This window comes from Allobosea sp. (assembly GCF_051860145.1).
Lineage (GTDB): Bacteria > Pseudomonadota > Alphaproteobacteria > Rhizobiales > Beijerinckiaceae > Allobosea.
Genome location: NZ_JBHYEM010000009.1, coordinates 54,488 through 110,218, shown reverse-complemented (window position 1 = coordinate 110,218; position 55,731 = coordinate 54,488). Strand labels below are relative to the sequence as shown.

At 67.9% G+C, this 55,731-nt stretch carries 52 protein-coding genes and 2 pseudogenes (1 of these 54 running past the window's edge); 23 read left to right on the top strand and 31 right to left on the bottom strand.

The genetic code is table 11. The annotated features are described in order from the left end of the window. Positions 1-18 precede the first annotated feature (18 nt). Complete coding sequence (locus tag ACTIF2_RS16430; protein ID WP_439498165.1) at positions 19-1,284, bottom strand: Gfo/Idh/MocA family protein; 1,266 nt, start codon at positions 1,282-1,284, stop codon at positions 19-21. 202 nt (positions 1,285-1,486) lie between these two features. Here ACTIF2_RS16430 and ACTIF2_RS16425 point away from each other — a divergent pair, with 202 nt between their 5' ends. After that, entirely contained in the window at positions 1,487-2,161 is a 675-nt protein-coding gene (locus ACTIF2_RS16425; RefSeq protein WP_439498164.1) for a hypothetical protein, read from the top strand. A gap of 9 nt (positions 2,162-2,170) precedes the next feature. Here ACTIF2_RS16425 and ACTIF2_RS16420 read toward each other — a convergent pair whose 3' ends face one another. The 7 genes from ACTIF2_RS16420 to ACTIF2_RS16390 are packed head-to-tail and all read right to left on the bottom strand — an operon-like array spanning position 2,171 to position 8,321. Then, positions 2,171-2,548: a tautomerase family protein gene (locus ACTIF2_RS16420; RefSeq protein ID WP_439498163.1), complete on the bottom strand. Its 378-nt coding sequence runs from the start codon at positions 2,546-2,548 to the stop codon at positions 2,171-2,173. A 39-nt stretch (positions 2,549-2,587) separates the two neighbouring features. After that, positions 2,588-3,322: an SDR family NAD(P)-dependent oxidoreductase gene (locus tag ACTIF2_RS16415; protein ID WP_439498162.1), complete on the bottom strand. Its 735-nt coding sequence runs from the start codon at positions 3,320-3,322 to the stop codon at positions 2,588-2,590. Next, the gene (locus ACTIF2_RS16410; RefSeq protein WP_439498161.1) at positions 3,319-4,200 is read right to left on the bottom strand and encodes an IclR family transcriptional regulator; all 882 of its coding nucleotides are present in this window, start codon (positions 4,198-4,200) and stop codon (positions 3,319-3,321) included. Before ACTIF2_RS16410 ends, ACTIF2_RS16415 begins: the two co-directional genes overlap by 4 nt. A 6-nt stretch (positions 4,201-4,206) precedes the next feature. Next, entirely contained in the window at positions 4,207-5,916 is a 1,710-nt protein-coding gene (locus ACTIF2_RS16405) for an FAD-dependent oxidoreductase (protein WP_439498160.1), read from the bottom strand. Positions 5,917-5,962: 46 nt separating this feature from the next. Beyond that, positions 5,963-6,793 carry a sugar phosphate isomerase/epimerase family protein gene (locus ACTIF2_RS16400; RefSeq protein WP_439498159.1) on the bottom strand — a complete coding sequence of 277 codons (831 nt, stop codon included), beginning with the start codon at positions 6,791-6,793 and terminating at the stop codon, positions 5,963-5,965. Then, positions 6,790-7,695, bottom strand: coding sequence for an NAD-dependent epimerase/dehydratase family protein (locus ACTIF2_RS16395; RefSeq protein ID WP_439498158.1), 906 nt, complete (start codon positions 7,693-7,695; stop codon positions 6,790-6,792). Before ACTIF2_RS16395 ends, ACTIF2_RS16400 begins: the two co-directional genes overlap by 4 nt. Positions 7,696-7,706: 11 nt before the next feature. Then, positions 7,707-8,321 (bottom strand): NIPSNAP family protein, encoded by a 615-nt coding sequence (locus ACTIF2_RS16390; RefSeq protein ID WP_439498157.1) that lies wholly within the window; start codon positions 8,319-8,321, stop codon positions 7,707-7,709. A gap of 217 nt (positions 8,322-8,538) precedes the next feature. Here ACTIF2_RS16390 and ACTIF2_RS16385 point away from each other — a divergent pair, with 217 nt between their 5' ends. From ACTIF2_RS16385 to ACTIF2_RS16370, 4 genes are read left to right on the top strand one after another with little or no spacing between them, the layout of a single operon-like run. Continuing rightward, positions 8,539-10,254: an FAD-dependent oxidoreductase gene (locus ACTIF2_RS16385; RefSeq protein ID WP_439498156.1), complete on the top strand. Its 1,716-nt coding sequence runs from the start codon at positions 8,539-8,541 to the stop codon at positions 10,252-10,254. A 56-nt stretch (positions 10,255-10,310) separates the two neighbouring features. Beyond that, complete coding sequence (locus ACTIF2_RS16380; RefSeq protein ID WP_439498155.1) at positions 10,311-11,096, top strand: enoyl-CoA hydratase-related protein; 786 nt, start codon at positions 10,311-10,313, stop codon at positions 11,094-11,096. A 30-nt stretch (positions 11,097-11,126) separates the two neighbouring features. After that, positions 11,127-11,927 (top strand): shikimate dehydrogenase family protein, encoded by an 801-nt coding sequence (locus ACTIF2_RS16375; RefSeq protein ID WP_439498154.1) that lies wholly within the window; start codon positions 11,127-11,129, stop codon positions 11,925-11,927. 35 nt (positions 11,928-11,962) lie between these two features. Next, entirely contained in the window at positions 11,963-12,796 is an 834-nt protein-coding gene (locus ACTIF2_RS16370) for a shikimate dehydrogenase (protein WP_439498153.1), read from the top strand. A gap of 9 nt (positions 12,797-12,805) precedes the next feature. Here the strand turns inward: ACTIF2_RS16370 and ACTIF2_RS16365 are convergent, their stop codons facing one another. Further along, complete coding sequence (locus tag ACTIF2_RS16365; RefSeq protein ID WP_439498152.1) at positions 12,806-13,648, bottom strand: IclR family transcriptional regulator; 843 nt, start codon at positions 13,646-13,648, stop codon at positions 12,806-12,808. A gap of 255 nt (positions 13,649-13,903) precedes the next feature. Here ACTIF2_RS16365 and ACTIF2_RS16360 point away from each other — a divergent pair, with 255 nt between their 5' ends. The 10 genes from ACTIF2_RS16360 (at position 13,904) to ACTIF2_RS16315 (ending at position 25,422) form a co-directional block, all read left to right on the top strand. Then, complete coding sequence (locus tag ACTIF2_RS16360; protein ID WP_439498151.1) at positions 13,904-15,178, top strand: ABC transporter substrate-binding protein; 1,275 nt, start codon at positions 13,904-13,906, stop codon at positions 15,176-15,178. A 100-nt stretch (positions 15,179-15,278) separates the two neighbouring features. Then, positions 15,279-16,148, top strand: coding sequence for a branched-chain amino acid ABC transporter permease (locus ACTIF2_RS16355; protein WP_439498150.1), 870 nt, complete (start codon positions 15,279-15,281; stop codon positions 16,146-16,148). After that, on the top strand, positions 16,145-18,664 hold the full coding sequence (locus ACTIF2_RS16350; protein WP_439498149.1) for a branched-chain amino acid ABC transporter ATP-binding protein/permease: 2,520 nt from the start codon (positions 16,145-16,147) through the stop codon (positions 18,662-18,664). The genes ACTIF2_RS16355 and ACTIF2_RS16350 overlap by 4 nt, the downstream gene beginning before the upstream one ends. Positions 18,665-18,671: 7 nt before the next feature. Next, complete coding sequence (locus tag ACTIF2_RS16345) at positions 18,672-19,505, top strand: shikimate dehydrogenase family protein (protein ID WP_439498148.1); 834 nt, start codon at positions 18,672-18,674, stop codon at positions 19,503-19,505. A 36-nt stretch (positions 19,506-19,541) separates the two neighbouring features. Continuing rightward, the gene (locus ACTIF2_RS16340; protein WP_439498147.1) at positions 19,542-20,156 is read left to right on the top strand and encodes an EthD family reductase; all 615 of its coding nucleotides are present in this window, start codon (positions 19,542-19,544) and stop codon (positions 20,154-20,156) included. Between the two features lie 32 nt (positions 20,157-20,188). Further along, the gene (locus ACTIF2_RS16335; protein WP_439498146.1) at positions 20,189-20,977 is read left to right on the top strand and encodes an SDR family NAD(P)-dependent oxidoreductase; all 789 of its coding nucleotides are present in this window, start codon (positions 20,189-20,191) and stop codon (positions 20,975-20,977) included. 92 nt (positions 20,978-21,069) lie between these two features. Next, positions 21,070-22,137, top strand: a complete 1,068-nt coding sequence (locus ACTIF2_RS16330) for a Gfo/Idh/MocA family protein (protein WP_439498145.1) — start codon at positions 21,070-21,072, stop codon at positions 22,135-22,137. A 25-nt stretch (positions 22,138-22,162) separates the two neighbouring features. Further along, complete coding sequence (locus ACTIF2_RS16325) at positions 22,163-23,689, top strand: acyl CoA:acetate/3-ketoacid CoA transferase (RefSeq protein ID WP_439498144.1); 1,527 nt, start codon at positions 22,163-22,165, stop codon at positions 23,687-23,689. 54 nt (positions 23,690-23,743) lie between these two features. Continuing rightward, on the top strand, positions 23,744-24,964 hold the full coding sequence (locus ACTIF2_RS16320; protein WP_439498143.1) for a CaiB/BaiF CoA transferase family protein: 1,221 nt from the start codon (positions 23,744-23,746) through the stop codon (positions 24,962-24,964). A gap of 20 nt (positions 24,965-24,984) precedes the next feature. After that, entirely contained in the window at positions 24,985-25,422 is a 438-nt protein-coding gene (locus ACTIF2_RS16315; protein WP_439498142.1) for a MaoC family dehydratase, read from the top strand. 215 nt (positions 25,423-25,637) lie between these two features. On the opposite strand, the gene ACTIF2_RS16310 is transcribed toward ACTIF2_RS16315, so the two are convergent. The 8 genes and pseudogenes from ACTIF2_RS16310 to ACTIF2_RS16275 all read right to left on the bottom strand — a co-directional run bounded on the left by ACTIF2_RS16310 (position 25,638) and on the right by ACTIF2_RS16275 (position 32,354). Next, a complete protein-coding gene (locus ACTIF2_RS16310; RefSeq protein ID WP_439498141.1) occupies positions 25,638-26,609 on the bottom strand; it encodes an NAD-dependent epimerase/dehydratase family protein in 972 nt (323 codons plus the stop codon). 31 nt (positions 26,610-26,640) lie between these two features. After that, complete coding sequence (locus ACTIF2_RS16305; protein WP_439498140.1) at positions 26,641-27,564, bottom strand: DMT family transporter; 924 nt, start codon at positions 27,562-27,564, stop codon at positions 26,641-26,643. Next, positions 27,561-28,469 carry an NAD(P)-dependent oxidoreductase gene (locus ACTIF2_RS16300; protein ID WP_439498139.1) on the bottom strand — a complete coding sequence of 303 codons (909 nt, stop codon included), beginning with the start codon at positions 28,467-28,469 and terminating at the stop codon, positions 27,561-27,563. Before ACTIF2_RS16300 ends, ACTIF2_RS16305 begins: the two co-directional genes overlap by 4 nt. Before the next feature lie 12 nt (positions 28,470-28,481). Continuing rightward, positions 28,482-29,270: an SDR family oxidoreductase gene (locus ACTIF2_RS16295; protein WP_439498138.1), complete on the bottom strand. Its 789-nt coding sequence runs from the start codon at positions 29,268-29,270 to the stop codon at positions 28,482-28,484. A 10-nt stretch (positions 29,271-29,280) separates the two neighbouring features. Then, complete coding sequence (locus ACTIF2_RS16290; RefSeq protein ID WP_439498137.1) at positions 29,281-30,057, bottom strand: 2-keto-4-pentenoate hydratase; 777 nt, start codon at positions 30,055-30,057, stop codon at positions 29,281-29,283. A 164-nt stretch (positions 30,058-30,221) separates the two neighbouring features. Next, positions 30,222-31,055, bottom strand: coding sequence for a shikimate dehydrogenase family protein (locus ACTIF2_RS16285; RefSeq protein WP_439498136.1), 834 nt, complete (start codon positions 31,053-31,055; stop codon positions 30,222-30,224). A gap of 61 nt (positions 31,056-31,116) precedes the next feature. Then, a pseudogene (aroQ, locus tag ACTIF2_RS16280) lies at positions 31,117-31,567 on the bottom strand (type II 3-dehydroquinate dehydratase). Between the two features lie 79 nt (positions 31,568-31,646). After that, positions 31,647-32,354: a GntR family transcriptional regulator gene (locus tag ACTIF2_RS16275; RefSeq protein ID WP_439498135.1), complete on the bottom strand. Its 708-nt coding sequence runs from the start codon at positions 32,352-32,354 to the stop codon at positions 31,647-31,649. Positions 32,355-32,648: 294 nt separating this feature from the next. On the opposite strand from ACTIF2_RS16275, the pseudogene ACTIF2_RS16270 reads away from it, so the two are divergent. From ACTIF2_RS16270 to ACTIF2_RS16250, 5 genes and pseudogenes are all read left to right on the top strand, one after another. After that, positions 32,649-33,536: pseudogene (locus ACTIF2_RS16270) on the top strand (dioxygenase family protein); the annotation flags it as partial. 52 nt (positions 33,537-33,588) lie between these two features. Next, entirely contained in the window at positions 33,589-34,371 is a 783-nt protein-coding gene (gene hpaH, locus ACTIF2_RS16265) for a 2-oxo-hept-4-ene-1,7-dioate hydratase (protein WP_439498134.1), read from the top strand. Positions 34,372-34,629: 258 nt separating this feature from the next. Beyond that, positions 34,630-35,613, top strand: coding sequence for a Bug family tripartite tricarboxylate transporter substrate binding protein (locus ACTIF2_RS16260; RefSeq protein ID WP_439498133.1), 984 nt, complete (start codon positions 34,630-34,632; stop codon positions 35,611-35,613). Between the two features lie 10 nt (positions 35,614-35,623). Beyond that, positions 35,624-36,073: a tripartite tricarboxylate transporter TctB family protein gene (locus tag ACTIF2_RS16255; RefSeq protein ID WP_439498132.1), complete on the top strand. Its 450-nt coding sequence runs from the start codon at positions 35,624-35,626 to the stop codon at positions 36,071-36,073. Then, positions 36,070-37,578 (top strand): tripartite tricarboxylate transporter permease, encoded by a 1,509-nt coding sequence (locus tag ACTIF2_RS16250; RefSeq protein WP_439498250.1) that lies wholly within the window; start codon positions 36,070-36,072, stop codon positions 37,576-37,578. Before ACTIF2_RS16255 ends, ACTIF2_RS16250 begins: the two co-directional genes overlap by 4 nt. Before the next feature lie 309 nt (positions 37,579-37,887). Here ACTIF2_RS16250 and ACTIF2_RS16245 read toward each other — a convergent pair whose 3' ends face one another. The 5 genes from ACTIF2_RS16245 to ACTIF2_RS16225 all read right to left on the bottom strand — a co-directional run bounded on the left by ACTIF2_RS16245 (position 37,888) and on the right by ACTIF2_RS16225 (position 42,561). After that, positions 37,888-39,039: a helix-turn-helix transcriptional regulator gene (locus ACTIF2_RS16245; RefSeq protein WP_439498131.1), complete on the bottom strand. Its 1,152-nt coding sequence runs from the start codon at positions 39,037-39,039 to the stop codon at positions 37,888-37,890. Positions 39,040-40,171: 1,132 nt separating this feature from the next. After that, on the bottom strand, positions 40,172-40,732 hold the full coding sequence (locus ACTIF2_RS16240; RefSeq protein WP_439498130.1) for a hypothetical protein: 561 nt from the start codon (positions 40,730-40,732) through the stop codon (positions 40,172-40,174). A 124-nt stretch (positions 40,733-40,856) separates the two neighbouring features. Further along, positions 40,857-41,264 carry a hypothetical protein gene (locus tag ACTIF2_RS16235; RefSeq protein ID WP_439498129.1) on the bottom strand — a complete coding sequence of 136 codons (408 nt, stop codon included), beginning with the start codon at positions 41,262-41,264 and terminating at the stop codon, positions 40,857-40,859. An 800-nt stretch (positions 41,265-42,064) separates the two neighbouring features. Beyond that, positions 42,065-42,307, bottom strand: coding sequence for a DUF982 domain-containing protein (locus ACTIF2_RS16230; protein WP_439498128.1), 243 nt, complete (start codon positions 42,305-42,307; stop codon positions 42,065-42,067). 71 nt (positions 42,308-42,378) lie between these two features. After that, entirely contained in the window at positions 42,379-42,561 is a 183-nt protein-coding gene (locus tag ACTIF2_RS16225; protein WP_439498127.1) for a hypothetical protein, read from the bottom strand. 158 nt (positions 42,562-42,719) lie between these two features. Here ACTIF2_RS16225 and ACTIF2_RS16220 point away from each other — a divergent pair, with 158 nt between their 5' ends. Next, a complete protein-coding gene (locus ACTIF2_RS16220) occupies positions 42,720-42,920 on the top strand; it encodes a hypothetical protein (protein ID WP_439498126.1) in 201 nt (66 codons plus the stop codon). 99 nt (positions 42,921-43,019) lie between these two features. On the opposite strand, the gene ACTIF2_RS16215 is transcribed toward ACTIF2_RS16220, so the two are convergent. From ACTIF2_RS16215 to ACTIF2_RS16205, 3 genes are all read right to left on the bottom strand, one after another. Next, positions 43,020-43,439: a hypothetical protein gene (locus ACTIF2_RS16215; protein WP_439498125.1), complete on the bottom strand. Its 420-nt coding sequence runs from the start codon at positions 43,437-43,439 to the stop codon at positions 43,020-43,022. A 136-nt stretch (positions 43,440-43,575) separates the two neighbouring features. Further along, positions 43,576-43,977, bottom strand: a complete 402-nt coding sequence (locus tag ACTIF2_RS16210; protein ID WP_439498124.1) for a GFA family protein — start codon at positions 43,975-43,977, stop codon at positions 43,576-43,578. A gap of 287 nt (positions 43,978-44,264) precedes the next feature. After that, positions 44,265-45,050, bottom strand: a complete 786-nt coding sequence (locus tag ACTIF2_RS16205; protein ID WP_439498123.1) for an AraC family transcriptional regulator — start codon at positions 45,048-45,050, stop codon at positions 44,265-44,267. A gap of 215 nt (positions 45,051-45,265) precedes the next feature. Here ACTIF2_RS16205 and ACTIF2_RS16200 point away from each other — a divergent pair, with 215 nt between their 5' ends. After that, on the top strand, positions 45,266-47,506 hold the full coding sequence (locus ACTIF2_RS16200) for a TonB-dependent siderophore receptor (protein ID WP_439498122.1): 2,241 nt from the start codon (positions 45,266-45,268) through the stop codon (positions 47,504-47,506). Positions 47,507-47,511: 5 nt separating this feature from the next. Then, positions 47,512-48,708 (top strand): ABC transporter substrate-binding protein, encoded by a 1,197-nt coding sequence (locus ACTIF2_RS16195; RefSeq protein ID WP_439498249.1) that lies wholly within the window; start codon positions 47,512-47,514, stop codon positions 48,706-48,708. Positions 48,709-48,722: 14 nt separating this feature from the next. On the opposite strand, the gene ACTIF2_RS16190 is transcribed toward ACTIF2_RS16195, so the two are convergent. From ACTIF2_RS16190 to ACTIF2_RS16165, 6 genes are all read right to left on the bottom strand, one after another. Next, positions 48,723-49,517 (bottom strand): ABC transporter ATP-binding protein, encoded by a 795-nt coding sequence (locus ACTIF2_RS16190; protein ID WP_439498121.1) that lies wholly within the window; start codon positions 49,515-49,517, stop codon positions 48,723-48,725. Between the two features lie 8 nt (positions 49,518-49,525). Continuing rightward, positions 49,526-50,581, bottom strand: a complete 1,056-nt coding sequence (locus ACTIF2_RS16185) for a FecCD family ABC transporter permease (protein ID WP_439498120.1) — start codon at positions 50,579-50,581, stop codon at positions 49,526-49,528. A 146-nt stretch (positions 50,582-50,727) separates the two neighbouring features. Beyond that, positions 50,728-51,480, bottom strand: a complete 753-nt coding sequence (locus ACTIF2_RS16180) for a siderophore-interacting protein (RefSeq protein ID WP_439498119.1) — start codon at positions 51,478-51,480, stop codon at positions 50,728-50,730. Beyond that, positions 51,477-52,583, bottom strand: a complete 1,107-nt coding sequence (locus ACTIF2_RS16175) for an ABC transporter substrate-binding protein (RefSeq protein WP_439498118.1) — start codon at positions 52,581-52,583, stop codon at positions 51,477-51,479. The genes ACTIF2_RS16180 and ACTIF2_RS16175 overlap by 4 nt, the downstream gene beginning before the upstream one ends. Positions 52,584-52,597: 14 nt before the next feature. Further along, entirely contained in the window at positions 52,598-54,904 is a 2,307-nt protein-coding gene (locus ACTIF2_RS16170) for a TonB-dependent receptor (RefSeq protein WP_439498117.1), read from the bottom strand. A gap of 110 nt (positions 54,905-55,014) precedes the next feature. Beyond that, positions 55,015-55,731 carry the 3' portion of a FecR family protein gene (locus tag ACTIF2_RS16165; protein WP_439498116.1) on the bottom strand. It continues 237 nt past the right edge of the window, so 717 of the gene's 954 nt are visible here — the last part of the coding sequence; its start codon lies off the right edge, out of view — the gene reads right to left on this strand; it ends in the stop codon at positions 55,015-55,017.

The window sequence follows — 55,731 nt, the reverse complement described above, 5'->3', positions numbered from 1 at the left end:
TTCCGCCGCAAGGCCGGCTCAGGCCGAGCGCCGCAGTTCCGCGATCTCGTCCTGGTAGGGACAGGCGCCGCCGGCGATGATCTCTTCGAGCGTCACGGCCCGGCCGAGACGACCGGATTCGATCGGCGCATAGGCGAGCGCGACATCGGCCATCCCCTCCTCGCCGCTGACCTCAGGCGGGACGCCGCGCTGGATGCAGTCCGCCAGCTCGTGGAGCTGCAGCGCCAGCAGGCTCTGGTCGACCTCGTTGAAGGAGAGGCCATAGCGCCAGGGCCGTGCTTCCCCGAACAGCTCGGCAGCGACCGGGCTCAGCCGGTAGCTCGGCGCGAAATCGAGGATGCGTTCGTCGTCGATGCAGGTGCCGTCGTCGCAATGGAGCACGACCGGGCGGCCGTTGCGGTCCCCGGGGGCCTCGATCGAACCCTTCGAGCCGTAGATCAAGCGGCTGTCGCGGGCGAGGCCGTGGCCCGCCCGGTCGAGCACCCATTGGCAGACGGCGCCGGAGGCGAAATTGATCTGGGCGTAGACCGCATCCTCGCCGGTGGCTTGCGTCTGCGCGGGAAGCTGAGCGCGGGCACCCCACCAGGAGTCGCGCTGGGCGGCGGCGGCGTCGACTTGCGGCTGGGGGCGGCGAACCGGCTCGTGCAGGCGGCTCTCGCCCTGGATCGCTACCACCTCGCCCATGTAGTAGCGGATGATGTCGGCGTTGTGGACGCCGGAATCGAGCACCACCGTGCCGGTGTGCTTGAAATGGCGCCAGGGCGTGGTGACGATCAGGTCGGTGCCGCCGATCGAAGTCTCCAGCATGAGGCGCGGCTTGCCGATGGCGCCGTCGTCGATGAGCGCCTTGACCAGCCGGTTCATCGGATCGCGCCGGAAATTCTCCGCCACCGACAAGACGCGCCCGGCCTTGCGAGCCGCTGCGATGGCGGCACGACATTCGCCGACCGTCAGGCCGAGAGGTTTCTCGCAGAGAACGTGCAGGCCGGCGGCGAAGCATTGCAGGGAAACGGCCAGATGCGAACCGGCGTCGGTCGTGACGTTGGCGGCGACGATGCCCGGCTCCCGCCGGACCATCTCGGCGATGCTGGCGAAGACCTGGGGACGCGCCCCGGTCAGCGCCGCCGCCTCGTCGGCCATGGCATTGGCGAGGCCGGCATCGAGATCGCACACCGCCGCCAACTCGATATTCGCGTGGCTGCTGCTCAGCAGGCGGGCAAGCCCGTGCAGGTGACGGCGGCCCATGCCGCTGCAGCCTATCGCCGCATATCGCACGCGTTCCATCTCAGGCGCTTCCTCGCACGGCTCTTCGGCCGGAGTGCCGCTAGGCGGCATTTTCTGCTCGCACCGAAAGACCACATCCGCGAACTCATTTCAATATGAAAACTGGTATTGAATTCCAGTTTTGATGAGCTAGGGTCTGCAGGCCTCGCCGGCTGCTGCCAGGCGCGCCGTAAAAAACCGCCTGCGAGATGCCGGAGCCCCGATGCCCACCCGACCAACCACCGACGCGATGCTATGCATCTGGCACGATGTCGAAGCCAACCATGTCGAGGAGTATCTGCGCTGGCATAGCTTCGAGCATTTGCCGGAGCGCCTTGCCTTGCCGGGCTTCCGCTTCGCCCGGCGCTACGAGCTGGCGGAGGGGCCGGGCCAGCGCTTCTTCTGCGTCGTCGACGTGCGGGCGCTCGCCGATTTCGCATCGCCGGAATACCGCGCGCGGCTCGATGCGCCGACGGAATGGACGCGCCGGCTGATGCCGCGCTATGGCCGCGTCCATCGCAGCCTGTGCCGGACGCTCTGGACGCTGGGCAATGGGCTGACGGGGCTGACGTCCTGCGTGCGGATCGCGGGCGACGGCGACCCCGCCTTCACTGAGGCGCTGGCCTCGCTTTGCGCCCGCCAGCTCGCCTCGCACCATCTCGCCTCCGCCCAGCTCGGCGTCCTCGACGCGGCCGTCTCGGGCCAGGACAGCGAGGAGAAGCGGCTGCGCCGGAGCGAGGACAGCGGCGGCTACGACCTCGCCCTGCTGCTTGGCGGGATTTCGCGCGATGCCCTGCAGTCCGCGCTCGACGCTGTCGAGACGCTGCTCGAACGGCACCGGCTCCGGCACGAGACCTCGCTCTACGCCCTGTCCTGCGCGCTCGGTCGAAGCGACTGACACGGCCGATCAGCTTTCCGGCAGCGCCGTGTTGCGGCGGACGCTGACGAGCGGGTCGAGTTCGGTGATCTCGAGATGGATGCCGCTCGGGCCGCGGGCGAACAACGCCCCGGCCTGCGCCTCCGCGGCGGCGTGCAGGTCGCGCGCCAGCTTCTGCCTGATCTCGAGGCTGCGGCCCGGCGCGATGCGCGCGTTGATCTGGATGAAGCCGTTCTGCGGCGCGCCGTCGAAGATGCGCGAATAGGGGCTGATGCGGGCGAGCGTGCGCACGCCGCCAACCGGGAAGACGCCGCTCTGCAGGGCCGCGTCGTGCACCGCGTCGACCACCTTGGCGACGTCGACGACCTTGTCGGCGCCCTGGCTGAATTCGAGCGTGATATGGGGCATGGCTGTTCTCTCGATCTGCTGGGGAAAGCGCGAGGCGCGCTAATAGGTGGCGCGGCCGCCGGAGACGTCGAAGGTGAAGCCGGTGGTGAAGCTGCATTCGCGGCTGCAGGCGAAGGCGGCGGTGGCGGCGATCTCGTCGATGCGCAGGAAGCGGTTCATCGGGATCTTGGCGCGCGCCAAGGCGATATGCTCCGGCGTCTGCTGCTTGAGCAGATCGGTCTCGGTGATCACCGGCGCGATGCAATTGGCGAGCACGCCGCTCTCGACGAGCTCGCGCGCCAGCGTCTTGGTGAAGCCGATCACGCCGGCCTTGGCGGCGGAATAGGCCGATAGGCCCGCCCCGCCCTCCTTGCCGGCGATGGAGGCGACGTTGACGATGCGGCCATAGCCGCGCCCGCGCATATGCGGCACGGCGGTGCGGCAGCAATAGAAGACCGAGGTCAGGTCGACCGCCAGGACCTTGTGCCAGGCCTCGACCGGATAGTTCCAGCTCGTCTCGACCGGGCCGTTGATGCCGGCATTGTTGACGAGGATGTCGACCTGGCCGAGCGCCGCGAGCGAGGCGGCAAAGCCTTGCTCGACGGAAGCCAGATCGGAGACGTCGACCTCCTGCTTCAGCGCGGGCTCGAAGCCGGCGGCGTCGAAGGCCTTGAAGTCGAGATCCCAGAGCGCGACGCGAGCGCCCTCCTCCGCCAGCCGCCGGGCGATGCCGAGGCCGATGCCGCGGGCGGCTCCGGTGACGATCGCGCTCTGGCCTTCAAATCGTGCCGTCATGGGGCTGGTGCCTTCTGCTTTGCCAAGGAGAGCGCCTGTTCCTGCGCCTGAAGCGGGTTGTCGCCGTGCCGGCCGGCCGCGACGTCGACCAGCGACAGCTCCTCGGCCGCGGCGCGCAGCAACGGCAGGAAAGCGATCAGCCGCGCCTCCGGCAGGCGCACCGCCGGACCGGCGACGCTGACGATGCCGAGCATCTCGCCGCCATCCGGGCGCCGGACCGGCCAGGCGATCGAATGCATGCCAGGCGCGAAGGTCTGCAGGGTCAGGGCGTAGCCACGCTTGCGGACGAGGCGAATGTGCCTGAGCAGCTCCTCGGGCGTTCGCGGCGCGCGCGGGCCGACCTCGCCGTCATGGCCGAAGCCCTGCCGGCTCGCCAGCGCCGCCGCCCTCTCGTCGTCGAACTGCGCCAGCAGCAGCTGGCCATTGGAGGTGCAGGAGAGCCGCGGCTCGCGGCCCATATCGGGATCGTAGCGCAGGCCGAAAGCCGAGCCCTGCGCCTTGGCGACGAAGGTCAGCGTCTCGCCGTCGACCAGCGCCAGGCGCACCAGCTCCCCGGTCTCGCGCGCCAGCCGGTCGAGCACCGGCTGGGCGAGATCAGTGACGCCGATGTCGGACAGGAACGTCAAGGCGAGCGAGGCGATCTTCGCGGTCAGGCGATAATCGGCCTGCGCCTCCGGCTGGGCGACATAGCGGGCCGCGACCAGGCTGGTCAGCAGGCGATGCGCCGCGCTGCGCGGGATGCCGAGCTGATCCGCCACCGAGGACAGCGGCAGCCCGCGCGCATTGGCGGCGAGCAGCTCGAGGATCGCGAGCGTGCGCTCGAGCACCCCGCCGCTGGTGCCGTGCCTGCCGTGCCGCGTCACTCCGGACCGTGCCATCGCGCCTCACTCCGCCTTGCGCCGGCCCGCGGCGTCGCGGCCGACGAGATAGCCGAAGGTCATGGCCGGGCCGAGATTGATGCCGCCGGCCGGATAGGTGCCGCCCATGACGCTGGCCATGTCGGCGCCGACGGCGAAGAGCCCGGCGATCGGCCGCCCGGCCTCGCCCAGCACCCGGGCCTGCGCATCCGTCTTCAGCCCGGCGAAGGTGCCGAGGCTGCCCGGCACGATCCTGACCGCGTAGAACGGCCCCTGCTCGATCGGTGCGACCGAGGGGTTGGGCTTGACCTCGACGTCGCCGCCCATGCGGTTATAGGGCGTCTCGCCGCGGTGGAACTCGGGATCCCGGCCGTCGCAGGCATCGTCGTTATAGCCGGCCACCGTCTCGGCCAGGCCGACCGGGTCGATGCCGCAGGCGGCGGCCAGCTCCTCGATGGTGCGGCCGCGCTTGAGATAGCCGCTGGCGACGTAAGGGCCGACCGGCAGCGGCGCAGGCTTGGCGAAGCCGAGCCCGTAACGGCGCTGGAAGCGATGGTCGCAGATCAGCCAGGAGACCGGCTCGGCGCCGGGCGGCAGCGCCTTCAGCAGCGCATCGACATAGTCATAATAGCTGTCGGCCTCGTTGACGAAGCGCCGACCCCGGGCGGTGACGGCGATCAGGCCGGGCTTGGCCCGCTCGGCCAGATGCGGGAAATGGCCGAAGGAACCGTCCTTGCGCGGCACCAGCGAGACGGGCGACCAGGCGCAGGGCGCCGCGAGATTGCCGTCGACGGTCGCGCCGACGCCTTCGCCGAGGCGCAGGCCGTCGCCGGTATTGCTGCGCGGCGCGGCCGACCAGTGCGCGCGGCCCGTGGGATTGTTCGGCACCAGCTCGCGCAAGCGCTCGTAATCATGCGGGAAGCCTCCGCAGGCCAGCACGACGCCGGCACGGGCTCGTATCGCGACCTCGCCGGCGCCGCTGCCGACTATCGCGCCGATCACCGCGCCGCCCTCGGCGAGCAGTCGCCGTGCCGGCGAAGAGACGCGCAGATCGACCTTCAGGTCATCGGCGGATTTGAGCAGCCGGGCGGCCAACGCGTTGCCGTTGACCAGATGCATGCCGCGGCGATGGGCGACGAGGTCGACCAGATGCCGGCCGACCCGGCGGCCGACATGGAGGAAGGAGCGCCAGTCGCGCGTCGCCTTGAGGAAGTGACCGAAATCGGCACCCGAGGCGATGCCCATGCCGAGGAAGGAGATCTCGTCGAGCGGCGGGCGCAGCTTCTCGACCAGCGGGCCGAGCTCGCGCCCGTCGAACGGCGCGGCGCAGACCGAGCGCCCGCCGAGGCCGGCGCCCGGGCTGTTGCCGTGCATATCGGGAATGCGGTTGCCGTCGATGAAGCGGACCGCGGTCTTGTCGCGGAAGAAGGCGACCATCTCCGGCCCGGCGGCGAGGAAGGCCTCGACCCTGGCGTCGTCATAGCGGTTGCCGAGCTCGTGGCGCAGATAGGTGCGGATCGTCGCCGCGTCCTCGTCGATCCCGCCCTCGCGGGCCAGCGGATTGAGCGGCACCCACATCCAGCCGCCGGACCAGGCGGTTGTGCCGCCGAAGACCGGCTCCTTCTCGACGACGATCACCTTCAGCCCGTGCCAGGCGGCCGAGACCGCCGCCGACAGGCCGCCGGCCCCGGAGCCGATCACCAGCAGATCGCAGCTCTCCTGCGGTTGGACTCTCATCTCCATGACGTGTCAGCCGGCCCCGGCACCATCGCCGCCTCGCGCATCAAGCGGGCACTTGCGCCTCGAGCCCGGCCAGCATCGCCTCCGTCTTCCGCTTCAGCATGCGGGCGCGCTCGACCGCCGGCACCGTCTTCGCCAGCTCGGCCATCGGAATCTCGACGCTGATCGGGAGATCGGGCGGGATGGCGCGCAGCATGCCGGCCAGATCAAGCCCGCCCTCGCCCGGCGGCAGGCGCGCCTGCCTCGCCTGGTAGATCATCGTCGCAGTGTCGCTCGGGCGCTCGGCCGGCAGGTCGCAGATCTGGAAATAGCAGTGCAGGTGCTTCGGCATCGCTGCGACGTCGGCGGCCGTCTCGCCGGCGCGGTCGACATGGATGGCATCGATGATGATGCGGCCATTCGGGGGATTGGTCGCCTCGACAATGCGGCGGGCCGAAGCCAGCGTCCTGACGCCGGTCCAGGGCATGAATTCCAGCCCCATGCCGATGCCGAGCGGTGCGCCGAGCGCGCAGATTTCGGCGAAGCGGTCGATCATGAAGGGCTCGTCCTCGACATCGCCGGCGACCAGCACGAACTTGCCGCCGAGCTTGGCGCCGGTCTCGATCACCGGCAGGAAGTCGGCGATCACGGTGTCGCGGTTGATGCGCAGGATCTCGAAGTCGAACAGCTGAACCCCGGTATCGGCCATGCGCGCCAGCGTCTCGCGCAGCATCGGCGTGTCGCCGATCATCGGATGCTGGGCCTCGACGCCCGGCGATGAGGGGGCGAGGCGCAGGCTGGCATGGCTGTAACCCGCGCCGGCAGCGGCGGTGATCACCTCTGGCGGGGTGAGCTCGATGACGGTGAGATGGGCGAGCGAGATCAGACGGTTCATGCCCCGGCGTCCTGGCTGCGATAATAGGCGATGGTGGCGGCGAGACCCTCCGCCAGGCTGGTCTCGGGCAGGCCCGGCAGGACCGTGGCGATATCATCCGGCGCCAGCTCGGCGGCGATCGGCATCGGCGCGCCCTCCGAGGAAATCCGCGCGCCGGGAACCTGGCGGCCGATCTCGGCGATGATCTCGTCGATGGTCGCGACCTTGCCGGCGAGGGTGAAGGCATGGGCGCCGGCGGCATCGCTGAACAGCGCCGCCTCGAAGGCGGCGGCGACGTCGTCGACATAGATCATGCCGGCGCCGCCGACATAGTTGATGGTGTAGGGCAGCCCATGCGCCGCCGCCCGGCAGGCGAGCGTCGGGCCGGCGCTGGCGCCGCCCTCCCCGCGCCCCGGCCCATAGACGATGAAGGGCCTGAAACCGATGCTCGGCATGGCGTGGTCGGCCCAATAGGCCCGGGCGCTGCCTTCGCAGGCGAGCTTGAAGGCGCCGTAATGCGTGGTCGGGAACGGCAGGCTGCCGCTGTCGGGGCCGAAGACCCCGGCCGAGCTGGCATAGACGACGCGGGCCATGTGCTGGCGCAAAGCCGCCTCGAAGACGTTGAGCGTGCCGAGCAGGTTGATCTGCGCGCCCAGCACCGGATCGGCCCGGCAAGCCGGCGTCAGGATGCCGGCCATGGCGACGGCGCGGTCGCAGCCCTCGGCCGCTGCGTGGACCGCGGCGCCATCGCGGACATCGGCAAGCCGCCAGTCGACCTTCGCGGCGAGGTCGCCCAGGATGTTGCGCACGGCGGCGCTGTCGGGAGCGATATCGAGGACGCGGACGCCGACGCCACGCTTGAGCAGGCGGCGGATCAGCCAGGCGGCAATGAAGCCGGTCCCGCCGGTGATGAGGACGGTCATGGTCGCCCCCGTCAGGACAGCGGCGAGAACGCGGTCGGCAGGTAGATCGCCGAGCTCATGCTGGCGAGATGGGCCGGCCCGCCCTTGGGCGGCCAGACGCCGATCTCGACCGAGCGGGCGCGCTTGGCCATGCGGTCGTCGAGCGAGGCATAGGGCCAGATATGCAGGAAGCGCGGCAGGTCGCCATCGATGGCATACATGGCGCCAAGCAGCGGCGAGACCTTGGCCCGCTCCGGCACCGCCTGGCGCCAGAGATCGATGGTCGGCTTCACGCCGGTGGCCTTGAGGCCGTAGATTCGAATCTCGTAGACCGGGCCGTGCTTGCCGGGCTCGATCGGCGGCATGAAGTCGAAGGGGAGATAGGTCGAGCTCCTGATCTCCCGGTAGTGCTCGGCGGCGCCGAACGGGTTGCCGTCCAGCATCTGGCGGGCGCGATCCTGGGCCAAAGCGCGGTCGTCGTCATAGGCCTGCAGGACGAGAACCTGGTTGAGCCCGCCGATCTCGGCGGTGAAGCAACCCAGCAGGCGGCCGGCGAAACCGCCGCCGGTGACGGCGGCCTTGACCCCTTCCAGCACCTTCGCCAGGCCGCCGATCTCGGGCGTGATGGTGGTGACGGCGTAACGCATTGGCGGCTCCTCCGGGGTCAGGCCGACGGCGCATAGCGCCATCGCGTTTGAATTGAAAGTTCATTCTGGAATTCAGTTTCAGATTTGATTATAGGGCTGGAGAAGGCGTCAGGAAAGAGCCGCACGCCGGCGATCGCAAGATTTGTTCGGCGGGGCCCATCCGCCGCAGGTCCGTGCGACGCGCCGGCGCCGCGGCGACAGATGAGGAAACCGAGGCGTGGCCGCGACAGACAGCAAAGCCGCCGGAAAGGCTGGCGATACGAATTCCTACGACCTCGTGGTCATCGGCGCCGGCGGCGCCGGTCTGTCGGCCGCGCTCTTCGGCGCGATCTCGGGCGCCAAGGTCCTGGTGGTCGAGAGCACGGAATATGTCGGCGGCACGACGGCCTGGTCAGGCGGCACGGTCTGGGTGCCGAACACGCTGCATGCCGCCAAGGTCAACCAGAACGACAGCATCGAGAAGGCCGAGACCTATCTCAACGCCGCGCTCGGCAACTACGCCTCGCAGGAGCTGATCCGCACCTTCCTCGAAAACGGGCCGGACGCGATCGCCCTGCTCGACCGCGAATCGGAGGTGAGGCTCAGGCCCTACCCGCTGCACCCCGACTATATCTCCGACCTGCCGGGCTCGACCTTGAACGGGCGGGCGCTCGAGCCGGTCGCCTTCGACGGCCGGCTGCTCGGCGACAAGTTCGACCTGCTGCGCCCGCCGATCCCGGAATTCACCGTGCTGGGCGGGATGATGGTCGACCGCAACGACATCAACCAGCTGCTCAACCTGAAGAAGTCGTGGAAGTCCTTCAGGCACTCGCTCGGCCTGCTGGCGCGCCATGCCCGCGACCGGATCAGCCACAAGCGGGGCACGCGGCTCGTGATGGGCAACGCGCTGATCGCCCGGCTGCTTTATTCGCTGATCCAGCGCGGCGTGACCGTGTGGACGAGCGCTGCGGTGGATCGGCTCGACAACGAAGGCGGCAGGATCACCGGCGTCAGCCTGGTCAAGGACGGCAAGCGCCACGACATCACCGCCCGCCGCGGCGTCATCCTGGCCTCGGGCGGCTTCAATCGCCATCCGAAGCTGCGCAAGGAGCTGGTGCCCGACGTCGAGATCTACACGCCCGGCGCACCGGGCCATAAGGGCGCGGCGCTAGAGCTCGCGCTCGCCGCTGGCGCGCGGCTCGGCGAGCGCAACATGGAGAACGTCTTCTGGGCGCCGGTCTCGGTGCGCAAGCGGCCGGACGGGACGACCGCCGTCTTCCCGCACTTCATCTTCGACCGGGCCAAGCCCGGCACGCTGATCGTCAATGCCGGCGGCAAGCGCTTCCTCAACGAGAGCACCTCCTACCACCTGATCGGCAAGGCGATGGTCGAGGCCAACCGGATCGCGCCGAGCATTCCGGGCTACCTGATCGCCGACCATGCGGCGATCACCAGCTACGGGCTCGGCATGGTCCGGCCTGGCGGCAGCGGCATGGAGGCCTTGCTGAAGGACGGTTACCTGACCAAGGCCGAGACCATGGCGGAGCTGGCTGGCAAGCTCGGCATCGACCCGGTGCAGTTGCAGGCGACTGTCGCGCAGTTCAACGGCCATGCCGCCAGCGGCGCCGACCCGGATTTCGGCCGCGGCGTCACCGCCTATCAGCGCAATCTCGGCGACCCCAAGGTCGGCCCGAACCCGACCATGCGCGCGCTCAGCCAGGGGCCGTTCTACGCGGTGAAGCTCTATCCGGGCGATATCGGCGCCAGCGCCGGGCTCACCACCGACGTGCATGCAAGGGTGCTCGGCGAGAACGGGCCGATCGCCGGGCTCTACGCCGTCGGCAACGACCAGAACTCGGTGATGGCCGGCACCTATCCCGGCCCCGGCATCACGCTCGGCCCGGGCATCACCTTCGCCTATGTCGCGGTCAAGGACGCGCTCGCCGCCGCCTGAGGCCCACAATTCCAGCCGGCCGCAACGGCCGGACTTTGCATCGCAGCGGGGAAACGATGTCCGAACTCAAATACACCAAGGTCGCCGAAGACGACGGCGTGCTGACCGTGACCATCAACCGGCCCGAGGTGCTGAACGCGCTCAGCAACGAGGCGCATCACGAACTCGCCGGCATCTTCGACCGCTTCGCCGCCGATGCCTCCCTGCGCGTCGCGATCCTGACCTCGGCCGGCGAGCGCGCCTTCTGCGTCGGCAGCGACCTGAAGGCCAAGGCCGCGGCCGGAACCTCGGTCGAGGCCTCGCCCGCCACCGGCTTCGCCGGCTTATGCATGCGCTTCGACCTCAACAAGCCGGTGATCGCCGCGGTCAACGGCCATGCCTTCGGCGGCGGCGTCGAGATCGTGCTGGCCTGCGACCTCGCCATCGCCGCCGACCATGCGGTGTTCAGCCTGCCGGAGCCACTGGTCGGGCTCGCCGCGCTCGGCGGCGGCGGCCTGCAGCGGCTGGTGCGGCAGATTCCACTGAAGCAGGCGATGCGCCTGATCCTGACCGGAGAGCGCATCGATGCAAGGCGGGCCGTCGAGATCGGGCTGATCAACGAGGTCGTGCCGGCCTCCGAGCTGATGGCGAAGGCGCAAGAGCTGGCGCGGCAGATCGTGCGCTGCGCCCCGCTCGCCATCGAGGCGTCGAAGGCGGTGGCCCTGTCCAGCCTGTCCTCCTCGCTGGAGCGCAGCATCCTCGACCAGCATCCGACCGCGGTCAGGCTCTGGGCCAGCCAGGATGCGATCGAGGGGCCGAAGGCTTTTGCCGAGAAACGCCCGCCGGTCTGGCAGGGGCGCTGAGCGCGCCGACGACATCACACGGGGAGAGCCATGCTCGACGGCTTCAGCGGCGCGACGCGCGTCTACTTCATCATCGGCCACCCGATCGCGCAGGTGAAATCGCCCTATGGCATGACGCGGCTGCTGGAGGAAAACGGCAAGGACGCGATCATGGTGCCGATCGACATCCTGCCGGCGGACGTGCCGGGCTTCGTCGAGCTCGCCGGCCGGATGCCGAACTGCGACGGCATCTGCATCACGGTGCCACACAAATTCGCCGTCGTGCCGCATTGCAGGACGATGTCGAAGACCACCGAACTGCTCGGCTCGGCCAATGTCATGCGCCGCAATGCCGACGGCTCCTGGCATGGCGACATGTTCGACGGGCCCGGCCATGTCGGCGCCATGCTGAAGAACGGGGCGCAGCTCGAAGGCAAGCGCGCCTTGCTGATAGGCGCCGGCGGCGCCGGCAGCGCGATCGGCCTCGCCTTGCTCGACGCGGGCCTGCGCGAGCTGGCGATCCACGACGCCGATGCCAGCCGTCGCGACGCGCTGATCGGCAAGCTCGCCCAGGCCCATCCCGGCAAGGTCGCGATCGGCTCCCCCGATCCGAGCGGCTTCGACAGCGTGTCCAACGCCACCCCGGCGGGCATGAAGGAGGGAGACCCCCTGCCGATCGAGATCGGGAAGCTCGCGCCTTCGACCTTCGTCAGCGACGTGGTCACCAAGCCCGCTCTGCCGCCGCTGATCGAGGCCGCGCGCCGGCTCGGCTGCCCGAACTCGACCGGCATCGAGATGTTCGAGGCCGAGACCTCGCTCATGCTGAACTTCTGGCTCGAAACCGCGCGCTGAAGCCGGCGCCGCCACGGCAACAGGACTTGATCGAGATGACCACCCTGACGGGCAGGACCCGCCTCGCAGGCCTCCTCGGCTGGCCGGTGATGCATTCGCGCTCGCCGCTGATGCACGGCCATTTGCTGAAGCGCCACGGCATCGACGGCGCCTATGTGCCGCTCCCGGTGGAGCGCGACTTCGAGACGGCGGTGCGCGGGCTACGGGCTGCCGGCTTCCGCGGCGCCAACGTCACCAAGCCGCATAAGGAGGCCGCCTTCGCGATCTGCGACATCGTCGAGCCCTCGGCGTTGCGGGCGGGCGCCGTCAACACGCTGGTCTTCGACGAGCGCGGCATCACCGGTAGCAACACCGACGGCTTCGGCTTCATGGCCGGCCTCGCCGAGGCCGGGGTCGCGACCGGTGGCGCGCACGTGCTGGTGCTCGGCGCAGGCGGCGGAGCGCGGGCGGTCTGCGCGGCCCTGCTGGAGGCCGGCGCGACGGTGACGCTCGCCAACCGCAGCCGCGACCGCGCCGAACGCGTCGCCGCCGCCCTGCCGGGGCTGGAGGTGACCGGATGGGAAGAGCGCGCACGGGCGCTCGAAGGCTGCGACCTCCTGGTCAACACCACCTCGCTCGGCATGGCGGGCTCGGAGCCGCTGGCGCTCGACCTTCGCGCCGCCAAGGCCTCGCTCTGCGTCGCCGACATCGTCTACGTACCGCTCGAGACGCCCTTGCTGGCGCAAGCGCGCGCCGCCAGCCTGCGCACGGTCGACGGGCTCGCCATGCTGCTGCACCAGGCCAGGCCCGGCTTCAAGGCCTGGTTCGGCGTCGATCCGGTCATCGATGGCGAATTGCGCGCGCTCGTCCTCGCCAGCCTCAACGGCTGAGCGGCGAACTCAAACGAAAATGTTCGGGCGCGGCTCGCCCGGACGCTCCGCCTGCGGGCGCACCGACGGCGTGAGCTGGCCGAGCTCCTTGGTCGCGGCCAGGAGCAGCGGCGCGAGCTGGACCATACGCTCCTCGGTCAGGCGTACGAACGGTCCGGCGATGCTGACAGTGCCGGTGACCCGCTGGTCGATCGAGGAGCGGATCGGCGCCGCGATCGCGTTCATCCACTGCGAGAAGGTCTGCTGGGTCACGACATAGCCGAGCATGCGCGCCTCGCGCAGGCGGCGGCGGATCGCCTGCGGCGTCTGCGGCGCGTTCGGCCCGTACTCTTCGCGCGAGCCGTAGCCCTGCTTCTCGATCAGTGCCAGCGCCTCGTCATCGGTCATGGTCGAGAGCCAGGCGAGGCCGGAGGACGAGCAGGAGAGCTTGGCCTCCTGACCGGTCTCGGGGTCGTAGCGCAGGCCGGTACGGGCGCCCTGCGCCTTGGCGACGAAGGTGAGCTGGTCGTTGTCGAGGATGGCGACGCGGACGAGCTCGCCACAATCCTGCGCCAGCCGGTCGAGCACCGGCTGCATCAGATCGGTGATGCCGTGGCCGGAGAGATAGCGGAAGCCGAGCGAGGCGATCTTGGCGGTCAGCACATAGGAGCCGAAATCGCGCTCCTGGCGGACATAGCCCTCCTCGACCAGGCTGGCGAGCAACCGGTGCGTGGCGCTGCGCGGAATCTTGATCGCATCGGCGACCTCGTAGAACAGCATGCCCTGCGGATGGCCGGAGAGAATCTCCAGAATCCGCAAGGTGCGTTTCAGGATGCCGTCGGGCCCCGCGCCTTCGTCCTTGGTCCTGGACATCGTCTTCTCCGCACCACTGATCGCCAAGAATAGCCGAGGCGAGTTGCTCTTCACAATCGTTCCAGTCCGGTCGTCCACCGCCGAATCCCCCGGAAGCGGCGGCTAAGTCCCTGTGAAAGCCGCGCTTGTCAACGCCGGCGGCGTTTGCACCAAGGGCGGACTCTGAAACTGGACTTTGATTCCAGTTTACGGTACCGGTACCGCAAGCCGGCCACAAGGCGGCATCGCGAGAAGACGGCAACCGGAGGAAAAAGCATGACCCGAAAGACCCAGGACGGCCGCAGGGGGCCGAGCACGTCGCGCCGCTCGCTGCTGCTCGGCGCCGGCGGCCTCGCCGCCACGCAAATGGTCGGCGCCAAACTCGGCATGCCCTATATCGGCAATGCCGCCGCGGCCGAGCCGATCAAGATCGGCATGATCTGTGCCAAGACCGGCGCGATCGTCGACCAGTCGACCTTCCTGGCGCAGGGCGGCTTCTTCGCTGCCGAGCAGCGCAACAACCAGCTGCTCGGCCGGCCGATCGAGATCATCTGGCTCGACGAACCGAACCCGCAAGGCGCCCAGCTCAACGCCCAGCGCCTGATCGACGAGCACAAGGTCGTGGCCCTGATCGGCGGGGCGCAGAGCTCCTTCGCGCTCGCCATCTCCGCCGTCGCCAAGAAGGCCAAGATTCCCTATGTCGCCGCCAACGCTGCGGCCGTCGACCTCACCGGCAAGCTCTGCAACAGGTACACCTTCCGCCTGCAGCCGCCGGTCGACGTGCACACCCGCATCCTGGCGCCCTACTGCCTCGACATCGGCAAGAGGTGGTATCTGCTGACGGCCGCCTTCGCCTTCGGCCAGGACATCAAGTCGACCTTCACCGATTTCATCACCAAGGCCGGCGGCACGGTGGTCGGTGCAGACGAGGTGCCGGTCAACACCGCCGACTATAGCTCCTTCATCCTGAAGATCCGCGCCGCCAAGCCGGACGTCGTCATCGGCGGCGTCTCGGCGAGCGACCTCACCACCTTCCTGAAGCAGTGGAATGAGCTCGGCATGAAGGGCAAGATTCCCTTCGCCGAGATTTCGATCGGCAACACCGACATCTGGGGCGTCGGCCCGGAAGCGGCGACCGGCATCTTCACCAAGGTCTGGTACTATAACAATCCGGGCAACAGCCCGGAGGACAAGGCCTTCGCCGAAGCCTATCTGAAGAAGTTCAACCAGCCGGCCCCGGACAAGGCCTGGATGGGCTGGTTCGGCATGCGCTCGCTGCTGGAATCGATCGAGCTCGCCAAGTCGACCGAGCCCGCCGCCATCGTCAAGGCGCTCGAGACCTGGCGGGTCAAGGAAGGCGACCTCGAGGTCGGCTACCGCGATTTCGACCACCAGATGAAGCGCCGCACCATCATCTGCAAGGTCAAGGACAAGATCACCGACAAATGGGACTATGTCGACGTGATCGAGAACGCGCCGCGCTCGATCGCCGACGTCGACAAGGCCTTCGGCTCCGCCGCCGAGAGCGCCTGCAAGATGGACAGCCTCTAGGCTTCGTTCCGCCCCCAACCATAACGCGCGCCGGGCTCCTGGCAGCCCGGCGTCTCATCCACCCGGCCGCGTCCTGCGTCGGAGTGGGAAGGGCCGCGCCATGCTCGACATGATCATCTCCCAGGCCGTGAACGGCCTGATCCTGGGCTTTCTCTACGTCCTCATCGCGATCGGGTTGTCGATCATCTTCGGCATGCTCGGCATCGTGAACTTCGCCCACGGCTCGTTCTTCGCCATCGGCGCCTATCTCGCCCTGGTGCTGGCCCGCGACTTCGGCTGGCCGGCGGCGCTGGCCGCGCCGCTCATCGTCGGCGCGATCGGCATGATCGTCGAGACGACGCTGATCCGGCACCTCTACGGCAAGGAGCCGCTGCTCGGCCTGATCCTGACCTTCGCGCTCGCGCTGCTGTTCGAGGCGGTGCTGCGGATGATCTTCGGCGGGGCGCCGCTGCCGTTCAGCGCGCCGCGCTTCCTCTCCGGCTTCGTCGAATACGGCCCGATCCTGATCACCAAATACCGGATGTTCGTGCTGGTCGTGACCGTGCTGGCGCTGATCAGCTTCTGGGCCTTCCTGCGCTTCACCCGGTTCGGGCGGATCATCCGCGCCGGCTCGCGCGACGCCGAGATGGTCGGCCTGCTCGGCATCAACCTGCCGATCGTGCTCAGCGGCGTGTTCGGCATCGGCTGCCTGCTCGCCGGCCTCGCCGGCATGCTCGCCGGGCCGCTCTGGACGGTGATCCCGAGCATGGCCGCGGGCGCGATCATGCCCGCCTTCGTCATCGTCACCATCGGCGGGCTCGGCTCCTATTCGGGCGCGATCATCGCCGGGCTGCTGGTCGGCGTCACCACTGCGATGAGCATCCAGTTCGCCCCGGCCTGGTCCGGCGCGGCGATGTACGTGCTCATGGCCGTCATCCTTCTCATCCGTCCACGCGGCCTGTTCGGCGAGCGCTGGGAGAGGTTCGAATGAACACCCGTACCCTTCTGATGAACCCGATCCTCTGGATCGCCGTCGTCTTCGCCGCGCTGACCTTCGCCTGGCTCGGACAGGGCGCGCCGGTCAACCTGATCACCCAGATCGCGATCTACACGCTCTACGGCGCCGGCGTGAACCTGCTCGTCGGCTATACCGGGCTCGTGCCTTTCGGCGCCTCGGTGTTCTTCGGCTGCGCCAGTTACATCACCGCCTTCCTGCTGCTCGGGCCGGTCAGGCAGGATATCGCGGCGCTCCTGTTGACGATCCTGTTCTCGCTGGTGCTGGCGGCGGCGCTGGGCGCGCTGATCCTGCGCCGGCGCGGGCTCTACTTCTCGCTGCTCACCCTCGCCTGCTCGCAGATCGCCTTCGAGGTCGCCTATAAGTGGACGGCGGTGACCGGCGGCGAGAACGGCCTGCAGGGCGTGCCGCGCACCAGCTTCGCCACCGAGATGCAGTTCCACATCTTCGCGCTGGTCACGGTCGTCGCCGGCATGTGGTTCCTCTGGCGGCTGGCGCATGCGCCGTTCGGCCGGGTGCTGCAGGCGGTGCGCGACAACGAGCAGCGGGCGAGCAGCCTCGGCTACAACACCTATCTGGTGAAGCTCGGCGGCTTCGTCATCATGGCCGGCATCGTCGGCTATGCCGGGGCGCTGCTGACGCTGATGCTGCAGGGGGTCTACGCCAACAATCTCGGCTGGCAGCGCGCCGGCGACTCGCTGCTGATGACCGTGCTCGGCGGCGTGCACCACTTCCTCGGCCCGCTCTGGGGCGCGATCGCCTTCATCATCCTGGAGAACCGGCTTTCGGCGATCACCGAGAACTGGTGGCTGATCTTCGCGCCGATCATCATCGCCTTCGCGCTGCTTTCGCCCGAAGGTATGCAGGGGCTGGTGCAGCGGGCGCTGAAGCGCGAGCGCTGGACGCTGACCCGCAACACGATTCCCGCGCGCCCGGCGATCATCAAGCCCTATGAGAGCGCCGGCCAGGCGATGGACCCGGGCAAGCCGGTGCTGGAAACCCGCAAGCTCAACAAGAGCTTCGGCAGCCTGGTGACGGCCCACGACATCGACCTGTCGGTGCGGCCCTTCGTGCTGCACTCGATCATCGGGCCGAACGGCGCCGGCAAGACCACCTTCTACAACATGCTGACCGGCGTGCTGCCGCCGAGCGCCGGGCAGATCCTGTTCGAGGGCAAGGACATCACCAAGCTGCCGATGTATGCCCGCGCCCGGCTCGGCATCAGCCGCTCCTTCCAGATCCTCTCGATCTTCCCGAACCTCTCGGTGTTCGAGAACGTGCGCGTCGCCGTGCAGGCGCAGCGCCACGGCGCCTTCGGCTTCATCACTGACGCGCATGACCTGGACGCGCTGAACGAGCGGACATGGTCGATCCTCGATGCGGTCGGGCTCGCCGACCGCGCCGCCGAGCCGTGCATGAACCTGCCGCACGGCGCCAAGCGGCTGCTCGAGATCGCCGTCACGCTCGCGATCGACTCCAAGCTGCTGCTGCTCGACGAGCCGCTGGCCGGCCTCGCCGAAGCCGACCGGCACGTCGTCGCCGAGCTGATCCGCAGCCTGTCGAAGAAGCACGCCGTGCTCCTGATCGAGCATGACATCGACCGGGTGCTCGCCATCTCGGACCGGATCTCGGTGCTGCACCAGGGCCGGATGATCGCCGACGGCAAGCCGGCCGAGGTCGCGCGCAATCCCGAGGTCATCGCCGCCTATCTCGGCGCCGCCAAGGGCGCGGAGAAGGCGCCCCCGGCCGTCGAGCGCGCCGCCCACGCCGCCGGCAAGCCGCTGCTCGAGGCCAAGGGCATCGCCGTCGGCTATGGCGGCAGCACGGTGCTGAACGGCGTCGACCTCGTCGTGCACGAGGGCGAGGCTGTCGCGCTGCTCGGCCGCAATGGCGTCGGCAAGACGACGACGCTGCGGGCGCTCACCGGAACGCTGCCGCTCGATGCCGGCACGCTCTCCTTCGAGGGCGTCGATCTCGGCGCGCGCAAGCCCTACGAGATCAACCGGCTCGGCATCTCGCTGGTGCCGGAAGGGCGGCGGCTGTTCCCCAACCTGACCGTGGTCGAGAACCTGCAGATCGCGGCCAGGCCGGGCGGACTGACCATCGAGGAATGCTTTGAGCTGTTCCCGCGACTGCGCACGCGCCAGAAGGCGCAAGCCGAGAACCTCTCCGGCGGCGAGCGCCAGATGGTCGCCATCGCACGGGCCCTCGTCGTGCCGAGCAAGCTGATCCTGCTCGACGAGCCCTTCGAGGGCCTTGCGCCTGCGGTGGTCGAGGAGGTGATGGCGGCGCTGGTCAAGCTGCGCGGCAAGGTCGCGATGGTGATCGTCGAGCACCATGCCGAGACGGTGCTGCCGATCGTCGACCGTGCCCTGGTGCTGGTCAACGGCAAGGTCGCCTTCGCCGGCGATGCCGGCACCCTGGAGAACGACCACGCCCTGCAGGCGAAACTGCTCGGCGTCGTCCAGGCCGACGAACACGCGGCGGCCTGAGGCGACGATGGATCCGACCAGCCTGACCACCAATCTCGACGGGGCGACCCGGCTTCACCTGATCATCGGCGACCCAATCGCCCAAGTGAAGTCGCCGGCCGGCCTGACCCGGAAATTCGTCGCCGCGGGAAGGAACGACATCGTCGTGCCGATCCGGGTGACGAGCGCCGACCTTCCAGCCTTCCTCGCCGGGGTCAGCCTCGCCGGCAATGTCGACAGCATCATCATCACCATCCCGCACAAGTTCGCCTGCTTCGCGCATTGCGAGAGCGTGTCGGAGCGAGCCCGCCGGCTCGGGGCGGTGCAGCACATGCGCCGCACGCCGTCCGGCGGCTGGCATGGCGAGAATTTCGACGGGGTCAGCTTCGTCACCGGGGCGCGCGAGCGCGGCGCTCGTTTCGAGGGCGCGCGCACCCTGCTGATCGGCGCCGGCGGCGCCGGCTCGGCGATCGCGCTTGCGCTGCTCGAGGCCGGTGTCGCCGAGCTCGCCATCCACGATGCCGATGCCGGCCGCCGCGACGCGCTGCTGGAGCGGCTGCGACAGGGCGGCGCGGCCTCGGTGCGGCCCGGTTCGCGCGACCCGGCCGGCTTCGACATCGTCGTCAATGCGACGCCGATGGGGATGGCGCCGGAGGACCCGCTGCCGGTCGATGTCGGGCGCCTCGCCGCCGGCAGCTTCGTCGGCTGCGTCATCACTGCGCCGGCCGTCTCGCCGCTGATCGCCGCCGCCCGGGCGACCGGCTGCCGGACCTCGACCGGCCTCGACATGACGGAAGCGGCGCAAAAGCTCGGCCTGGCCTATGTGCTGGGTGGGCAGGACACGTCCTCCGGAGCCGCCTGACGCGCCGGCCGCCCCTTGGCGGCAATGGGAGCTTTCGTGTTCAAACGCATGTCCATTCTCGAGCGAAGGCCGAGCGACGACCAGGCCTTCTTCTCGCGCCACTGGCAGGAGCAGCACGGACCGCTGGTGGCGCGGCTGCCGCTGATCCGCGCCTATGTCCAGAACCATATCGAGGACGCGTACGAGCCGTCCCCGTTCCGCGTCGGCGGGATCGTCGAGCTGCAGTTCGACGATCCCGACGCGATGGCGACGGCCTTCGCCGCCGCGCCGTCGCTGGCGGTCGCCGCCGACGAGGCCAACTTCCTCGGCAATGCCGCGGGCTACGTCATCGGCAACGCGCCGATCCGCCTCGCCGGCGATGAGGGCAAGCTCGTCGTGCTGGCCGCCCATGGCGGCAACCACGCGGCGCTCGACCGCTTCGAGGCGGCGCTGCGCAAGCTTCCGGCTTTCGTCGAGCTGATCCGCGACGACGTGGCCTCGGTGATGGCCCGCCCCGGCGCCACGCGCGCCGGCCAGGGCGTCGATGCCTTCTTCCATCTCTACTTCACCGAGGTCGCGGCCGCGCGCCGCGCCGGCCCGCAGGTCGCGAGGCTGGCGGAACAGGCGCTGAAGCTCGGCGTCTTCCGCGTCCGCACCGTCAAGATCGTCTAGGCCAGCGCTCTGCCAACACAGGAGGAACGACCATGAAGGCTCTCGTAGCAGGCGCCAGCCGCGGCATCGGGGCGGCGATCGCCACCCGCCTGGCGCAGGACGGCGTCGCGCATTCCGGACAGGCCGAGATCGCGATCACCGCGCGCGAGCGCTCGGAAGCGCTCGACGGCGTCGCGGCAGCCATCGCGGCCGCCGGCGGCAAGGCGCACATCATCACCGGCGACATGGGCGATCCGGCGGTGCCGGCGCGGATCGCGGCCGAGGCAGCGCAGGCCTGCGGCGGCCTCGATTTCGTCGTGGCGAATGCCGGCATCACCTCGCCGGGGCCGCTGGCGAACCTGCCGCTGGAAAACTGGGAGCGGCTGTTTGCGGTGAACACCCGCGGTCCCTGGCTGCTGGCGCAAGGCGCCCACCAGGCGCTGCGCGCGAGCAAGGGCAGCTTCGTCGCCGTCGCCTCGATGTCCGGCATGTTCCCGCATCCCGGCGCCGGGGCCTATTCGTCAACCAAGGCGGCGCTGATCATGCTGTGCCAGCAGCTCGCCTTCGAATGGGGACCGGACGGGATCCGCGTCAACGCCGTCTGCCCGGGCATGATCCGCACGCCGATGACCGAGTCGATCTATGCCGATGCGGCGATCGCGGCGCGGCGCGACGAGATCGTGCCGCTGCGGCGCGTCGGCCGGCCCGACGACATCGCCCGCGTCGTCTCCTTCCTCGGCAGCGAGGATGCGCGCTACGTCACCGGCGAGGCGATCAGGGCCGATGGCGGCTTCTCCTCCTCGATCCTGTCCTACGTGCCCGGCCTGCCCAAGTCGCGCTGAACTGCCGATGCGCAGGGCGGTCATGCATTGATCATCTTGAATATGGAACATCATTCCAATACCTTGTTCCAACAATAACCACGGAGGAAGCGATGGCGCGCGCGCGGATCGGGATCATCGGCCTGGGAATGATCGGCAAGGCACATCTCGGCGTCCTGCAGCAGACGGAGAACGCCGAGGTCGTCGCCATCTCCGACCCGACCGAGCCGGCGCGCGCCTTCGCCGCGGCCCGCAACGTCAAGGCCCATGACGACTACCGCAAGATGCTCGACGGCGAGCGCCTGGACGGCGTCGTCATCGGCACGCCGAATGCCGAGCACGTGCCGGTGGCGCTGGACTGCGTCGCCCGCGGCATCGCCGCCCTGGTCGAGAAGCCGATCGCCGAGACTGTCGAATCGGCGCGGCAGCTCTGCGAGGCGGCAGAGGCGAAGGACGTGCCGATCCTGGTCGGCCATCACCGCCGCCACAACCCCGCCGTCCAGGCCGTCCGCAAGGCGGTGGCCGAGGGCGTGATCGGCAAGCCGGCGATCGCGACTGTGATGTACACGCAGCTCAAGCCGGACAGCTATTTCAACCTCGGCTGGCGCCGCGACAAGGCCAGCGGCGGCCCGATCCTGATCAACCTGATCCATGAGATCGACCTGGTCCGCTATGTCTTCGGCGAGATCGACAGCCTGCAGGCCGTGAGCGCCTCGGCCGTGCGCGGCTTCGAGGTCGAGGACACCGCCGCCGTGCTGCTGCGCTTCCGCAGCGGCGCGCTCGGCACGATCAGCCTCTCCGACACCGCCGCGACGCCGTTCACCTGGGACCTCGCCTCGGGCGAGTTCGACCAGATGACCGACACCACCGACAAGCTGAAGCGCCAGAAGGTGTCCTCGCATGTCTTCGCCGGCAGCGAGGGCTCGCTCACCCTGCCGGACGTCCGGCATTTCAGCTATCGCGGCGATGGCGAGCCCGGCTGGCTCAGCGAATTGAGCGAGGACGCGCTCGCGATCACGCCGGCCAGCGCCTATCGCCTGCAAGCCGCGCATTTCGCCCGCGTCGCGCTGCGCCAGGAGGCGCCGGTGATCTCTGGCCGCGACGGCATGCGCACGCTGGAGGCGACGCTGGCGGTCAAGACCGCGGCCGCCAGCGGCAGCGCCGTCAAGCTCGCCGGCTGAGGCGCGACGGCGGCAGGATTCCGGGATGGCACTGAACAAGTTCATGAGCGCCGAGGACGCCGTCGCCCTGATCCGCGACGGCGACACGGTCGGGCTCGTCGGCGGCGGCGGTGGGCTGATGGAGGCGTCCTGCCTGTTCTCGGCGGTGGAAAAGCGCTTCCTCGATACCGGGCACCCGCGCGACCTGACGGCGGTGCACTCGCTCGGCATTGGCGACCGCAAGACGCGGGGCATGAACTGCTTCGCCCATAAGGGCATGGTCCGCAAGGTGATCGGCGGGCACTGGCCGTGGTCGCCGCGCATGCAGCAGATGGCGCGCGACAACGAGATCGAGGCCTATGTCCTGCCCGGCGGCGTCGTGATGCAGCTCTATCGCGAGATCGCGGCGAAGCGGCCGGGCCTGCTGACCCATGTCGGCCTGCGCACCTTCGTCGACCCGCGCCGCGAGGGCGGCCGGATGAACCAGGCGGCGAAGGAGGACCTGGTCGAGCTGATCGCGATCGAGGGCCGGGACTATCTGCGCTACAAGCCCTTCCCGGTGAATGTCGCGATCATCCGCGGCTCCTTCGCCGACGCGCATGGCAATGTCAGCCTCGACCAGGAGGCCGCCAATGTCGATATCTACGCGGTGGCGCTGGCGGCACATAATTGCGGCGGCAAGGTCATCGTCCAGGTCCGGACCGCGGTCGATGTCGGCACGCTGCCGGCCCGCTCGGTGCGGATTCCCGGCGCCATTGTCGATGCGGTCGTGGTCGATCCAGGGCAGTGCATGGGCTACGAGACGGTCTACGACCCCGTCATGTCCGGCGAGCGGCGCGGGCCGCCGCTCCAGCACCCGCCGCGGCCGCTCGACATCCGCCAGGTGATCGCCCGTCGCGCCGCGAAGGAGCTCGTCGACGGCGCAGTGCTGAACTACGGCTTCGGCATTCCCGACGCGGTGGCGCGGCTGGTCGAGCTGCGCGGCGAGGGCGAGCGCTACTACCAGACGATCGAGCACGGCACCTATGGCGGCGAGTTGCTGGACGGCACGCTGTTCGGCTTCGCCCGCAACGCCTCGGCGATGATCGACGGCCCCTCGCAGTTCGACTTCTATTCCGGCGGCGGGCTCGACCTCGCCTTCCTTGGCTTCGGCGAGCTCGACGGCGAGGGCAATGTCAACGTCTCCAAGCTCGGCGGCGTGCCGGTCGGCCCCGGCGGCTTCATCGATATCGCCCAGAACGCCCGCAAGGTGGTGTTCTGCGGCACCTTCGACGCCAAGGGCGGCGAGATCGCGATCGGCGATGGCGGGCTCTCGATCAGACGCCATGGCGAGGTCCGCAAGCTGGTCTCCGCGGTCGAGCAGGTGACCTTCTCCGGCGAACAGTCGCGCGCCAGCGGGCAGGAGGCGCTCTACGTCACCGAGCGCGCCGTCTTCCACCTCGGCGAGGCGGGACTGGTGCTGAGCGATGTCGCGCCCGGCATCGACATCCGCCGCGACATCCTCGAGCGCATCGATTTCTCGCCGGCGATCCCGGCGAAGCCGAAGCTCTTCCCGGCCGATTGCTTCGGCTGAGGCAAGGCCACGGATGAAGGGGAGGACATCGATGAACGCGAGGATACTTGGACCATGACAGCCCAACCGCCGCTCGCCGGCATCAAGGTCGTCGACTACAGCCATTTCCTGGCCGGGCCCTATCTCTCGCGCTGCCTCGCCGGCATGGGCGCGGAGGTGATCAAGGTCGAGCGGCCGACGGTGGGCGACGCCGGTCGTCACCACCCATATTTCGTCGGCGACGAGAGCGGCTTCTTCCTGCAGCAGAACATGGGCAAGAAGGGCATCTGCGTCGACGTCAAGAAGCCGGCCGGCATGGCGATGATCCGCAAACTGGTCGAGGACGCCGACGTCTTCGTCGAGAACTACCGGCCGGGCGCGCTGACGCGGCTCGGCCTCGGCTACGAGGATTTGAGCCGGATCAACCCCAGGCTGGTCTACTGCTCGCTCTCGGCCTATGGCCATACCGGCCCCAAATCGGCCAAGGCCGGTTTCGGACTGATCGCCGAGGCGATGTCCGGCGCCATGGCGCAGCTCGGCGTGCCGGGCGAGACGCCGCCGCTGCTGCGCATCCCGATCGCCGACATGTATGCCGGCATTCATGGCGTCGCCGCCGTCTGTGCGGCGCTGCTCGGGCGGGCGAGCTCGGGCACGGGCCAGCATATCGACCTTGCGCTCTATGACTGCATGGTCTCGATGCACGACTATGCGATCCAGTGCTTCACGCTCAGCAATGGCGAGGTCATCCCGCAGCAGGCCGGCTACGACCTGCCGGATTCGACCGTCTACGGCGTCTTCCCGGCGAAGGACGGCCATCTCGTCATCGCGGCCCAGGTCGACGACGCCTGGAAGCGGCTGGCGCGGCTGATCGGCGGCGAGGCGCTCGCCGATGACCAGCGCTTCCACACCAGCGCCGGCCGCAACGCCCATCGCCAGGAGGCGCTCGGGCTGATCAAGGCCTGGACGCTGGCGCAGCCCTCCGTCGCCGCCTCGATCGCGGCGCTGGAGGCGATCGACGTGCCCTGCGCGCCGGTGCAGCGCATCGACGAGGTGCTCACCGATCCGCAGATCGAGGCGCGCGGCATGGTGCTGGAGCAGGACCATCCGACGCTGGGCAAGATCCGGCTGCCGAACCTGCCCTTCCGCTTCTCCGGCCATAGCCCAAGCCCGATGGGCATCGCGCCACGGCTGGGCGAGCACAATGCCGAGGTCGCGCGCGCGCTCGGCTATTCGGACGACGACATCGCCGCATTGGCAGAAGACGGCGTGCTCTACCAGCAGCCGGCCCGGATTTGACCGAACAGGGAGCAATCACGATGAGCGGATTCCACGTCAGCCTCGGCCAGAGCGCGAGCTTCTCCAAGACCGTGTCGGAAAGCGACGTCTATCTCTTCGCCGGCATCACCGGCGACCTCGCGCCGAACCATGTCAACAAGGCCTATATGGAGAAGTCGAGCTATGGCCGGCTGCAGGCCCATGGTGCGCTGGTGATCGGCTACATGTCGACGGCGTCGAGCATGATCACCGCGACCGCGCGCGAGGGCGATGAGACGCCGGTCTCGCTCGGCTACGACCGGGTGCGGCTGGTCGGCCCGGTCTATTTCGGCGACACGATCACGGTCGATTACGAGATCGACACGATCGATCCCGAGCGCCGCCGCGCCACCGGCGCGATCCGCGTCACCAACCAGGACGGCAAGCTCGTCGCGGTCGCCACGCATATCCTGAAATGGGTGCCGAACAGCACGAATTGAGCGGGCGGAAGGGCGGCGGCGAAGCCCCTCCCCCTGGTGGGGAGGGGTTGGGGTGGGGGGCGGAAAGTCAGGCTTCCGCGCTGCAGGATTGCTGCCACTCCGCTGCTACAGGCAAAGTCGAACCCGGTCGCTCGCCCCCCACCCCTACCCCTCCCCACGAGGGGGAGGGGTTACGCGCGCCTTTCCTATGAGGCCCGAGCCGCGGCTTCTCTCCCTCACCCTCCGGCCTTCGCCAACTCCTCCTTCGGCTTCCGGCGCAGCCAATCGGCATAGGCGTTGACGCCGGCTGTCAGGTCGAATTTCGTGCGGAAGCCGGTATCGGCGATGAAGCGGGCGCCGTCGAGCGGGCCGCGGATCGGGGTAAAGGTGTTCCAGGGCTGGGCGCCCGGGCCGACCGCGACCCTGGCCCCGGGGACGGCTGCCCTCACCGCCTCGGCGATCTCGAAGGTCGAGTAGTTGCGCGGCGGAGCGAGGTGGTAGACCGCGTGGTTGAACTTGGCCGCGTCCACGGCTGCGATCAGGCCTTCGACGACGTCGTCGATATAGGTGAAGCCGGCCGAGAAATCGCCGCCACTGGCATCGTCCCGGGCGACGCCGCGCAGCGCGTCGATCAGGATCGGCGGGATCGGCCCGCGCGCGAAGGTGTAGTTCACCACCGGCGGCCCGTAGATCCAGGAGATGCGGACAGTCGCGGCGTCCAGGCCGTATTGGGCGCGGAAGGCCCGCATCATCACCTCGCCGGCCGCCTTGGTCGCGCCGTAGATGCTGTCGGCATTGGCCGGAACATCCTCGGTGATCGGCGCATGCGGATCGACGTCCCGGTAGACGCTGCCTGTGCTGCCATAGACGAAGCGGCGCCAGCCCATGCGGCGGGCGGCGTCGAGCAGGTTGACCACGGCGCCGACATTGGAGTGGAAGGCCAGCAGCGGCTCGGGCTTGCAGTACATCTCGTTCGCCATCGCCGCGAGATGGATGCAGGCGTCGACGCCATGCTCCTCGCAGAGCCGGCTCACCGCCTGCGCGTCGGCGAGATCGCATTGCGCCCACATGACGTTCGCGCCGAGGGCCTCGGCATCCTGCCGGCGGAAGCTGCGGTGGTACTGCGCGATGACGGGGCGCGAGCGGGCGGCGGCGCGTGCGACCTCATAGCCGACATGGCCCATGGCCCCGGTGATCAGCAACGTCATGGTGGCGTCCTTTCCTGCTGTGACACGGCGCTTATGGTGCGGTCTCGGCCGCTGCAGCCTTGGCCGGTGCGGCCGGTGCCGGTCGCCCGGCCAGATGCAACGAGATCAGCCCGCCAGCGACGATCAAGGCTGCGCCCGCCACCGTGAAAATGTCGGGCAGCTCGCCGAACAGGGCGAAGCCGAGAACCGTCGCGGTCAGGAGCTGGGCATAGGAATAGGGGGCGATGCGCGAGGCCGTCGCCCGGGCATAGGCCGCGATCATGCAGAACTGCCCGGCCGCCTGGCAGAAGCCGGAAAGCGCGAGCAGCAGCCATTGCTGGCCGGTCGGTGCCTGCCAGAAGAACGGCAGCGGCAGCGAGGACAGGGTCAGCGCGACCAGCACCATGTAGAGCAGCACCGAGCGCGGCGTCGTCCGCTGCGCGACGACGCGGGTCATCACCTGGCCGAGCGCGGCGAAGATACCGCCGATCGCAGGGATCAGCAGCGCCCAGGAAAAGGCGCCACCAAAGGGCCGCATGATCGTCAGCACGCCGAGGAAGCCGAGCGCGACGGCGAGCCAGCCCCAGCGGTTCACGGGCTCTCCGAGGATGACCTGGCCGAGCGCCATGCTGATCAGCGGCGCGACGAAGAGGATGGTGGTGACCTGCGCCAGCGGCACATGGGCCATGGCGACGATGACGCAAAGACCGCCGAGGTAGGGGAAGAGCGAGCGCAGCAGCAGGAGTTTCGCCGGCGCCCGCAGCAGCGCGGGTTTCAGCTGCGCCGGGCGGATCATGACCAGGAGGAACAGCGCGAAGGCGACGCTGCGCCCCCACATGGCAATCACCGCATTGCTCTCGACGACGACGAGCTTGGAGCCAGCGTCACCGATTGCGAACAGACTGAAGGCGGCGACCGCCAGCGCCAGGGCCGCCAGTCCGCCATCGGAATGCCTGCGATCCGAAGCCGGGCTCACCTTGTCCGCGCGACCTCGACGCCGGCATTGCGCTCGAGGGCGCGCACCAGCTCGGTCTGGTCGGCCTGCGCCGGCACGCCCTCGGCGATCGCCGTCTCGAACATGCCGAACACCGCGCGCGTCAGCGTGACGCGCACGCCGAGACGCTCGGCCTCGGCAATCGCCGCGCCCACATCCTTCAGGATCACCGCCATCGGCGAGCCGAAGTCGAAGCGCCGCGTCAGCACGTTCTGCGGAATCACGGTCAGCGAGGCATCGTTCTTGCCGGTGCCGTTGTTGATCACCTCCAGCATGGCCTCGGGATCGAGGCCCGCCTTGGCGCCGAAGACCAGGGCCTCCGAGGCGATGCCGGAATTCACCGCCGACATGATGTTGTTGATCAGCTTCATGGTCTGCGCCCTGCCGACCTCCTCGCCGAATTTGGCGATGCGGCTGCCATAGCAGGCGAGCACCGGCTCGGCTTCCGCGACGGCGGCGGCCGGCCCCGAGACCATCACCGTCAGCGTGCCGGCGGCGGCGCGGACGCGCCCGCCCGTCATCGGCGCGTCGACCAGCGCGATGCCGCGACTGGCGAGGCCAGCCGCCATCTCGGCAACGAGGGCTGGGCCGGTGGTGCTGGTGACGACGCAGATGCGCGCCGCCTTGCCGGCGGCGACGCCATCCTGCCCGAGGATGACGGGGTGATGGACCGGCAGGGTCGCGAGGCAGACGAAGACGATCTGCGCATGATCGGCGACCTCGCGGGCCGAGCCCGCGAGCCGGGCCTTGCCGGCGAAGCGCTGCAGCGCCTCCGCGTTGATGTCGTGGACGGTGAGCTCATAGCCGGCCTCGGCGATGCGTCTGGCCATCGGCGCGCCGATGGCGCCGAGGCCGATGAAGCCGATGGTGGGGCGTGGCGCGGTCATGCCGGCAGCTCCTCAGTAGAGGCCGGCGGTCGCGCCGCCATCGACGGCGATGGCGACGCCCTGGATATGGCGGGCGTCCTCGCCGCAGAGGAACAGCGCCAGCGCCGCGACGTCCTCGGGCTTGCCGAGGCGCTGCAGACCCTCCTTGGCGACGAGTTCGTCGCGGATCTCGGCCGGGGTCTTGCCCGCCGCCTTGGCGCGCTGCTCGAAGAGCTGCTCGACCCGCTCGGTCTCGGTCATGCCGGGGTAGATCGCGTTGACGTTGACGCCGGCGCGCCGGCCGAGGCCGGAGAGGCCCTTGGTGAAATTGGCCATGGCCGCGTTGACCGAACCGCCGATCAGGAAGCCGGGATCGGGCGTGCGCGCCGCGCCACCGATGATGTTGACGACGTGCCCCCTCGCCTCGGCCAGCCGCGGCCAGAACAGGCGGCAGAGCCTGACGCAGGCGAAGAACTTCAGGTCGAAGCCATCCTGCCAGTCGCCGTCCGGCAACGCCAGGAAGTCGCCGGCCTTGGTGGCGCCGGCCGAGTTCACCAGGATGTCACAGCGCCCGTGCCGCGCCTCGACGGCGTCGAAGACGGTGCGGCAACCGGCTTCGCTGCGCAGATCGGCCGCGACCGTCAGCGGCGCGCCGCCCCCCTGCCCGGCGAGCGCGGCCGCGGCGGCTTCGAGGTTCTTCGCCGAGGAGGCGGCGAGAACGATCTCGGCCCCGGCCTGGGCGAAGGCGGCGGCGATGCCGCGGCCGATGCCGCGGCTGCCGCCCGAGATGACGACGACCCTGCCTGCGAATTGTCCGGCCATCGAAGCCTCCTCAAACGAGCGTGACGCGCAGCGTGGCGATATCACCGAAGCGCGCAGTGAAGGGCTGGCCCTGCTTCAGCGGCAGCGGCACGCAAAGCGAGCCGGTGGAGAGATAGTCGCCGGCCGCGAGCGGGACGCCACGGGCCAGCAGGTCGTTGACCATCTCCTGGAGCACGGTGACGACGTCGCCGCGCTGCTCGCCGCGATAAAGCTCGACCGGCTGCCCCGGCAGCCCGGCCTCGATCGCCAGGCCATCGAGGTCGATGCCCCGCCAGTCGGCGACATTCTCGCCGAAGACGAAGGCGCCGCCGCTGCCATTATCGGCGATGGCGAGGACGGTGCGCCTGTCGGTGGTATTGCCCTGGAAGCGGCTGCCGGCGATCTCGATGCCCGGCACGAAGTCCGCGGCAGCGGCAACCTCGTCGCGCGACCAGGGCTCGGCCCGGGCGGGGAGATCGCGCCGCAGGCGGAAGGCATATTCGAGCTCGGCCTTGTAGCCGGCATATAACGAAAGCGGCAGCTCCGCCTCGTTGACGAAAATGCGGTCGGCGAGCAGGCGGCCGGGGATCGGCCCGTCATGGCCCTCGGCGATCTGAACCGCACGCAGCGCCGCGCCGACCTTCCAGCCGCCGACCTTGCCGCCGATCGCCTGCGCCATCCGGTCCTGCACCTGATAGGCTTCCTGCCGGTCGCGCGGCCGGGCTGCGCCCTCCGGATCCGGGATCGGGCGGCCAGACGTCCAGGCCGCGGCCAGGTCCAGCGCAAGCGTCTTGAGTTCGGCGCGCATCGAGTTCCCCTGTCGATCGGCAGGCTGCCGCCGGACGATGCGCGGCGGCGCAGCCCACCAACACCAGCTATAACTGGAATAGTATTCCAGTTATAGAGAACCGAGCGCCGCCGGGCAATGCGCGCGCCCTGCGACCAGTGCAACGCGGCTACCCACCGGCGTGCTTAGTAGCTGACGCGCACCACCGCCCGCAGTCCGTCCGGCGTCGTGGTCGGGAGGCCGAAGAATTCGAGATAGGCCGGAATCTGCTCGAACAGCATGTCGGTTCCGACCTGGGTCTGGCAGCCTCTGGCCTGCGCGGCGGCCAGGAAGGGCGTGAGCTCGCGCTTCAGCACGACCTCGCCGACAAAGGCGGACGGCGCGATCCGGTCGACATCCATCGGCAGCGGGTCGCCCTCGTTCATGCCGAGCGGCGTGGCGTTGACGACGATGTCGTAGCCCTCCGGGTCGCGGCTGCCGACCTCCAGAGCGAGCGCCGGATAATGCGCCCGCAGCCGGCCGGCGAGCGCCTCCACTGATGCAGCATTGACGTCGAACAGGCCGAGCGCTGCTGCGCCCGCACCGGCGAGCGAGGCGGCGATCGCCGCCCCCACGCCGCCGCTGCCGACGACGAGCGCCCGCGCGCCAGTGACCTGCCGGCCCTTGCGCAGCACGCCGCGGACGAAACCCTCGCCGTCGAACATGTCGCCGAGCAGCGTGCCGTCCGGCCGCAGCAGGACGGCATTGCACGAGCCCGCAATGCCGGCCGCGGTCGAAAGCTCGTCGACCAGGCCGATCGTGGTGACCTTGTGCGGCATCGTCACGAGCGCCCCGCGGATGTTCTTCAGCCGAAACAGGGCGGCGAAGACCTGCGGATAGGCCTCGGCCTCGACCCCCATCGGCATGACCACAGCGTTGACGCCGATCGACTCGAAATAGGGGTTGTAGATCAGCGGCGCCTTGAAGGTCGTGGTCGGATAACCGAGATGGGCGAGCAGGATGGTGTGGCCGTCGATCATCTCAGGCGATCGCGATCATGGGCGCCCGTTCGGACGGATTGCTTGACGGGAGCCATCCGGCTCAAGCCCGCTTCTCGTCGATCAGCGTGGCGACGCGCCGCAAGGCGAGCGCGTAGCCCTGGGTGCCGAAACCGGCGATGACGCCGTCCGCCCGCAGCGAGACATAGGAGTGGTGCCGGAAGGCCTCGCGCTTGTGGACGTTGGAGATGTGCACCTCGATCACCGGCCCCTCGAAGGTATTGAGGGCGTCGAGCACCGCGACGGAGGTGTGGGTGAAGGCAGCCGGGTTGATCACGATGCCGCCGGCGGTCTCGCGCGCCTCGTGAACCCAGTCGATGATCTCGTATTCGCGGTTGCTCTGGTGGAAGCGCAGCTTGAGCGCGAGCTCGCCCGCCAGCGCCCGGCATTTCGGCCTCGACATCGGCGAGCGTGGTATGGCCGTAGATATGCGGCTGGCGCTGGCCGAGCAGGTTCAGGTTCGGACCGTTCAGGAGGTAGACGAGGCGGCTCACGGCGAGATCCCAGGCTTGCGGGTGACGGAAAGGCGGTTCGGCGAGACGGGTTCGGGCATGCGGGCTCGGCCGCCTCGCCTCACTCCCGCGCGGCGCGAGCCACCTCGGCGAAGCCCGGATGGCTCGCGAGATGGGCGCGCAGATTGTTGCCGGTCCGGCAGAGGTGGTCCTGCAGCCGGCCGCAGGCGAAATCGATGTCGCGCGCCACAGCGCCCTGGGCGATCTCACTGTGCTCGGCGGTGACGTCGCGGTCGCCCGAGGTCGCGCGCAGGAATGCGCGGCGGTAGCGGTCGTTGAGGTTGAGCAGCACCCGACAAAAGCCGAGCAGGGTCGGGCTGTTGCAGCCGGCGATCAGGGTCAGGTGAAACTCGCGGTGCGCAGCCTCCCACTGCACCAGGGTCTCGGGGCGGTCGGCAACGCGCTCGCTGCGGTTCAGCCGATGCAGCGCGCGCATCACGTCGCTCTCCCAGTTGAGGTCGCCGTGCTGCATCGCCTGGCGGAGCGCATAGGTCTCGAACTCGACGCGCAGCCGCGTGATCTCCTCGAGATTCGCCAAGGAAACGGGCGCGACCCAGTAGCCGCGATTGTCCTGGAACTCGACCAGCCCGTCCGCGATCAGCCTTGCCAGCGCCTCGCGCAACGGGCTCAGGCTGACGTCGAGGCTGTGGCGAACGCGCTCCAGGTTGATCTTGGTGGCGGGCTGGAGCTCGCCCGAAACGATGGCCTCGCGCAGGCGATCGACCAGCTGGCTCGCGATGGTGTTCTTCTGGTCGTCGACGAAGGTCATTGCTGGAGGGTTCCGGCGCAGCCGCCTCGCACGATCATGGGAGGCAATGGCTATAATAAACGATTATTATCGTCAAGCTACCCGACAAAAGGCACGCGGCGATATCGCTGTTGCCGCAACCTGTCGCCGCCCACGCCGTTCGAGCCGAGGCCCTCGCCTGCCGAACGCGAAAATCACTTGCTGTCGCGCTTGATGCCCTCGCCCGGAGTCGATCCGACGAGCGGTTGACGGTCGCCGCCATCGACGATACGACTCATAAAAATCGATTATTCTATCGACACGGAGGGCGTCGAGATGATCCGGCATGAAGGCGACGTCACGCCTGCCGTGATCGCGGTGATGGAGCGAACCGACGATCCGCGGCTGCGTGAGATCATGGTCAGCCTGGTCAAGCACCTCCACGGTTTCGTGCGCGAGGTGCGCCTCACTGAGAAGGAATTCCGCGAAGCCACCGCCATTCTCGTCGAAATGGGCAAGCTGACCACGGACAGCCACAACGAGATGGTGCTGATGGCGGGCTCGCTCGGCATCTCCTCGCTGATCTGCCTGCTCAACAACGGGGACAACGGCCAGACCGAGACCTCGCAATCCTTGCTCGGGCCGTTCTGGCGGCTGAATTCGCCGCCCGTCGCGAATGGCGGCTCGATCATTCGCTCAGACACGCCGGGGCCGACGCTGTTCATGTCTGCGCGCGTCCAGGACAAGGCCGGCAAGCCGATAGCCGGGGCGGAAGTCGACATCTGGCACTCCTCGCCGGTCGGGCTCTACGAGAACCAGGATCCGACGCAGGAGAACTTCAACCTGCGCGGCAAGTTCACCACCGACACCGAGGGCCGCTTTTGGTTCCGCTCGGTGAAGCCGGCAGGCTATCCGATCCCGACCGATGGCGTGGTTGGACGCCTGCTCGCGGCGCAGGACAGGCATCCCTACCGGCCGGCGCATGTCCATGCACTGATCTTCAAGCCGGGCTTCAAGACCCTGATCAGCCAAGTCTACGCCGATGACGACGAGAACCTGAACAGCGACGCGCAGTTCGGCGTGACGCAGGCGCTGATCGGGCATTTCGAGCGCCATGACGAGCCACATCCCAGCGAAGCCGACGCCGGGGCGCCCTGGTACTCGCTCGACTACACCTATGTGATGGAAGCGGGCGAGGCGACGCGGCCACGCCCCCCGATAAAGTATCCAGCGAGCGTGTTATTCCGCCCGTGCGGCCCTCCGATGGAGCCCCCCGATGCTGACCGACGAACAGCGCCGCCAGGGCGCAAAGGACCTCTATCGGGCCGAACAGGAGCGCAAGGCGATTCCGCAGCTCAGCAAGACGTTTCCGGCGATCGAGCTGCAGGACGCCTATGCGATCCAGCGGCTCTGGGCCGAAATCCACATCGCCGGTGGCGCCCGGCAGATCGGCCACAAGATCGGCCTGACCTCGCGCGCCATGCAGATGGCCTCGAAGATCAGCGAGCCCGACTACGGCCATCTGCTCGACACCATGATGTATCGCGACGGCGCCCGCATCCCGGCCGGAAAATTCCTGAAGCCGCGGCTGGAGGTCGAGCTCGCCTTCATCATGGGCGCCGACCTCGAAGGCCCCGGCACCCAGGTGTACGACGTGATGCGGGCGACCGAATACGTGGTCCCGGCGCTGGAAATCATCGATTACCGGACGGAGGTGCCGCGCGCGATCACCGACACCATCGCCGACAACGCCGCCTCGGGCGGGATCATCCTCGGCGGGCGGCTGATCCGCCCCTTCGACCTCGACATACGCTGGGTCGGCGCGACCCTGTCGAAGAACGGCATCATAGAGGAATCGGGCGTCTCCGCCGCGATCATGGGCCATCCGGCCGCCGGCGTCGCCTGGCTGGTCGACAAGCTGTCGGTCGTCGGGGCCAGGCTGGAAAAGGGGCAGATCGTGCTGGCCGGCTCGTTCACCCGGCCGGTCGACATCGCCGCCGGCGACGTAACCCAGGCCGACTACGGACCGCTCGGCGCCATTGGCGTCTCCTTCGCCTGAGGCCGCTATCGAGGGAAAAACGAGCGCCGTCGAATTGACAAGCATAATCGTTTCTGAATTCTATAATCGATAATAAATGCAAGCTGATCGGCGGCGCATTGCCGCCGATCGGGCCGGCTCATTGCGACGCCTTGCGAAACCGCGACCACGCCAGACGCAGCGCGCCTGGCCGGCCGCCAGATCCAGGCCGAGCCCAGAACCAAGAAGGCCGCGGCGGCCAACGCCGCGGCGCTCCAAACCCTTGAGGGAGGGAATTCCATGACGACTTTTTCGAGGCGCAGCGCACTTTCAGTTCTGGCCGGCGCCGCCATCGTGAGCCCGTCGCTGTTGCGCGCGCAGGCCTATCCGACCAAGCCGGTCAGGCTGATCGTCGGCTTCGCTCCCGGCGGCCTCACCGACCTGCTCGCCCGACTGATCGCGCCGATCATGGCCGAGCAGGTCGGCCAACAGGTCATCGTCGAGAACCGGCCCGGCGCCAACGGCAATGTCGGCATGGCCGCGGTGGTGAACGCGACCCCGGACGGGCACACGCTGCTGTTCTCCTCCGCGGCGCAGATCGTCTACAGCCCCAACACCTACAAGACCATGCCGGCCGACCCGATCAACGGGCTCAGGCACGTCTCGATGGCGGCGGAGGGCGATTTCATCATCGTCACCAACGAGCAGACCGGGCTCAAGAACCTCGATGAGTTCCTGAAGTTCGCCAAGGCCAATCCGGGCAAGCTCAATTACGGCACTGCCGGTGCCGGCGGCACCCACCATGTCCTGTTCGAGTTTTTCAAGAAGAGCGCCGGCATCGAGCTGACGCCGGTGCATTATCGCGGCTCGGGTCCGCTGGTGCCGGACCTGCTCGCCAACCAGGTACAGCTCTTCACCGACAGCCTCTCGGCCGTGGACGCGCATATCAAGGCCGGCAAGATGGTCGCCCTGCTCGTCGCCTCGACGAAGAAGGAGCCGGCCCTGCCCAGCGTGCCGACCGCCGTCGAGGTCAACATGCCGGCGCTCGCCAATCTCAGCAACTGGTTCGGCCTGCACGCGCCGAAGGCGACGCCCGACGCCATCGTCGACAAGCTCAACGCCGCGGTGAAGGTCGCCATCAGCAACGCGACCATCCTCGAGCGCCTCAAGGTCGCGGGCATGGTCCCGGTCGGCGACACCCCGGCCCAGTTCGCCGAGAAGATCGTTGTCGCCAACAAGGTGATCGGCGACGTCGCCCGCTCGGCCGGCATCCAGGTCGAGTGAGGCGTTCATCATGGGCAGGACGACGCTCAACAACGAGGTGCTGGGCGGGCTCACGCTCATGGCGCTCGCCGGCTTTTACCTCTATTTCGGCTGGGGCTTCCGCTTTGGCACCCCGGTCAGGATGGGGCCGGGTTTCCTGCCGCTGTCGCTCAGCGCCATCCTGCTGGTGATGGGAGCGGTCAAGCTCGCCATTGGGCTGTTGCGGGGCGGCGACGAGCCGACCTGGCCCAAACTCGTGCCGGCACTCGTCATCGCTGCGGCGCCGGTGCTGTTCGGCTTCATGATCGCGCCGCTCGGCGTCGTGATTACGGTCTCGCTGGTCGCGCTCGCCAGCCGCCTCGCCTTGCGCGAGCGGCTGCAGCTCTCCGACGTCCTGATCAGCGTTGCGCTCGGCGGCTTCTGCGCCGTCGTCTTCATCGTCTTTCTCGGCCAGGCAATGCCGATGTGGCCCGGAATGTGATCATGCTCGAGAATCTCGGCCTCTTCCTCCACGGACTGACCTTGGCGGCGACGCCGACCAACCTGATGTTTGCCTTCGTCGGCTCGCTGCTCGGCACGCTGATCGGCGTCCTGCCCGGCATCGGGCCCTTGGCGACGATCTCGATGCTGCTCTCGCTGACGCTGCAGGTCGATCCGCTCGCCTCGCTGATCATGCTGGCCAGCATCTTCTACGGCGCGCAGTATGGCGGCTCGACGACGGCGATCCTGTGCAATCTGCCGGGCGAGGCCTCCTCGGTCGTGACCTGCCTGGACGGGCATAAGATGGCGCAGCAAGGGCGGGCAGGAACCGCGCTCGCCACCGCGGCGTTGGCCTCGCTCTTCGCCGGCGTCACCGCGACCTTCCTGATCGTGCTGTTCGCCCCTCCCCTCGCCGCTTTCGCGCTCAACTTCAACGCGCCGGAATACTTCCTGCTGATGCTGTTCGGCCTGCTGGCGTCGATCGTCTTCACCCATGGCTCGGTGTTCAACGCCGCCGCCATGGGCATTCTCGGCGTGCTGCTGGGCCTGATCGGCACCGATGTCGAGACCGGCACGCAGCGCTACGCCTTCGGAATCGGCGAGATCGCCGACGGGCTCGACATCGTCCCGGTCGGCATGGCGCTGTTCGGGCTGAGCGAGATCATCTTCAACCTCAGCGCCGGCGGCATCCAGCGCGACGTGCTGGTGCAGAAGATCAAGAACTTCGGCGTGACGCTGGCCGACTTCAAGGCGGCCTGGCCGGCAGCGGTTCGCGGCACGATCCTGGGCTCCGCGCTCGGCGTGCTGCCGGGCGGCGGCGCGACACTCAGCCCCTTCGCCTCCTACATGCTGGAGAAGAAGCTGGCCCGCGATCCCTCGCGCTTCGGGCGCGGCGCGATCGAAGGCGTCTCGGGGCCGGAGGCTGCCAACAACGCCTCCGCCCAGACCTCTTTCATCCCGCTGCTGACGCTCGGCATCCCGACCAACCCGGTGATCGCGCTGATGCTCGGCGCCATGCTGATCCAGGGCATCCAGCCGGGGCCGGAGGTGATGATCAAGCGGCCCGACCTGTTCTGGGGCCTGATCGCCAGCATGCTCATCGGCAACATCATGCTGGTGATCATCAACATGCCGCTAGTCGGCATCTGGATCAGGCTGCTCCACGTGCCCTATCGCGTGCTGTTCCCGGCGATCATCGTGTTCTGCTGCATCGGCGCCTATTCACTGAACGCCACGCCGGTGAACCTCATCGTCATGGGCCTGTTCACCCTGATCGGCGTCTGGCTGATCTCGCTCAGGTTCCAGCCGATCCCGCTCCTGCTCGGCTTCGTGTTGGGACCCCTGGCCGAGGAAAATCTCAGGCGCGCCCTCATCATCTCCCGCGGCGATCCAATCGTCTTCCTCGAACGGCCGGTCTCCCTCGCCATCGTCATCATGATGGTCGCACTCATCATCGTCGTCGCGATGCCGAGTTTCCGTAACAACAAGGAAGCGTTCGTCGAATGACGGAGCACTGCACGCCTCAAAGATTGCTCACATTCATCCGACCTTGACGAGATTCTGATTACCTTCGAGCTCGCTGGCGTCGAGCAAAAGGGCAGGATCGTCCCACCTTTGCGCCTCGGCCGCGGCCAAGGCGAATGCCTGGGGCGAGGAATAGCGCGTTCCACCTAAGGTAATGGAGCGCCTGCCCTCCGCCCCTTCTGCCTCGCGGCGCGCAGCGGGCGCGCCTCGGGGATGTCTCCGGCGATCCACCGCTGCGCCTCCGGCCTCCAGGAACATTGGCTATGCCGGACCAACTGAAGTCATCCGGCTCTAGCTCGCATTGACCAGAAGCAGCATCAATTCCGACTGCCGCGATGTACTGGTCTTCTGGAAGATCATCTTCAGCCTCGTCCGGGCGGTTCCCTGGGTGATGCCGAGCTGCTCCGCGGCCTCGATGATCGACTCGCCCAGCAGCAGGCGCTTGCAGAAGACGATCTCCGACTCTGTGAGACCGAAGACATGGGCGAGGGGCTCCAGGTTGGCCCTGCTCGATCCCCCGGAGCCGAGCGCCACGACCAGCACCAGGACCATGCCCCGAGGCGGAAGCATGACAAGACGCCCCCCACCCGGAGACTGGGCCGTCGGGAGCGCGGCAAGCGATACCTGCCATGCTCCGGCCGCCGTCCGGAAACCGATGCGCGAGACGGAGGTAGGCTTTCCTCGGGACAGCCTGTCCAGCGCCGCTGCGAAACGGGCATCGGCATTCGCATCGGCGAGACGGCAGCGGCCGCGCCGAACCGCGACACCTTCTCCGGACGCGAAGAGCTGCTCGGCGAGAGGATTTGCATCCCGCAGATGCCGATCGCCATCGACGACGAAGGCAGCGCAGCGGCTGCGCTCCACCAGGGCGGTTTTAGTGATTGCGTTTTCAACATCCGCGCGCAAGAGGCGGGCCAGGTTGATCGAACGCTCCAGATTGCCGCGGATACTTGTCAGAACCTCCAGCGCTGCCCGGTCATAGACGCCGGATTTCGAGAGCGGGTAATGCAGAAGAAGGTTCACGGCCTCATCGCGCTCGCCGACGATCTTCAGGCCAACGGCTGCCACCGCGCGGTCTTGAGGCAGTAACCAGTCATTGTAGAATTCCGTCTTGGCGAAGTTCTGCGCCGGACAGACCTCCTCCGAAGCGCCGATCGTCGTTCGCTTGAACGAGCCCCAATAGGTGTTCCAGGGGTTGATGTATGCGAAATGCTCCGCATAGGCGGCCACGAAAGCCGGGTCCATGTTCTGGAGCGACAAAAAGTTGAGACGGCTTTCGGAGAAGTTCATATTGGCGAGCCCTCCCCACGAGCCGGGGAAGGCGTCGCTCAGGATCGCCGGCACCTGGTCCCATGAACTCTCGCCGAAGGTCGCGGCATCGATGGCCGCGGCCAGGTTCTGGCTGATGACCGACACCCGGTCCTCGTCATAGACGTCCGGCAATCCCCGTTCCATTTCCGTTGCGTCCCACGCCTCCGGCGATGGCCGCCCTGCCATCGCCGCTTGACCGACCTACCCCTAGGTTAGCTGATTGGACGCGCGTGAGAAGAGAAGCTGCTCATCTTCAGGCGGCAACTACCAAATGGCAGTCTCAGGTAGAGCGCGTTGCCGGTATCAAAAATGCGCGTAGTCGCTAAGCGAGAGCGCCTGTCTCGGAAGATGAACGTGAGGGTTCAATGTTGCAGATGATTGCTATCGTCGCCGCACTGACGACTTCCAGCGTTCCGATCCCAGTGAACTGCCAATATCGGAACGATTCCGTCGGAAATTGCAAGGATGCCGTGAGCGATTGGCTCCGCGGCAATGCAAATCGTCAATCGAGCAGCAGTTCGGATGTCGACCATCGAGTTCGGACAGGCCGTTCGACGCTGCAAGAATGCTTCAACTGCGCCATGGGGGGCGTAGAATCCGGAACGAACAAGGTCATAGAGGACTGACATGGGCGGAGATCGATCGAGAGTGACGGAAACGGTGAGAACCGTCGCAGTAGTCATATCGGTGCTTTTGTTTGCAGCCACACAAGCGGCCGCGCAGTCCCTCATCGGAAGAATGACGGGCGCCGAGTGTCGTGCCAGGGGCGGCATGGCCGAAAGCTCGATCTCATCACGATCCAATCCTGACCCGATCCGCCCTTGCTATAAGCACGCGGATTGGGGACCCGCGAAACCTAAGGGAGAGATCAAGAGAACGGGCAGGGGATTGTGCCCCGATGGAACTCCCCCAATGAGCACAGGCGTTTGTTCGGCTCTTTAGGGTCTCAGGTCAGGAGAGTCTCAGGTCAGGTGCGCAGCCCATCAATTGAATTGCCGCCCAGCCTTGCAGTCCGATCGGCATCGATTACTCACCACAGTCTTCAAATCGGGAGGCCGTCAGTGAATATACTACGTTACAGTCTGGTAGCAATTTTAGCATCCTCCCTTGCGTCCCCGGCGTTTTCAGAGATTATTCGACTTGAGTGTTCGGTTTCAATAAATGACAGTTGGAAGATTGATCTTAATCTCGACAAGAATACATTTAAGTTTTTAATGAAGGACGGCGTCGGCGATATTAGAGTTTCTGGAAACAGGATAAATTTTTATTTATCAAAAATTGAGTACAATTGTTCCTTGAGCAGTTGATTTGCCTCGGCGATTGTTTCGGTGAACGCCCGGCTCCGCCGCAGCAGGTCAAGGCGCAATAGCCTCACCTCCGCATCCGCCCGATCCCCGAGAGAGAGCACCAGGTCCGCCGCCTGCCTTCTGACGGACGAAGCGTCCAGATCGAAATCGTCCAGCACCCAGGCAGCGTGCAGCAGCCGCCAGATCGCATGTCTTGTCTGGCCCGTGCGCGCATCGATATAGGCGCGGCGCATGAAGCGGATCGCCAGGTCCGGCATCCCCTCGCATAATCCGGCCTCGATGAAGCCGATTTCCTTGACGATGCCCGCTTCTTCAGCGGTCGCGATCGAAAGGTCCTGTGCGACATAGAGGCAGTCCGGACATTCCTGAAGCCAGGCGGACATGGTGGCGCGGATACGTCCCGGACGCCTGCCGTCCAGATCCGCATAACCGGAAGAAGAGACGCTTCCGAACTGACCCTGCTCGCTCATCGTTCCGCAACGAGCACATGACACCGTGACTGAAAAGAACGTCGTCATCGTCCAGCTTGCACCGGTTGATCGTGAGTGCTGAAGCTCCGCCTCAGGCGAAAAGTTTGGCCGTCATGCTGCGGATGTGGCCTGATCCTCTCGGTCGCTGGAGTATTCGACAAGTCCGGGCAGCTCAAAGATCGGCCTCCGCCGAGACGGCGGGCTTGTAGTCGACATAAAGCGCGCTCTCGAACGCCCATGCGATCATCGGAGCCACCTGCCCGGCTTTCAGCCAGCTCAAGACGCATGCGCGTGCGGCCAATTGGCACCCGCTCAGCTTTTCGATGTTGTGGGAAGCGCTGAAGAAAGCGTGGGCTGTCGAGACCGCCAGATCGTGCGTCGAATAGGGCATCGGGCCATTGAAAAGGCTCGTTGCCAGCCTCTCGACGTCTCGCCGCGGAATCTGCTCGAACAGAAGACCCTCATAGGCAAGTGTAACGGCGTGTTCGAGGACTGCGCTTTTCGCTGGTGGATTGTCGCCATAGATTTCTCGAATGGCGGCATCGACGATCGTAGGCTTCTTCTTGAAAAATCCGAACATCCGATCCGGCCCTTAATTGTCCTCGCGTTATTCGATTGGCTCAACGGGTGGGGAGCAACTGCCAAATGGTAGTGGCTGCGGCGGCGGACTCTTAGTACCAAAATGCTGGCGTACACTCGGGCAAGCCCCCGCCGAGCTACGGCATCTTTGGGAGACCGGAATGCGGTGCCTTCGCCTGTCGCTCGCTTTACTGCTGCTTTCAGCTACGGGGAGCGCCGCAGACCAAGACAGCGATATCTCTTTCATCGTAACAATGACGCAAGTCATAAACGCAGACAAAATGGCGCATAATCGAACATCCAGGAACACATGGAGGGGAGCGGTCAGCGAACACGGCGTGATGGCCGAAGGGCAGCCAACTATACGCTGGAACACAACTAATAGAACAACTCATAGCGGCGGCGGCTGGAATGACGACAGCGTGAGGCGCATACAGGACGGTTTCATCACAGAAAACACGAGTTCAGGAGGCGGTTTTCTTCGTATGACAATACGATTTCAAGGATCGCGTTGCTTTTTGGCTAGCGAGAGCAATTTCTCAACGATCACGGGAACGTGCAAGATCATCTCTCGCAGCCCCGCCCGCCAAGGACCTTCAAAGGACGGACCGACGTTAACAAATCGGGTTGGCGGCGCGATTTTGGGCACGACCAAGCGCCTGTTGATCGACCCCGCCGTTAAGCCTGCACGGGAAATGAAGCCCGTCAAAAGTACCTGCTGTGGGATTCGCGGTTAATGTTCCTCAACCGGTGCCCTGAACTTCTCTCAGCCAAAGGTTGCTGCCGTCTCACTTGGGTAGGCTAGTCCTCGATCAGGTGACCGCACTCCCTGGCGGCCTCGGCAAAGGTCTCCCGAACCTGATCGGGCGTGCCCTTGCCGGACAAAGCGGCCATGCAGGCGGCGATGGCGGCACGCCGCTTCTCGCCTGTCCCCGACCAGGCCAGCAGCTGCTCCCCTGCCCGCTCGACCGAGCTGATCGAGATGGTGACGCCGGGGTTGGCGGTCGTGACCCTGACCGGTGGATGAAACCTGAGGCGCGCCATGGCAGCGACGCGGGGTCAGCGATCGGTGCTCGAGCGAAGGCCCCCGCGGCAACCGGGACGACGTGACGCGCTCACGTCTCGCCCCGCTGCTTCAGGAGCGCGTTGAGCCGATCCTGCTTCTCGTTGATCTGATCCGCCAGCCGCTCCTCCCGTGCCGATCCGGATGCGGCCGCAGCCTGCTCCGTCAGATCGGAAATCTCCCTGCGCAGGAGCGCGATCTGATCGTCCGATGCTTCGTGATTTCCGTTTGCCATGGTCGACCCTCTCCATCCTTCTTTTCGCCGCGGGCCATGATCCGTAGCATGCCGCAGCTAGAGGACGCTCGACACCCCTCGCCTGTTCCCCTGACGGGCGAGCACGGATAGGGGCGTCTCGCCGATCGATGCGAAATCCGCTTTGGAAGGATACCGGAATGTCCATCGGGCCGCATCTCGAAAGCCAAGGACGCCAGCCCTGTGGGCAGCTCAAACTCCTTCTTCTGGTCTGCGTTGTCGCATTGCTGGCGGCCGCCTGCGCTTCGAGGCAGGAGATGGAAACCCAGGGCGCCAACTGCCGCACTCATGCGATCGGAAAAGGCCAGACGCTGACGGAGTGCGACGCAAGCGGGACCTGAGCACGCCTGCTCGCCAGTGGAGCCCGGCTCCACCGGCCGGCAATCGTCCAATTGCAGCGCTCGCGCCGCCAGGTCCTCAGTCGTCGGTATCGAAATCGATCAGGCGCCCATCGGCGGCAAATTCAGCATCGAACTTGCGCCATCGGCAAGGTGGCCTTCGATTTCAATGCGGCCGCCGCGCTTGAACTCGATCTTCGAGAGCGTGGCAGCGGCAGGCCACGAGCTGTTTCTCAGCACCCGGGCCGGAATCAGCGAGCGGATCTGGTCAGCGGGAAAGAGCCCGCGCCCGCGCGCTTCGATCTCCTCGATCGTGCCGTTCCGCTCGAGCTCGATCTTGATGCGGGCACCGCCCGGCAGCGTGCCGTAAACATCGCTGCCATATTCGATATGCGGCTTCGGGCGGATCTGGATATCGGTCAGGCCGAGCCCCGAAACCGATCGCGGGAGCGTTTGGGCGGCAAGCAGGCCGGGATAGGCGAAGATTGCCGCAAAGACGGTCGCTACGAGGATACGCTTCATGGTTTGAGTTCCTTTCCGCTGTCATTCTCGCAACAGGCCGGTTGTCAGGGTTGCGGCGCCCCGCGCCGACAACCAAGAGTACAGCCCATTCGGAAGCGAAGGGATAGCTCCGGTCCATGCTCCGGGGGCACCGCCGTCAGGCGCTGGAATCCTGACGATCACGCGTGTGCTGCTCCGCGCCCTTCTGGTGCGCCAGCCACGGCTCGCGGCGGATGGTCCAGAGTTCATAGGCCGGCACGAGCGCGCTGGGCGGGCCGTCCAATGTGCCGAGCTTGATTTCGATCTCGTCCGAACCGTCAACCCAGCTGAAGAGCGAAGAACCGCATTGCGGGCAGAAGCGCTCGCCGCCCGCCCGGCTTTGCCAGCATCCGAGCTCGCCCGACAGGGTTGCGCTGGCCCTGGGCCAGATTCCGAAGAAGGAGAAGGCAGAGCCGGAATCCTTCCGGCAGGTCTCGCAATGGCAGATGCCGACGCGGATCGGCTCGCCGTCGAGTTCGTAGCGGACCTGTCCGCAATTGCAGCCACCGGAAAGTTTCATCGTGCTCTCGCGCGTTCTGGGTTTTCACCCGCCATGGGCTGCAGACCAACGGCGTTCGGTCCGGACCGGTTCCAGAGAGCCGCGCTGACGGCCGAACCCCGCGTCTCTTGCCTAAGAGCCTGTTTGGGCATTCCCTCAGCCCTCATCCTGAGGAGCCATTCCGATAGGAATGGCGTCTCGAAGGATGCTTCAGGAGGCTCCCGAACCATCTGGAGCATCCTTCGAGACGCCGCTGACGCGGCTCCTCAGGATGAGGGCTGAATCTCCAAACAGGCTCTAAGACGGCCTCACGGCGCCTCGCGGCGGCTGCCGTCCGGCCGCACGGTCTCCGACATCGTGCGGCGCATCATGTCGCGCAGCGCGTTGCTGCTGCGATAGCCCGCCGTCCTCGCCGCCTGGCGCAGGGGGACGCCGTCCGCCTGCAAGGTCAGCGTGTGAAGCATGCGCAGCCGTCGCCGCCATTCGGCGAAGCTCAGCCCGGTCTCCGCCCGGAAGCGGCGCGTGAAGGTGCTGCGGCTGACGCCGGCGTGCCGGGCCCAGCCGTCGAGGTCGAGCGCCAGCGACGGCTTCTGGATCATGTCGCGGCAAAGCTGCCGCAGCCGCATGGTCTGCGGCAGCGGCAGGGCGATGTGGATCTCCTTCGCCCTTGCGATCTCGTCGACGACGAGGGCGGCGAGATGGCCGCCGCGACCATCGGCATCATAGAGCAGCGGGCCGCTGGCCAGCGACCTCAGGGCAATGTCGAGCAGGTCGGACACCGCAATCACCCGGCACTCCCGCGGCAGGGCCGCCCCCAGCGCCGCATCGGTGAAGAACGCCGCCCGCATCTCGCTGCAGCCATAGCCTGCGAGCTCGTGGGGCAGATCGGCGGGGACCAGCAGCGCATGACCGGCCGGCACGGTCCAGGTGCCGCTTTCGGTGCTCAGGACCAGGAGCCCGCCGGAGGCGTGCAGGAGCTCGGTGCGACGGTGACTGTGCCAGCGCGTCTTGGCGCCGCTGACGAAGGACTGGTGCAGCACGGCGACCGGCCGCGGCGTCTCCTCGTCGAGCGGCAGGCGGTCGATCGTCCGCAAGCTCTCGTGACCCGAACTCGGTCGTTTTGCTGAAACTGCCATGCCTGCGACCAAATATGACCCGATCTCGGTCAACTATGAGCCGCGCGCCAAAATGGGGCAAGGATATAATATTGATAGGTCGCGCTAGTTTAAAATCAATCTAAATTAGTGCGAACCTACCACTCGAATAACAACCTCCCTGTATTACCGCGCAGATCACGGCAGAATAGCAGATGAACTATGTTTCCGCCCGGGCGGCCCGTTCCTTGATGCCCGGCCAGGATCGGCTTCGTGCCGTCCGGGGCCCGTCCCTGACCACATTGCTCGTCCTGCTTGCGGCGCCGGCCGGCGCGCAGAACGTCACGCCCGCGCCGGGAACGTCGATCCAGCTCGACACGATCGAGGTCCAGGGCCGCGGCGAGAGCGCGACCGGGCCGGTGAACGGCTATGTCGCGACCCGCAGCGCCAGCGGCAGCAAGACCGACACGCCGATCCTGGAAACGCCGCAGACCATCAATGTCGTGACGGCGGACCAGATCAAGGCGCAAGGCGCCCAGAGCGTCAGCGAGGCCCTGCGCTACACCGCCGGCGTCGCCGCCGAGACCTATGGCGCGGCCTCGAAATTCGACAGCTACACTCAAGTTCGCGGCTTCAAGGGCGATCTCTTCCTCGACGGCACTCGCCTGCCCGATGGCGCGGCGACGGCGGACTGGACCACCTCGGTGATCGAGCCCTATGGGCTCGAGCGCATCGAGGTGCTGAAGGGTCCCTCCTCCACGCTTTACGGGCAAAGCGGCCCCGGCGGCCTGATCAACATGATCAGCAAGCGCCCGACCGCGACGCCGCTGCGCGAAGTGCAGATCCAGACCGGCAGCTTCGGCCGCCTCCAGGGCGCGTTCGACCTCAGCGGCCCGGTCGATCCGCAGGGGCAGTTCCTCTATCGCCTGACCGGGCTCGGGCGCCTGTCGGAGACGCAGACCGACTTCATCGACGACGACCGGCTGTTCATCGCGCCCGCCTTCACCTGGCGGCCGAGCGACGACACGACGCTGACCGTCCTGGGCCAATACCTGCGCGAGCGCGACGGCAAGACCAGCTTCAACTACCTGCCGAGCTCCGGCACGCTCTATCCGAACCCGGTCAATGGCCGCCTGCCCTTCAACCGCTATGCCGGCGAGCCCGGCTTCGACCGGTTCGACCGAGACCAGGGCTCGATCGGCTATGCGTTCGAGCATCGTTTCAATGACGCCCTGACCTTCAGCCAGAATCTGCGCTACACGCAGAATGACGTCTATCTGCGCGCGCTGAACCGCAATGGCGAGTTGCTGCCTGACAACCGCACCCTGAACCGCGCCGCCTTCCGCATCGATGCGGCGAGCCGGGCCTTCACCCTCGACAACCGGCTGGAGGCGCGCTTCCAGACCGGCCCGCTCTCGCATACGGCGCTGTTCGGCCTCGATTACCGCAACGAGATCAGCCAGTACGATGTCGGGCGCGGGCCGGCCTCGTCGATCCAGATCTTCAACCCGGTCTATGGTTCGCAGATCCTCGATCCCGGCATCAATTTCCAGCGCAAGGACGCGGAACTGCGCCAGCTCGGGCTCTACGCGCAGGACCAGATCAAGCTCGACCGCTGGGTCGCCACCTTCTCGGGCCGGCATGACTGGGCCGAGACCGAGACGCGGACCTTCAATGTCGGCCCGCGCACCATGGTGCGGAGCTCGACCGACGACCGGGCCTTCAGCGGCCGGGCCGGCTTGAGCTATGTCTTCGACAGCGGCTTTGCGCCCTATGTCAGCTACGCGACCTCGTTCCAGCCGACCGCCGAGACCGACTTCGCCGGCGGCGCCTTCAAGCCGCTGACGGCCCGTCAATACGAGGCCGGCATCAAGTACCAGCCGCCCGGCTTCAACGCCTCGCTGACCGCGGCAGTCTTCGACATCCGCCAGCAGAACGCGCTGACCGCCGATCCCGACCCGAGCCACCCCTTCGCACGGGTGCAGCTCGGCGAGGTTGCGGTGCGCGGCTTCGACATCGAGGCGCGCGCCCAGCTGACGCAGGGGCTCGGCCTGATCGCCTCCTATGCCTATCTCGACAACGAGGTGACCAAGAGCTCGGCCCCAGTCGATATCGGCAAGCGGCTCGCGGCCACGCCGGTGCATCAGGGCTCGCTCTGGGCCGATTACACGATCCAGGGCGGCGCCTTCGCCGGGCTCGGCATCGGCGGCGGCATTCGCTATGTCGGCAGCACCTATGATGTCGGCAACACCGTCAAGATCCCGTCCTACACGCTGGTCGACGCCAGCCTGCAATACGACCTCGGCAAGCTCGCGCCGGCGCTCAATGGTGCAAGGCTTTCGGTCGTCGCCAAGAACCTCTTCGACACATATTATGTCTCGCAATGCGGCAACGTTCCGGGCTGCACGCTCGGCTCCCGGCGCACGGTGCTGGCGACGCTGAGCTATCGCTGGTGACACGGATGCAAGCCGATACGGCGCGGCCGGCCTCGCGCTGGCCGGGCGCTTTCCTGCGGCGCCTGATGGCGGCCATGCTGACGCTTGCGGCGCTGATGCTCGCCTGCGCCGTCGCGCCGGCGCAGGAGGCGACCCAAGGGCCGATCCGCGTGACCGACATCGCCGGCCGCGAGGTCGTGCTGCCGCGCCCGGCGCAGCGGATCGTGCTCGGTGCCTGGGTCAGCCTCGATGCGCTGTCGCTGCTCCATCCCGATCCGGTCAGCCTGCTGGCCGGCTGGGCAGAGGGCGGCTCGAACGGCATCCAGCCGGCCATCCTGCGCGACAAGTTCCCGGCGATCGGCAAGGTGCCGGTCATCGGCCGCGGCACGCTCGACTCGATCTCGGTCGAGACCGTGGTGGCGCAGCGGCCGGACCTCGTGGTGCTGAGCCAGTTCGACGCCTTCCGCTACGGCGCCGGCGCTGCCGCCAAGCCGCCGGCCCTGGCGCAGCTCGAGGCCGCCGGTATCCCGGTCGTGATCGTCGACTTCTTCCTCGATCCGCTGCGCAATACCGAGGCGAGCCTGCGCGTGCTCGGCCGGCTGATCGGGCGCGAGGCGCAGGCCGAGGCCTTCCTCGCCTTCTATCGCGAGCACCTGACCGCGATCGAGCGGCGGCTGGCCGCGGCCAAACCCGCCCCCACACGTCCATCCGTTTTCCTGCACGCCTTCGCGACCCGGCCCGAATGCTGCTTCTCGGCCGGCCCGGGCACGATCGACGGCTTCATCCGGCTCGCAGGCGGCCATAATATCGGCGTCGAGACGCTCACCGGCCCGGTCGGCCAGCTCAGCCTCGAATATGTGCTGGCGCGCAATCCCGACATCTATGTCGCGACCGGCGTCTCGGGCGGCGCGGCGGGCGGATTCGCGCTCGGCCCGGGCGTCTCGCCCCAGCGTGCGGCCGAAGGCTTCGCAACGCTGCTGAAGCGCACGGACCTGGCGGCGCTCGACGCCGTCTCGAAGCGGCGCGCCTTCGGCCTCTGGCATCTCTTCGTGCACACGCCGCTGCACCTCGTCGCGGTCGAGGCCCTGGCGAAATGGCTGCATCCGGAGCTGTTCGAGACGCTCGACCCGCGCGCGACGCTGGACGAGATCAACGCCAGGTTCCTGGCAGCGCCGCTGAGCGGGACGTTCTGGGTCGGGCCGAACGCTGCCGGGCAGCCATAAGTCGGGCTACCGTTTTACGCTGTCGCCAGATCGTCCGTCATGATCTGGATCGAGCCGGCGGAGCAGCGCTCGACCCGGGCATGGATGCCGTAGACGCGCCGCAGCATGGCCGGCGTCACGACCGCGGCGGGCGGGCCTTCGCCGTCGAGCGCGCCGCCATCGAGCACCACGATATTGTCGGACCAGCGCGCGGCGAAGGCGAGATCGTGCAGCACGATCAGGACGATGCAGCCATCATCGGCAAGCCGTCGCACGGTCTTGATCACGCTGAGCTGGTGGCGCAGGTCGAGCGCGCTGGTCGGCTCGTCGAGCAGGAGCAGCCTGGGCTCGCGCGCGATCGCCTGGGCGAGGCTCGCGATCTGGCGCTGTCCGCCCGACAGCCGGTCGAGCGGCTCCAGCGCGAGATGCAGGATGCCGAGCCGCTCCAGGACGGCCACGGCGCGCGCTTCGGTCGCGGCCTGCGGCTCGGCCCGGTCGGCTGTCTTCAACGCTCCGATCACGGTCTCCAGCACACTCAGCGCGATGCCTGCGGGCAACGCCTGCGGCATGAAGCCGATGCGCCCTGCCCGCCGCGCAGGCCGCATCGCCAGCAAGTCGTCGGGCCCCAGCGCAATCCCGCCCTGGGCCGGAACGAAACCCGCCACGGCGCGCAGCAGCGTCGACTTGCCGGCGCCGTTCGGGCCGACGATCGCCGTGATCGTGCCGGGCAGGATCGCGGACAGGGTCAATTGCCCGATCACCGGCCGGCCGCCATAGCCGGCGCAGACCGAGCTCAGCCGCAAGGCGCCATCCACAGCGGTGTCCGACACGATCGCCATCAGCCCCGTGCCCGCCGGCGCAGGATCAGCGCGAAGAAGACCGGCAGCCCGACCAGCGAGGTGACGATGCCGACGGGCAGCAGCACGCCGGGCACGATCAGCTTGCTGGCGATCGAGGCGGCCGACATCATCAGCGCACCAGACAGGGCGCTCGCCGGCAGGAAGAAGCGGTGATCTTCGCCGATCAGCATGCGGGCGATATGCGGCCCGACCAGGCCGACAAAGCCGATCGTGCCGGTGAAGGCGACCGCGGTGGCGGCAAGCAGGCTGACCCGCAGCAGCGACAGGAAGCGCAGCCGGCGCACGTCGATGCCGTAGCTCATGGCGCGCTCTTCGCCCATGCGCAGGGCCGTCAGGCGCCAGGACGCCTCGAGCGAGAAGGGCAGCACGAGCGCGCAGACGCAGCCGAGGATGGCGATCGAGGTCCAGTTGGACCGCGCCAGCGAGCCCATGCTCCAGAAGACGAGCTGTTGCAGCGCATCGGCCGAGGCGACGAACTGCACGAGCGACAGGAGCGCATTGAAGCTGAAGACCAGCGCGATGCCGAACAGCACCAGCAGCTCCGCTCCGCCCTGCGCGCGCCGCGCCACGAATTGCAGCAGCAGCACCGAACCGAAGGCGAAGACGAAGGCGTTTCCGGCGACGGCCAGGCCGGCCGGAAGCATCGGCACCGAAAGCCCGAGCACGATCGCGAGCGCCGCGCCCAGCGAGGCCGCCGCCGAGACGCCAAGCGTGAACGGGCTGGCGAGCGGGTTGTCGAGGATGGTCTGCATCTCCGCGCCGGCGAGCGACAGGGCCGCGCCGACGAGCAGCGCCATCAGCGCCACCGGCAGGCGCACCTGCCAGACGATGACGGAGGCGGCGCGGCTTGCATCCTCGCTGCCGGTGAAGGCCGCCCAGATCTGCTTCAGCGGCAGGCCGGAAGGACCGGTCGCCATGTCGAGGACGAGCGCCGCGAGCATCATCGCGCCGAGGACCAGCACGAGCACAAACCGGCGCCGCATCACGCGGCCATGGGCGAGCAGAACCTCCCGCCCCTGAAGACTCACCGTCATGGAACCAAACTGGGCGTCAAGAACGAGGAACGGACCGGGCCGCATTCACGACCCCACCCCGCGCATCGCCGGGCGACTGCCCATAGCAGCGCTTGAGGGCCGCCGCAAAATCTGCAGGGACGACGGGGCCGGTCAGCCGCCCGGCCTCAATCGTCGACATGGTCATGGCCGCCGATGCGGCCAGGCCGCCAGTAGCCTTCCGAGGCGATCTGGCCGCGCTCCATGCCGCGCGCGACGAGGTGATGGCGCTGCGCCCTGACATTGCTGGTCTCGCCGATGAGATAGGCCTGCCCGCGCCCCGGCGGCAGGGAGAAACCGGCGAGCCGGTCGAGCAGAAGCCGGCTCGGGCCGGGCCGGGCTCCGTTGCGCTGCACCCACTCGACCGTCAGCGCTGCCGCGCTGTCGAACGGCACCTCGTCCTCCGGGCCGTCGACCTCCGCCCAGACGAAGGCGGTCGTGCCGGCCGGCATCGTCTCCAGCATGTGGCGGATCGCCGGCAGGCCGGTCTCGTCGCCGCAGAACAGGTGCCAGTCGGCCTGACCGGCGAGGATCGTGCGCCCGCGCGGCCCCTGAGCCAGGACGGTATCGCCCGGGCCGGCATCTCGCGCCCAGTTTGCCGCCGGCGCCGAGCCATGCAGGACGAAATCGATCACGAGCCGGGCGCGGACCCTGTCGAAGGAGCGGATGGTGTAGTCACGCCGCCCCGTGCCGCCTTCGGGCAAGGGCATGCGCAGGACCAGCGCCTGCCCCGGCTGGTAGTCGAGCTCATCGAGATGCTCCCCGGTGAAGACCAGGCGGCGCATGCGGGGACCGATGGCGAAGACCTCGACGACGGTGAGCAGCCATTCGTAGCGCGCTTCAGGCGGCGACATCGGCGCGGCGCCGGGATGTGCAGTCATTTCAACGAGATCCAATAGGCGCCATCAAGCGCGAAGGGCTGGAAGCGGCGGTGCAGATCGGCGAGCAGCGCCTCGGGGTCGAGATCGGCGAAAAGCTCCGGATGCAGCCATTTGGCGAAGGCCTGCACCGCCGCGACATTGAAGGGCGAATTGTAGAAATGATGCCAGACGGCATGGGCTCGGCCCTGGCGGATGGCGGCAAGCTCGGCGATCCCGACCCGGCTCACGGAGCGCGCCAGCGTGCCGCGCGCCCGATCGCGGGATACGCCGGGCCCACCCAGGAGCCAGCTCCCGGCATCGCTCGCCGCACCGCCGATGGCGGTACCGATATAGACCTCCGGCGGGTTCGCCAGCAGCCATTCGAGACTGACGATTCCAGCTTCGCCCGGCACGATGGCATCGGCGATGTTGACGCCGCCGGCCGCGGTGACGAAGCGGCCCATCATGCCGCGCGTCATCGTCTCGCAGCAGCCGATATCGAGCCCGACGCGGCTCTCGATGAAGACGCGCGTCGGCGCTGGCTTCGCCCGCTCCAGCCGCCCGGTGACCTGCGCCAGCGCGGCTTGCCAGGCGGCGACGAACTCCGCCGCCTCGCTCTCGCGCCCCAGAACCTCGCCGAGCAGCGCCATCGAGCGCGGCGTGTTGACCAGCGGATCGCTGCGGAAATCGATGAAGACGATGGCGACGCCGGCCGCCTCCAGCGCGCGGATCACCTCGCCCGAACGCGCGTTCGGGCCATGGCCTTCGAGCCCGAAGATCGCGACCTGGGGGCTGAGCACGATGGCCTGCTCGACGCTGAAGCTGTCGCGCGAGGCGCGCCCGATGCGGGCGATCTTGTCGATACGAGGAAAGGCTGCGCGGTATTTCGCATAGGTCGCCGGATCGACGGCCTCGTAGTCGCCCATCATGCCGACGACGCGCTTGACCGGGTCGGCCCGGTCGAGCACGGCGAGCGCCGGCACATAGCGCCCCTCCCCGATGATGATGCGCTCGACGCGATCCGGCACCGTCACCGTCCGGCCCGCGAGATCGACGACCTGCTTTGCGGCCGCCGGCACCGCAGCCAGGAAGGCGGCAAGGACGAGCAGGACGGCGCGCAGCATCTTGGCTCTCCCGCCTAGAACGTCGCCGCGGCGCTGAGCACGAAGGCCCGGCCCGGCTGGTAGAGCGGCGTCACCGTGCCGAATTCCTGGCCATAGGTGGCGCGGTCGGCATAGGTCCGGTCGAGCAGGTTCTTGACCTCGGCGCGGAAGGTCAGGTTGGACTGGCTCGGCGGCTTGTATTCGGCGAAGACGTTGACGACCTCGTAGCCCTTGAGCGGCAGGTTGCCGGGCGCGACCTTCTTGTAATCGCGCACGATCTCGATATCGCCGCCGATCGTCAGCCCCCATTGCCGGAAGGTATGTGCGGCAGTGAGCGTGAAGACCTGGCCGATCGGCGTCGCGAGATAGGTGCCGGTGTCGGAATCGGCGCGCTGCTTGTCGATCTTGACGTCGATATCGGCGTATTTCGCGCGGATGAAGCCATCCTCCCAGGCATAGCCGAGCCCGATCTCGTAGCCGCGCGATTCGACGTCGCGCACCGTCGTCGCCAGCGCGACGGCATAGCGGGCGGCGCGCGCATTCTCGAGCTCGGTGCGGAAGACCGTGCCCTCGAGCGTGAAGCCGTTCCAGCGCGCGACCAGCCCGGCGGTGACATTGTCCGAGGTCGCCGGCCTGATCCCGTAGCCATAGGCCCAGGCCGGGTTCATAATGAAGTTCTCGGCGAGCTGGATGCCGCCCCAGACATGGGAGTAGCCGGCCTTGAGCGTCAGGTGCTCGGGGATGAGGTCGAACTCGCCGGAGACGTTCCGCGAGACGCCGCCATTGTCGAATTCTTGCCCCGTCGTGCCGGTGAACCATTGCCGGTCGCCGCGCAGGCCGAAGGAGAGCCGCGTCCGCTCGATCGGTGTCAGGCGCGCCTGCGCATAGACGCCGAGATTGCTCGCCTTCTCGGAGACGCGGAAGTTGCGGTCCTTGTAGAGCGCCTTGTCCTTGTAGAAGTCGACACCGGCGACGACGTTGCCGAGATCGCCGAGGCTGAAGCGGTTCTCGAACTTGCCGTTCAGGCTGTCGGTGATGCCGGTGCCGGGATAGCTGACCGGCAGCGGGCTCGCGCCGACCGGCCGCTCGAAGATCGGCGTGTCGACATCGGTGCGGCTATAGGCGAGCACGGCCTTGGGATCCCACCAGCCGAGCGGCGTCGTGCGGCTGTAGGTGAAGACGGTGTTCTGCCGCTCGATCGTGTAGCGGCGCAGGCGCGGCTCCCAGGGCGGGCGGCCGCTGATGAAGCCGATATTGCCGCGGAACGGGCGGATCGCATCGTCATGCACGCGCTCATGGCTGACCTGGAAACGGTCGCCGGAGGGCGCCTCCCAGCGGAGCTTGGCGAGCCCGTTCAGCATGTCGGTCTTGGTGCCGAGCACCTCGCGCCCGTCGCCGGCATCGTAGTTGCGCCCCTTGGCGAAGGTGCCATAGGCGAGCAGGTCGAAGCCGTCATGGCGGGCATAGCCGGAGAGGCTGTTGGTGAAGACCGTCCCGTTCGAGTTGAACTGCGTCTTCAGGAAGGCGCCGACGCCGTTGCCGGCGAGGAAATCGCGCGCATCCTTGGTCTCGTAGGCGATCGCGCCGCCGAGCGCGCCGGGCCCGGCATCGGCCGGCGCGACGCCGGCATCGACCCTCGCCGCCTTCAGGAAGGCGGGGTCGAGCAGCGTCGTGCCGTTGTGATGGAAGACCTTGTTGTTCTGGCGGCTGCCGTCGATCGTGACCGAGAGATTGGTCTCCTCGACGCCGTTGACATAGACCTTCTGCGACATCGGCATCGCGCCGCCGACCTTGATCCTGGGCTCCCCGGCGAAGACCTCGCGCGCGTCGGAGGGGTTCTTGCGCTCGAGCTCCTGCGGGCCGATCACGATCTCGCTGACGCCGCCGCGCGCGAGCGAGCCGCCGCCGGTGACGTCGATGGTGTCGAGCACCATGGCGCCGGCCGGCGCGGCCCCTGCTGCCAGCGGCGCGCCGGCCGATGCGGCGCCAGAGATCGTGACGGAGCCGGCGCCGGTGAAGCGGTAGGACAGTCCCGTCCCGGCGAGCAGCTGCTGGAGCGCGCCCTGCGGCGAAAGCGGCCCGCTGACCGCGGTCGAGCGCTTCCCGGCCGCGACCAAGGAGGGCACGAAGACCTCGACCCGGGTCTGACGCGAAAAGGCGATCAATGCCGAGGAGAGCGGCTGCGCCGGAATGTCGAGCGCGGCGCTCCTTGCGGCGGGAGCGGGCGATTGCGCGCGGGCGCTTTCGAGCGTGGCGAAGCCGGCAATGGCCGTTCCCGCCAGCAGCAGAGCGGCCAACGCCGGACGCGCGCGCCTGGCGCCTGCGCAGCTATCGTCATTCATGTGCAAGACCTCGTCCCGGATTGCTCTGGGACGCGGTCAGAAACGCGGCCCCGCTCCTGAAGACGAGCGGCGCGGCAAAAGTAATTAGCGGCCTGCCGGATTTTTTTGAGTCACCAGGGAACGATGGCGACGAACCAGCCGGTTGCGCGCAGGACGCGCAGGCCCAGGCTGCGCGCGATCGTGTCCAGCGCCGCATCGGTGTTGCGCGCGTCGAAGACCGCCGTCACCCGCCGGCTGCCGAGACCCGCTCCGACGAGCTGGATATGGCCGCGGCGATAGCGTTCGAGCTCGGCGACGACCGCGTCCAGCGGGGCGTCGTGGAAGACGAGCTGGTCCTGCCGCCAGGCGCCGACGAGGTCGAGATCGGCCCGGCTCGGCTGCGAGACGCCCTCGCCGTCATAGCTCACGCCCTCGCCTTCGCCGACGCGCACGGCCTCGCGGCCATTCGCGCTGACCGCGACGATGTTCTCGGTCACGACGACGGCGACGCCGCCCTCGTCGCGGATCTTCACGTCGAAGGCCGTGCCGAGCACCTCGACCTGGCCAGCCCCGGCCTCGACCACGAAGGGACGTCCCGCCTCCTTCGCGACGGTGAAGAAGGCCTCGCCGGCGAGCAGCCTGACGCCGCGCCGGCCGCCGCTGAACGCGACATCGAGCGCGCTGCCGGGAGCGAGCTCGACCTGGGAGCCGTCGGCAAGGGCGACGGTCCGGCGCTCGCCGATACCGGAGCGATGATCGGCCATGAGCCCTGGGGGAACGAGCTGCCAGCCCGCCGCCAGTCCCAGCAGGACCATGGCCGCCGCCGCAAAGTGACGAAGCGGCGGAAG

Excerpts from the sequence above, each read along its gene's own strand:
- hpaH (WP_439498134.1), top strand. The coding sequence starts at position 33,589 with ATGCTGACCGACGAACAGCGCCGCCAGGGCGCAAAGGACCTCTATCGG.
- ACTIF2_RS16285 (WP_439498136.1), bottom strand. The coding sequence starts at position 31,055 with ATGATCGACGGCCACACCATCCTGCTCGCCCATCTCGGTTATCCGACC.
- ACTIF2_RS16195 (WP_439498249.1), top strand. The coding sequence starts at position 47,512 with ATGCAAGCCGATACGGCGCGGCCGGCCTCGCGCTGGCCGGGCGCTTTC.
- ACTIF2_RS16230 (WP_439498128.1), bottom strand. The coding sequence starts at position 42,307 with ATGGCGCGCCTCAGGTTTCATCCACCGGTCAGGGTCACGACCGCCAAC.
- ACTIF2_RS16295 (WP_439498138.1), bottom strand. The coding sequence starts at position 29,270 with ATGGCCGGACAATTCGCAGGCAGGGTCGTCGTCATCTCGGGCGGCAGC.
- ACTIF2_RS16380 (WP_439498155.1), top strand. The coding sequence starts at position 10,311 with ATGTCCGAACTCAAATACACCAAGGTCGCCGAAGACGACGGCGTGCTG.
- ACTIF2_RS16315 (WP_439498142.1), top strand. The coding sequence starts at position 24,985 with ATGAGCGGATTCCACGTCAGCCTCGGCCAGAGCGCGAGCTTCTCCAAG.
- ACTIF2_RS16355 (WP_439498150.1), top strand. The coding sequence starts at position 15,279 with ATGCTCGACATGATCATCTCCCAGGCCGTGAACGGCCTGATCCTGGGC.
- ACTIF2_RS16425 (WP_439498164.1), top strand. The coding sequence starts at position 1,487 with ATGCCCACCCGACCAACCACCGACGCGATGCTATGCATCTGGCACGAT.
- ACTIF2_RS16415 (WP_439498162.1), bottom strand. The coding sequence starts at position 3,322 with ATGACGGCACGATTTGAAGGCCAGAGCGCGATCGTCACCGGAGCCGCC.
- ACTIF2_RS16410 (WP_439498161.1), bottom strand. The coding sequence starts at position 4,200 with ATGGCACGGTCCGGAGTGACGCGGCACGGCAGGCACGGCACCAGCGGC.
- ACTIF2_RS16325 (WP_439498144.1), top strand. The coding sequence starts at position 22,163 with ATGGCACTGAACAAGTTCATGAGCGCCGAGGACGCCGTCGCCCTGATC.
- ACTIF2_RS16170 (WP_439498117.1), bottom strand. The coding sequence starts at position 54,904 with ATGAATGACGATAGCTGCGCAGGCGCCAGGCGCGCGCGTCCGGCGTTG.
- ACTIF2_RS16350 (WP_439498149.1), top strand. The coding sequence starts at position 16,145 with ATGAACACCCGTACCCTTCTGATGAACCCGATCCTCTGGATCGCCGTC.
- ACTIF2_RS16260 (WP_439498133.1), top strand. The coding sequence starts at position 34,630 with ATGACGACTTTTTCGAGGCGCAGCGCACTTTCAGTTCTGGCCGGCGCC.
- ACTIF2_RS16430 (WP_439498165.1), bottom strand. The coding sequence starts at position 1,284 with ATGGAACGCGTGCGATATGCGGCGATAGGCTGCAGCGGCATGGGCCGC.
- ACTIF2_RS16395 (WP_439498158.1), bottom strand. The coding sequence starts at position 7,695 with ATGACCGTCCTCATCACCGGCGGGACCGGCTTCATTGCCGCCTGGCTG.
- ACTIF2_RS16175 (WP_439498118.1), bottom strand. The coding sequence starts at position 52,583 with ATGCTGCGCGCCGTCCTGCTCGTCCTTGCCGCCTTCCTGGCTGCGGTG.
- ACTIF2_RS16240 (WP_439498130.1), bottom strand. The coding sequence starts at position 40,732 with ATGACGACGTTCTTTTCAGTCACGGTGTCATGTGCTCGTTGCGGAACG.
- ACTIF2_RS16220 (WP_439498126.1), top strand. The coding sequence starts at position 42,720 with ATGTCCATCGGGCCGCATCTCGAAAGCCAAGGACGCCAGCCCTGTGGG.
- ACTIF2_RS16300 (WP_439498139.1), bottom strand. The coding sequence starts at position 28,469 with ATGACCGCGCCACGCCCCACCATCGGCTTCATCGGCCTCGGCGCCATC.
- ACTIF2_RS16225 (WP_439498127.1), bottom strand. The coding sequence starts at position 42,561 with ATGGCAAACGGAAATCACGAAGCATCGGACGATCAGATCGCGCTCCTG.
- ACTIF2_RS16235 (WP_439498129.1), bottom strand. The coding sequence starts at position 41,264 with ATGTTCGGATTTTTCAAGAAGAAGCCTACGATCGTCGATGCCGCCATT.
- ACTIF2_RS16180 (WP_439498119.1), bottom strand. The coding sequence starts at position 51,480 with ATGACTGCACATCCCGGCGCCGCGCCGATGTCGCCGCCTGAAGCGCGC.
- ACTIF2_RS16405 (WP_439498160.1), bottom strand. The coding sequence starts at position 5,916 with ATGAGAGTCCAACCGCAGGAGAGCTGCGATCTGCTGGTGATCGGCTCC.
- ACTIF2_RS16345 (WP_439498148.1), top strand. The coding sequence starts at position 18,672 with ATGGATCCGACCAGCCTGACCACCAATCTCGACGGGGCGACCCGGCTT.
- ACTIF2_RS16310 (WP_439498141.1), bottom strand. The coding sequence starts at position 26,609 with ATGACGTTGCTGATCACCGGGGCCATGGGCCATGTCGGCTATGAGGTC.
- ACTIF2_RS16420 (WP_439498163.1), bottom strand. The coding sequence starts at position 2,548 with ATGCCCCATATCACGCTCGAATTCAGCCAGGGCGCCGACAAGGTCGTC.
- ACTIF2_RS16390 (WP_439498157.1), bottom strand. The coding sequence starts at position 8,321 with ATGCGTTACGCCGTCACCACCATCACGCCCGAGATCGGCGGCCTGGCG.
- ACTIF2_RS16335 (WP_439498146.1), top strand. The coding sequence starts at position 20,189 with ATGAAGGCTCTCGTAGCAGGCGCCAGCCGCGGCATCGGGGCGGCGATC.
- ACTIF2_RS16400 (WP_439498159.1), bottom strand. The coding sequence starts at position 6,793 with ATGAACCGTCTGATCTCGCTCGCCCATCTCACCGTCATCGAGCTCACC.
- ACTIF2_RS16210 (WP_439498124.1), bottom strand. The coding sequence starts at position 43,977 with ATGAAACTTTCCGGTGGCTGCAATTGCGGACAGGTCCGCTACGAACTC.
- ACTIF2_RS16200 (WP_439498122.1), top strand. The coding sequence starts at position 45,266 with ATGAACTATGTTTCCGCCCGGGCGGCCCGTTCCTTGATGCCCGGCCAG.
- ACTIF2_RS16275 (WP_439498135.1), bottom strand. The coding sequence starts at position 32,354 with ATGACCTTCGTCGACGACCAGAAGAACACCATCGCGAGCCAGCTGGTC.
- ACTIF2_RS16290 (WP_439498137.1), bottom strand. The coding sequence starts at position 30,057 with ATGCGCGCCGAACTCAAGACGCTTGCGCTGGACCTGGCCGCGGCCTGG.
- ACTIF2_RS16365 (WP_439498152.1), bottom strand. The coding sequence starts at position 13,648 with ATGTCCAGGACCAAGGACGAAGGCGCGGGGCCCGACGGCATCCTGAAA.
- ACTIF2_RS16320 (WP_439498143.1), top strand. The coding sequence starts at position 23,744 with ATGACAGCCCAACCGCCGCTCGCCGGCATCAAGGTCGTCGACTACAGC.
- ACTIF2_RS16370 (WP_439498153.1), top strand. The coding sequence starts at position 11,963 with ATGACCACCCTGACGGGCAGGACCCGCCTCGCAGGCCTCCTCGGCTGG.
- ACTIF2_RS16215 (WP_439498125.1), bottom strand. The coding sequence starts at position 43,439 with ATGAAGCGTATCCTCGTAGCGACCGTCTTTGCGGCAATCTTCGCCTAT.
- ACTIF2_RS16185 (WP_439498120.1), bottom strand. The coding sequence starts at position 50,581 with ATGACGGTGAGTCTTCAGGGGCGGGAGGTTCTGCTCGCCCATGGCCGC.
- ACTIF2_RS16255 (WP_439498132.1), top strand. The coding sequence starts at position 35,624 with ATGGGCAGGACGACGCTCAACAACGAGGTGCTGGGCGGGCTCACGCTC.
- ACTIF2_RS16330 (WP_439498145.1), top strand. The coding sequence starts at position 21,070 with ATGGCGCGCGCGCGGATCGGGATCATCGGCCTGGGAATGATCGGCAAG.
- ACTIF2_RS16375 (WP_439498154.1), top strand. The coding sequence starts at position 11,127 with ATGCTCGACGGCTTCAGCGGCGCGACGCGCGTCTACTTCATCATCGGC.
- ACTIF2_RS16360 (WP_439498151.1), top strand. The coding sequence starts at position 13,904 with ATGACCCGAAAGACCCAGGACGGCCGCAGGGGGCCGAGCACGTCGCGC.